Raw genomic sequence first — 57,671 nt, forward strand, 5'->3', positions numbered from 1 at the left:
CGGCTTACCGCGAGCTGTTTCGTTCAACAGACCGTTGCGTCAGGTGTGAATCCTGGAGATCCGCTTGAACAAAGAAAACCGTAATCGACTGATCGGAGTGGGTGCCGTGCTGCTCAGTGTTGCTTCGGCCACCTATTTTTTCCTGGTGAACAGCGCCGACGAGCAGGCCGCCAAGGTGGATCTGACCGTCCCCAGTCTGGCGTCGGAACGCATCCTCTACGCACGTTTCGACCCCTGTGAAGGCGCACACGCGGCGCAAGCGGTCGAGGTGGGCTTCACCCACTTCCACGTCTGGCACGACGCGGTTGAACTCGGTTTGAAGCCGCCGAAACACGCATTCCGGGACGCAGGTGAAGCCTTCCGGTATCTCTACGAGCAACTCGGCTGCCGGAACCCCATGGTGGTGTACGCCCACGCCCGAGTGTTGCGGATACGGCAGGACTGGGATGCGCTCATCCCGGTCATCCATCCGGTGTACGCAGACATGGAAGCCGCGCTACCCGAAAGGGCCTCCTACGTGGCCTACACCATGGGGGCCTCAACCAAGGACCCGCAGGAGGCGATTCGGCATTACAGGCGCGCGCTCGATTACCGCGAGGACGACAACGATTCCAGAGTCAATCTCGTTTCCCGCCTCGTGAGCGTGGGTGAATACGCCGAGGCATGCACGCACATTCTGCGGGCTTGGGATTACCCACTCAGTAGCTACGGGTGGGGAACGCTCAATGGGCTGAACGCCGTGGTCGTGCACAAGTACCCGGAGTGCGCGGCACGGGCCAGGGAACGGTCGCAGAGACGGGATGGCGCGACTTGAAGCCATGACAGAAGGAACATGAGACGGGCCATTTGACGTCTACATGGCGGTTTCTCGCATGTTGAGTGGGGCCATTCTTTCAGTGCCAAGGGAGGACACCTGTAGGGTAATAATAGTAATAGGGGACAGACCACGGTTTTTCGCTACCTTGGAGGCACCCACTGTCCCCTGCATGCCTGATCGGGCGCGGCGCACAACGCGCGGCCGCAACCGTGGCTCCGGGCTCGTGCTCGGCCTGCTCCTCGGCCACTGGCTGTTCGACGACTGAATGCAGTGCCGGCGTGTGAAAGGAACGCGGATATGAAGTGCCGGCCGAACGGATGAGTGCTCCGTTGTCCCTCCGGGAGAAGGCTTTGGGATGAGGGCGCTCGTATGGGGAGAGTGTGCGATTCCACCTGCAGTCAGCTGGAGGCCTTCTTCGACTTCTTGTTGAGGTCGTGCGAATTGAGCCACTTGGCGTAGTCGTCGAGGTCGCCGTCGAAGCCGGTGCATTTTCCGCTGTCGACCAGCCACAGCGTATCGCAGGTGCTGGTGATCAGATGGCGGTCATGGCTGACCAGCATCACCGCGCCGGCAAAGGACATCAGCGCGGTTTCGAGCGCGTGGCGCATGTCGAGGTCGAGATGGTTGGTGGGCTCGTCCAGCAGCAGCAGATTGGGGCTTTGGTAGACCACCATGGCCAGGGCCAGACGCGCCTTTTCGCCACCGGAGAACGGGCCCACCGGTTCGTAGACACGGTCGCCCTTGAAGTTGAAGCCGCCGAGAAACGTGCGAACTTCCTGCTCGGTAACCTTGGGGGCGATGCGCCGGAACAGCACCATCGGCGAGGCGTCCATGTCCAGACTTTCGGTGGTGTGCTGGGCGAAGTAACCGACGCGCAGATGCGTGGCGCGCACCTCCTCGCCCGCCAGCGGCGCGATGGCGCCGGCGATGGTCTGCACCAGCGTGGACTTGCCGGCACCGTTGCGGCCAAGCAGACCGATGCGCTCGCCGGGAGCAACCAGTATGTCCAGGCCGCTGAGAATGACTTTCTCGCCATATCCGGCGGAGACCTTGTCGAAACGCACCAGCGGCGACGGCAGGCGATCCGGCTCCGGAAATTCGAACGAGAACTCGGAATCGGCGTGCACCGCGGCCACCAGTTCCATGCGCTCCAGCGCCTTGATGCGGCTCTGCGCCTGCGTGGCCTTGGAGGCGCTGGCGCGGAAGCGGTTGATGAACTTCTGCAGGTGGGCAACCTGCTTCTGCTGCTTGGCGAAGGCCTGGGATTGCAAGGACAGGCGTTCGGCACGCTGACGTTCGAACTGCGAGTAGTTGCCGGTGTAGAGATTGGCCTTCCTGTTTTCCAGGTGCAGCGTATGGGTGGTGACGTCGTCGAGGAATTCCCGGTCGTGCGAGATCACCAGCAGGGTGCCGGGATAAAGCTTGAGCCAGCCCTGCAGCCAGATCACGGCGTCCAGATCGAGATGATTGGTGGGCTCGTCCAGCAGCAGCGCGTCGGAACGCCGCATCAGCGCGCGCGCCAGATTCAGGCGCATGCGCCAGCCGCCGGAGAACGCGGACACCGGTTGTTGCTGCGCTTCCTGCGAAAACCCAAGGCCATGCAGCAGCGAGGCGGCCCGTGCCGGCGCGGCGTAGCCGCCGATCACGGCAAGGCGCTCATGCACATCGCAAATGGTTTCGATGTCTTCTTCGACTTCGGCCTTGGCGAGACTGGCTTCAAGTTCGCGCAGCTCGACATCGCCATCCAGCGCGAACTCGATGGCAAGGTCCGGCAGTGCCGGCGTTTCCTGCGCGGCGGTGGCCACGTCCCAGTTGTTCATCGAGGAGATCGTGCCGGTGTCCGGCGCCAGCTGGCCCAGCACGGCAGCGAACAATGTGGACTTCCCGGTGCCATTGCGGCCGATCACGCCAACGCGCCATCCGCCGTGTATGGAGAAGGTCGTGTCTTCGAGCAGCGCACGCGGACCGCGGCGCAGGGTCATTTGTGTAGCGGAGATCATCAGTGAGTCAATTGCAGTGCGTATTGGCGGCCGGGTACGGACCGCGCGTGAGATTTTCGGGCGTGCGACCACAAGGCCGAAGCGCTCCGTGCCAGGACCAATTCCTGACGCTCGCCTGCCGGTGGCGAAACCCGAGGGGGCGCCATGGTGACAGGTGTTGGCCCCGAGTTGACCGAATTTCACGATGTGTTCGAAAAAAATCTCGGCGCGGTACGCTGCGGCGCCCGATTTTGCGGCCCAGGCCATTGGCGGCATTCAAGTTTTCCGGCGCCTGTGGCGATTCCGGCGCCGCTCAGCTCATCTGGGCGATGGTCTTGCGGAAGCGGCTCAGCGAAAGCAGGAACAGCAGCGTTCCGATCAGGGCGATCGCGAGCATCTGCGGCCAGACCGCGCTGAAGCCGGCGCCGCGATAGAGGATCGCCTGCGCTGCCGATACGAAGTGCGTGGTCGGCGCGGCCAGCATGATCGCCTGCACGAACTGCGGCATGCTCTCCCTCGGCGTGAGCCCGCCGGACAACATCTGCAAAGGTAGCAGGGTAAGCATCATCAGCAAGGCGAACTGCGGCATGCTGCGTGCCAGGGTTGCCATGAAGATGCCCATCGAGGTCGTGGCGAAAAGATGCAGGCCCGCGCACAGCAGGAACAACGGCACCGAGCCTTCCACCGGGATGCTCAGCGCGCCCTGCACGATGAACGTCAGGGACAGGGCCGTGGCCACAAGCACCACCGCACCCATGGACCAGACCTTGGCGAGCATGATTTCGCCGGGTGTGACCGGCATCACCAGCAGATGTTCGATGGTGCCGTGTTCGCGCTCGCGGATGAGCGCGGCGCCGGCCAGCACGATCGACAGCATCGTGACGTTGTTGATGATTTCCATCAGCGCGCCGAACCAGGATTCATCGAGATTGGGATTGAAGCGGGCGCGCAGCGCAAGATCGACCGGCGGCGGCGTGGTATCGCTGTAGCGGCGTACAAAGGTGTCGATCTCCGTCAGCACGATCTCCTGAATATAACCGCTGCCGGTGAAGGCCTGGCTCATGCGCGTGGCGTCGACGTTGAGCTGGATCACCGGAGCGCGGCCTGCCAGCACGTCGCGCTGAAAATCCGGCGGAATATCCAGCGCGAAGGTGTAGCGGCCCTCGTCCATGCCGGCATCGACCTCACCAATCGAGATGATCGACGGGTCCAGGAAGTGCGGCGGATAGAACGCCGAGACGATGCGCCTCGACAACGGTGAAGCATCCTCGTCGACGACCGCGATCGGCGCCTTGTGCAGGGCCTCGGGCAGCGATGTGGCCGCGGTATAGACCGAGACGCTGAAGGTGTAGACGATCAGCACCAGCATGATCGGGTCACGCACCAGGCTCCACAGTTCCTTGACGCCGAGCCGGAAGACATTGGCGAGGCCCGACATCCTCAGCGCCCCTGTTTCTTCAACAACGCGACGGACAGGCCCAGGACCACCGGAACCGCGCACAACATCGGCCACAGCGCCGATTGCAGCTCGCGCAGCTGCAGCGCCTTGTTGAAGACGCCGCGACCGATGGTGACCATGTGAGTGGCCGGATAGATTTCGCCGATCACGCGGCCGAGCCCTTCGAGCGAGGACACCGGATCGATCATGCCGCTGAACTGCACGGCCGGAATCATGGTGCCGATCACGGTCAGGAACATCGCGGCGACCTGGCTGCGCGTGAAGGTGGAGGCGAACAGTCCGGTACCGGTGGAAAAGGTAACGTAGATCAGCGAGGCCAGTGCGAGGGCGAAGAAACTGCCCTTCACCGGCACGCCGAACACGGTGACGGCGAGCAGGGTCATCAACAGGAAGTTGAGCATGCCCAGCGCGATGTACGGCAGCTGTTTGCCGAGCAGGAATTCGGAGCGCGTCACCGGCGTCACGTAGAGATTGATGATGGAGCCCAGTTCCTTCTCACGCACCACCGACAGCGCTGCCAGCATGGCAGGGATCATCAGCAGCAGGATCGGAATCACCGCCGGCACCATCGCCGGCAGACTCTGTACCTCCGGGTTGTAGCGAAAGCGCGTCTCGATGCCGGCCGCCCCGACGGCGCTCTGTCCGAGCCGGGTCTGCGCGACGCGCAGCAACCAGCTCTGATGCATCCCCCGCACATAACCGCGCACGGTTTCGGCGCGCGACGGCATGGCGCCGTCGATCCAGGCGCCGATCTGCACCGGCCGGCCGCCACTGAGATCCCGCGCGAACCCGGCCGGGATTTCGACCGCCAGAGAGATTTCACCGTGGCGCATGCGTCGATCCAGATCCTGATAGTCGCGGATCGGTTCACGCTCCACGAAATACCGCGAGCCCGAAAGATTCAAGGCGTAATCGCGGCTCAGGCCGGTCTGGTCGCGATCCAGCACGGCGAAACTCAGGTTTTCGACATCCATGGTGATGCCGTAACCCATCACGAACATCAGTATGACGCTGCCGAGCAGGGCCAGCGTCGCGCGGACCGGATCGCGCCGCAGTTCCAGCGCCTCGCGCGCGGTGTAGCTGTAGGCGCGTCCGAAGCTGAATCCCCGGCGCGGACGGCGCGCCGGCCCGCCGCCGGCATTCGGCGGCGTCCCGCCGAACCGTGAATGCTCGGGCGCGGCCGGAGCCGACGGATCCGGCGGAGCCGCGCCGGCGGCCGCCTCGAGATAGCCGATGAAAGCCTGCTCCAGGCTTTGCGCGCCCCACTTGCGCACCAGCTCGGCCGGCGCGTCCGTCACCAGCACGCGGCCCGCATGCATCAGAGAGATACGGTCGCAGCGCATCGCCTCGTTCATGAAATGCGTGGAAATGAAGATCGTCACCTGGTCCTTGCGCGCCAGATCGATCATCAGCCGCCAGAAGTCGTCGCGCGCTACCGGATCGACGCCGGAGGTCGGCTCGTCGAGGATCAGCAATTCGGGCTTGTGGACCATGGCCACGGCCAGCGACAGGCGCTGCCGCATCCCCAGCGGCAGCGCCTCCGGCATCACGCTGCGGACCTCCACCAGCCCGAAGCGCGTCAGCATCTCCTCGACGCGCGCGCCGATCTGCGCAGCCGGTACATGGAACAGGCGCGCGTGCAGCACCAGGTTCTGCTGCACGCTCAGTTCGGAATACAGCGAAAAGGCCTGCGACATGTAGCCGACGCGGCGACGGGTCGCGATGTCGCCGGAAGCGACGGGCTGCCCGAACAGCGAAGCCCGCCCCTCGCTGGCCGCCAGCAGGCCGGTCAGCATCTTCATGGTGGTGGACTTGCCGCAGCCATTGGAGCCGAGAAAGCCGAAGATCTCGCCGCGGCGGATGCGGAAGCTGACGTGGTCGACTGCCGTGAAGTCGCCGAAGCGCATCGTCAGATCGCGTGCCTCGATCGAAATCGCCTGCCCCAGGGCCTCGGTCAGCGGGGGCACCACCACCGCCTCGTAGCCGCCGCGCTGCGACTCCGGCAACAGCGAGACGAAGGCTTCTTCGAGCGATCGCGTGCCGGTCTGCTCGTGCAGTTCGCGCGGCGTGCCGGTGGCGAGCACGCGACCGCCATTGATCGCCACCAGCCAGTCGAAGCGCTCCGCCTCTTCCATGTAGGCGGTGGCGACGATCACGCTCATGTGCGGCCGTTCGCCCCGGATACGCTCGATCAGGTCCCAGAACTGCTTGCGCGACAACGGGTCGACGCCGGTGGTCGGCTCGTCGAGAATCAGCAGTTCCGGGTCGTGGATGAGCGAACAGCACAGACCCAGCTTCTGTTTCATGCCGCCGGAGAGTTTGCCGGCCGGTCGGTTCAGGAACGGGCGCAGCCCGGTGGCGGCGGTCAATTCGTCGATGCGCCGGCGCCGCTCCGCAGCGTTGTGGCCGAACAGGCGGCCGAAGAATTGGAGGTTCTCCTCCACCGACAGCGTCGGATACAGGTTCCGGCCCAGTCCCTGCGGCATGTAGGCGATATTCGGGCACACCGCCTCGCGGTGGCGGGCGCTGGCCATGTCGCCGCCGAGCACCTCGACCCGTCCCCGCTGCACCGCCCGAGCGCCGGCGATCAGGGCGAGCAGGCTGGACTTTCCGACACCATCCGGCCCGATCAGGCCGACCATGCGGCCACCGGGCACCACCAGGTCGATCGCGTCGAGCGCGACAGTCTTGCGGTAGTGCAGGCCGACGCCGTCCAGCCGGGCGACCGGCCGGCGCGCGGACTCGTCGCTCATTCCGGAACCTGCGTGTTCAGTTCCGTCGGCCACGGTGCCGTATCGTCCAGCCGGACCCAGGCGACACCGGGGAGGCCGGTCTTGACCTGGGTGAGATACCGCTGCAACAGCGCACGGTCGATCTGCGCCTTGACACGGAACATCAGCTTCTGCCGTTCGCTGGCGGTCTCCACGGTCTTGGGCGTGAACTGTGCGGTGCTGGCGACATACGAAACCCGTGCCGGGATCACGTAACCCGGCGCCGCGTCGAGCACCAGGCGCACTTCGTCGCCCATGGCGACACGTCCGGTCACGGTCTCTGGCAGAAAGAAGGTCATGTAGACATCGCCGAGATCCACCAGATTGAGCACCTTGCCGCCGCCGCCAACGACCTCGCCGGGCTGCGCGATGCGGTACTGCACACGGCCGTCACGCGGCGCCTTGAGCTGTCCGTCCCGGATATCGGCTTCGATCCGCGCCACGGTGGCTTCGGCCGCAGCGCTCGCCGAACGTGCGCCGACCACCTGCGCCTCGGCGGCATCGATGGCGGCTCGCGACGCCGCCGCCTGCGCCCTCGCCGCCACCAGCGTGGCTTCGGCGCGGCGCACCGAGGCACGGTCGTCGTCGAGTTGCTGGATCGAAGTGGCGCCTTCCTCCGCCAGCGTCTCGGATCGCGCCAGCCTCCGCTGTGCGGCATCGAGTTCCGCCTCGCGCTGGACCACCACGGCTCGCGCCGCGGCCAGCTCGCTGCGGCGCACGGCAACCTGCGCCTCGGCGCTGGTCACGGCGTTTTCGGCTTGCGCCTGGTAGGCCCGCGCCTCGTTGCGCTGTGCCTCCAGCACGTCGATCTGCATCTGCGCCAGCACGTCGCCGCTGTGCACGAAGTCGCCCTCGTTGACGAAGATCTCGGTGATGCGGCCGCCCAGCTTGGCGGCCACGTCGATCTCGGTGGCCTCGATCCGGCCGTTGCCGCTGATAAAGGCCGAACCGGGCCCCTTGGGCCGCATCTGAGTCCAGGTGAAACCGACCGTCGCCAGGACGGCGATCAGCACCGCGAGCGGCACCAGTTTGTTCTTGATTGAAGGATTCATGTGCGTGGAAGCGGGTTACGGAACAAGGGAAGCGGCGGCGTCCTGACCGCCGCCGAGCGCGGCGTAGAGACGGACCCGGCTGGACAGCACCGCGCGGCGCAGTTGCACCAGTTGCTGCTGGGCGGACAGCAGCTCGCGCTGTGCGTCCAGCACTTCGAAATAGGGCGCGGCGCCGAAGTCGTAGCGCTTCTGGGCCAGACGTGCGCGTTCCGACTGTGCCGCCACGGCGGCCTCCAGGTAGGCCGCCTGCTGCGCCAGCCAGCGCCGCGAGGACAGGGCGTCGGAGACATCGCGAAATGCCGACTGAATGGTCTTTTCGTAGTTCGCGACCGACAGATCGCGGCGCACTTCGGCCAGCGCCAGTGCGGAACGGCGGCGGCCGGCATCGAAGATCGGCAGGGAGATGCTGGGCGAGAACGACCAGGCCTCGCTGTCCGATTCGAACAGGCCTTCGAGTTCGGCGCTGGCGCTTCCGTACGAGCCGGTCAGGCTGATGCTGGGAAAGAACGCGGCGCGCGCCGCGCCGATGTTGGCGTTGGCCGCACGCAGACGCTGTTCCGCCGCGACGATGTCCGGGCGCTGCAGCAGCAGGTCGGAGGGCAGACCGGGGTCGAGACGACTACGCATCAAGTTCTCATCACCGACGCCCGTGCCTGCCGGAAGCTCCGTCAGAGGGCCGCCGACCAGCAGCATCAGCGCATGGCGTTGCAGCGCGCGGGTCTGTTCGAGTTGCGCGCCGAGCGCCTGCGCCTGGGTCAGCAGGGTTTCGACCTGTGCCAGGTCGAGCTTGGAGCTTGCGCCGACTTCGTAGCGACGCCGGAAGATGCGCAGGGACTCCTCGCGACTGTCGATGGTTTGTTGCGCAATGGCGAGACGCTCGTCAAGCTCACGCAGACTCAGATACCCGTCCGCGACCTGGGCGATCAGGCTCAGCGTTGCGGCGCGGCGTGCAGCTTCCGTGGCCAGGTATTCGCCGAGCGCGGCATCGCGCAGGTTGCGCACCCGTCCCCAGAAATCGAGTTCCCAGACCGGCACCTGCAGGCCCGCCCGGTACTGGCTGGCGACCTGGGGCTGACCGGTATAACTGAGGTCGGCGGGAGTGCGCGCACGCGTACCGGAAACACCCACTCCGAGCACCGGATACAGCTCTGAACGCTGGATCCCATAGAGCGCCCTCGCCTCTTCGACGCGCAACACCGCGAGGCGTAGATCGCGGCTGTTGCGCAGCGCCTGGGCGATCAGGGCGCGCAGCGCCGGGTCGGCGAAGAATTGAGACCAGACGATCCCGGACGCCGTTGTGGATGCACCCTCGGCGACGGCGACAGCCACGGACTCGGCGTAGCGCGGTTGCACCGGCAGCGGCGGGGCCTCGTACGACGGCGCCATCGACACGCAGGCGCCGAGAACCAGTGTGCCGCTACCGAGCAGTCCACGAATGAATGCCGCACGCCAAACCCGCTCGGAGCGGAGCGCTCGGCCCTGATCGAGTTCAGACCGGTGCGGACGAGATCGACAAAGGCGAGGTGCGCATGGGCGCGGGTTGGGCAAACCGATTTTCATTCCGGCAGCTTGTGGCACACCGCCGCGATGCGCATTGACGTCCGTCAATCACATCAAGGTCGCACCGCGCTCCGAATCACCTGGACGGCCGCGTGCCTGCCCGCTGCGGCTACCCCACCTGATCGGTCCATACCTTGAAGCTTTCGAGAATGTTTTCGCCGAAGGCCGTGCTGATCGCCACGTCCGCCGCATCACGGCCGCGCGCGATCAGCACGCGGCCAATGCGCGGCTGATTGTTGCGCGCATCGAAGGTGTACCAGTTGCCGTCCAGATAGGCCTCGAACCAGCCGGCGAAGTCCATCGGCCCGTACGGCGGCGGCATGCCGATGTCGCCGAGATAGCCGGTGCAGTAACGCGCCGGAATGTTCATGCAGCGACAGAAGGCGATCGCCAGATGCGCGTAGTCGCGGCAGACGCCGGTGCCATCGTGATATGCCTGCAGGGCGGACTTGGTGGCGTTGGCGTGCTCATACCCGAAGCGGATGTGCGTGTGCACGAAGTCGCAGATCGCCTGTACGCGCGCCCAGCCCAGCGGCGCGTTGCCGAACAGTCCCCAGGCAATCTGGGAGAGCCGGTCGGTTTCGCAGTAGCGGCTGCCCAGCAGATACACCAGGGTCTCGGCCGGCAGGTCCTGGACTTCATACTGCCAGGCGTTGGGCACAACGATTTCCGGCAGCCCGGAATCCCGCACCACGGCGTCGGCCGTCATGCGCAGGCGGCCTTGCGGCGCAACCAGACGCGAGCACCAGTTGCCGAAACTGTCGCGGTAGGCCGTGACCGGCACCGAGGGCGTGGTGATCAGGTGATCCGGCTGCATCAGGTCCGACGCTCGACTGTAGTGCACGTTGAGCGTGAGGATCAGCGGCGTGGGCTTGGGGAAGTCGTAGATCAGTTCGTAACCGACGCGAATCTGCATGCCAGGGTCTCGAAAAGCGCACGGCGGCGCTGTAAATGTCGCGGGGCTGGAATCGGCGGCCTCAGGCCGCCGCGAGTCCCGCAGGAAGTTGCTTGAGCAGGCTGGCCAGTCGTCCGGCCCAGTTCTTCTGTCCGGCCTGGTCTGCGATCAGGTCCTGGCGGATTTCGATACCGACGTGCGCGATACCGCGCATTTCACCATGCAACGGCAGCGTGTGATCCAGATCATCATCAATCGCATACGGCTCGTTGTCGCCTACGGTGAGACGTTCATCGCGCCCCAGGCGCTTGAGCATCTCGGCGGCCAGTCCATGGCGGTCCTGGCGATACATCAGCCCGATATGCCAGGGCCGGGAGTCGCCGCGATAGACCGGCGTGAAGCTGTGTACGGCGATCAGGATCGTGGGCTTGCGTGCAAGCATGCGCTGATCCAGGAGCGTCGTGATCGCCGCGTGATACGGATTGAATATCTGCAACCGACGGGCTGCCGCCTGTTCCGCGCTCAGGTGCAGATTGCCGCTCACCCGCCCCCACTCGCTCTGAGTGGCGATGAATTCTGGGCTGTGCGGCGGCCGATTGCAGTCCACCACCAGGCGTGAATAGTTTTGCAGGATCAGGCTCGCATCGAGCCGCTCGGACAGGGCCTGCGCGACCGCCGCGGCGCCGATGTCCCAGGCGATATGACTGGCGCGCTCGCCTTCGCTCAGGCCGAGCAAACCCAGCGAACCGGGAATGCGCGCGCTGGCATGGTCGCAGACCAGCACGAATGCGGACCCGCCCTCGGCGCGCAGCACGCTGAAGGCGGGCGGTTCACCAGCCGCAAGCAGCGGCGCAAGCGCAGTGGACAGCGGTGTCGGCGTCGCAGCGTCGAGAACACTCATGCGCAATGACTCCGTAAACCGCGCAGACACACGGCCACACGCGAACCGCCGCGGCGATCGGCGGGAAATGGCAAGACGATTGGATAAGCGGTCAAAACAGGCTCCAGACTAAGGACGGGGCTGCGGGCTTGTCGGCAGCCAGCGATCCAGGCTGGAAGCGTCCTCGGGGACGACGAAGCCAAGGCCGGCTTCGTGCAGTCGCAGGAGTATGCGCCGAATCCAGACGCATCGTATTGCGGCGCGTTCAGTCCGCGAGTGTCTGATTCAAGGCGGCCGCCAGACGCGCGCCGCCGGTACGCAGTCGAATATCCAGCGTGGGCCACCAGTTGCGCTGATAGCGGCCCGCCTCCAGCTTGTGCTCCGGATAGAAGCCGGGGCTGGAAATGATGCGGCAGTCCTCCACCGCCCAATCGCGTGGGCCGGCCTGTTGGTCATGTCGGATCGGACCTTCTTCGCGCAGTTCGTCGACGAGCTGTGCGGCGTCCAGACCGTGCCGGTGGATCATGCCGGAGTCCCACCAGGCGTGGAGATTACTGCCCTGCCCGTCCGCCTGGAGCTGATAGGTATTGCCTCCACGGTCGTCGCCGAAGGAACCGTGCAGGGGCTGGTGGATGTCACCGATGAAATGCACGACGTACTTCAGCGCGATGAGACGCGCTTGCGGTTCCGCATCCGAGGCGAGCACGGCCAGCTGGCGGTCGATCTGTGCGACCACGCATTGTCCGCCCGGGCAGTCGCGTTCCGGCAGGTACTCGCATTGCCCGCGCGGAAAATTGACGTAGTGCCAGGCGTAGGTCTCCTGGCTGCGCGTCTCGTCCGCCCAGCTCGCGATCGAACCGAGCGTGGCGCCGGGCTCCTGCGTCAGCAGGGCGTCCACTTGCTGACGGGCGGCGGGGTTCAGCTGCCCATACGCCAGTTCCGCAACCACGCGATGGCCGACCGGCCCCCAGGCCTGGGCAGGCGCGGCGAAGAACGCGCTCAAGGCCAGACACAGGTGCCCCAGGGCCTCGATCGGGCGAATCGGATATCGGTGCATGGCTGCGCTTCCTTGGGGATTCAGGTGCTCGTCGCCGGCTGTTTGCCACCAAGGCGCAGCAGCAAGGCTGGCAGCAGCAGCAGATCGGCGATCAGCGCCACCAGCATCGCGGTACCGGACAACAGCCCGAACAATATGGTCGGCACGAAGTCCGAGAACGCCAGCAGGGCGAAACCCAGCACCAGAATCAGCGTGGTGTAGATCAATGCGGCACCCACGCTGCGATGACTGCGGCGGATCGCTTCAGCCATGTCGGCACCGCTTTTTTGTTCCTGGCGCACACGATGCACATAGTGGATCGTATCGTCCACGGCGATGCCCATGGCGACCGAGGCGATGGTGATGGTCATGAAGTCCAGCGGAATGCGCAGCCAGCCCATGATACCCAGCACCACCAGCGACGACAGGATGTTCGGCACCAGCGCGATCAGGGCCACGCGCAGAGAGCCGAAGATCACCCAGAACGCGAGGCCCAGCACCACGAAGACCACGCCCAGCGTCAGTTCCTGCGAGGTAAACAGTCGCTCCAGCAGATCTTCGTACAGCACCAGCAAACTGGTGAGTTGGTAGTCATCACGGTCGAGGCCGAGTGCCTCGATCTGACGATGCAGGGTATCGAGCAGTTCGCCGCGGTCCAGACCTTCGGTGGTGTCCTGGATTCGCGCGGACAGACGCAGTTCGCCACTGTCTTCCGAGAAGTAGCTGCCGACGAGGTCCTTGCGCAGGGAATCATCCAAGGTCCAGTACACGGCCGTGAGTTCGGTTTCGGTCAGCGGGCGATTGCCGTTGAGCCCGCGCGCCAGCTCGGTGAAGTTGACGATCGACAGCACCGTGCCCATGGCCGGCTGCTGTTCCAGCACGGCCTGGATCCGCTGCGCCATCTGCACGGATTCGGCGCGCAACACTAGGTTTCCGCTGTTCGGGCCGCCATCCGGCAGGTGGTAGATCACGTCCAGTGGCGTGGAGCCGCCCATCTCGCGATCGACGAAGGCCAGTTCCTTGTGGATTCGCGTGGAATCCTTGAAGTAGTTGATGAAGCTGTTTTCCACGTCCAGCAGCAAGGCGCCGGCAATGCTGGCGCCGAGCAGCGCAAGGCCGGCCACGATCATCAGACCACTGCGCCGCAAGGCAAGTCCCGACAGAGCGCCGGTCACGCCCTGGGTCCAGCGGTCGCTTTGCGCGCGGTCGCGCCGGCCCAGCAGCAGCATCGCCGTGGGGAACAGGATCAGGCTGGTGAGAATGGACACGCCCATCGCCACGATCATCATCAGGCCGAAGGCGCGTACCGGCGCGATGTCGCACAGAATCAGCGAGGCGAAACCCACCGAGGTGGTGAGCCCGGCGTACAGACAGGGGCCGATCTTCTCGCGCAGGGTGCGTTCCACCAGGCTGCGCACATCGGCGGCTTCGTCCTTGGCCTGCTCATCGCGGTACTGGACGATCAGATGCACGACGATCGCCAGCGTCAGCACCAATTGCAAAGCCATGAAGTTGGCCGAAATCACCGTAGCCTTGAGGCCCAGCAGGCCGAACAAACCCACCGTCATCAGCACGCTGACGGCACAACAGGCCAGCGGCAGCGCCACCCACAGGAAACGGCGGAAGATCAACATCAGCACGATGCCGATCATCGCCACCACGGCGACACCGAAGACCTTGAGGTCCTTGCGCACCATGCGAATCAGGTCCACACCGAGCACCTGGACACCGCCGAGGTAGATGTTGGCGTCGTCCTCGTACTCGGCCACGATGCCGCGAATCGCATCGACCTCGTCAGCGCGTTGCAGGCGCAGTTCCTTTTCGATCGGCGCGGCCTGCTGCTTCAGGTCTTCGAGCGCGGCTTCATCGTCGTCGCCGAGTTTGCCGTCGAGCCGCTTGGCCTGGATTTGCGTGATCTGGCGATTCAGCTCACCGAGCCTGGCGTTGCTTTTGAACAGCACCTGCAAGGCCGTGGCGGTCTGTTTCCTGTTGACCAGCAGGCCTTCGTAGATCGGATGGCCGCTGAGAATCTGCTTGAGCCGCTGCGGGCTGAAGCTGCGGTTCTGCATTGTCCAGTCGTCAGGATTGAAGCCGCCGTCCAGCCCGATCGAGGCATCGGCCGGGATCAATGGCACATTGACCAGCGAACGCACCGACTTGACCCGCTCCAGCTTCTCGATGGCGGCGGACATGCTGCGCAGATCGTCCAGCGACGCCGGGTCGAAGATGCTGCGCTGGCGCGGCTCGTAGGCCACGAACATGAACTCCTCGGGCGAGAAGCGCTGCTGCACGACGCGATTCTCGATGTACAGGCGGTTGCCTTCGGAGATCAGCGTGTCGGCCGATGCGTTGACCTCGAAGCGGCCCACGAACGCCGTGAGGCCCGCCGCCACGATCAGGAAAGCCAACAGCACCGATACCGGGTGGCGGCTCAGGCCGCGGATCGGACTCATTCCTGGCTTTCCCCCTTCTTGCCGTAGATGTCGTCGCGCTGCAAGCCTTCGAGGTGCAGGTTGCGGAAGAAGATGTAAGGGTCTTCGGCCTTTTCACGCAGCGTGGTGTAGCTCTCGGCCGAGGGTGCGAACGACTGGAACCCGTCGAAACCGGTAATCACCGTGGATTCGGGCTGGTCCACCAGGTACGGGATCGGATTGAGGAAATAGTCGGCCACCACGCCGGCGCCACTGCGCAGATCGGATGGCCCGAAGAACGGCAGCACGATATAGGTACCGTAGCCGCTGCCGTAACGCGACAGGGTATCGGCAAAGCCCGTGGTTTCGCGCTTCATGCCGAGCCAGCTATCGGCCGGATCGAAAATGCCGAGCAGACCCACGGTGCTGTTGACCACGAAACGCAGGACATCGCGCCCCGCCGCCTTGGGCTTGGCCTGCACCAGATGATTGACCGCATGGATCGGCATCTTGATGTTGTGGAAGACATTGCCGATGCCCGTGCGCACCGGCTTGGGCAAGGCCTTCTGATAGCCCTTGGCCAGCGGGATCAGGGCGTAGCGATAGGTCACGTCGTTGAACGCGAAGATCGCGCGGTTGATGCGGATCAGCGGGTCCTTGGGCTCGGGGAAGCCGACGACGTCCGGATCGACCTCGCCGTTCTCGCCAGGCTGCGGGTCTGCGATGACGGTGGGCTCGATGCCGCCGGGCAACGTCCGCGGCTGAGGCTGCGTGGCTTGTACCGGCGATGATGCGGCGGTCGGGCTGTCGGAATCGCGCTCCGGGGTGGGCGTGGACGCACAGGCGCTCAGCAAGGCCGCCAGCAACAGCGCCGCCAAGCGTCCTCGCGCCCGCCAGGGGCGGTCCGTGCCGACTGAACACCGGGCCAGCGTCTTGAGCTTCGTCACAAGCATTCTCCCTTCGCCGTGCCGTGAGCCGTTACCGGCACTGCGTATTCACGCCGCGATAGGCGCAATCAAGGTGAGACTAGAGGGGCCTGGCTTAAGCCAGGGTGACGCAGATGCTGTCGGCGATGGCGTCCAGGCGGTATGGCCCGCGAATCAGCTCGCCGACAATCGAGGACGCGCTCAGTCCTCGTCGGCCTCTTCGCGCCCGCGCTGGCGCGCTTCGGCTTCGAGACGCGCATCCTCGATCTCGTCAAGCACGCCGTCGAGGTCCACCTCGCGGTCGTCGAATTCGAACTCGCCCGTCAGCACCGAATCCGGCCGCAGTTCGCTGGCCTGGAACAGCGCCCACATCTCGTGCGCGTAGTGCGTCTTGAGCAGCTCGGGCGCGGCGCGTCCGAAGGTGGAGCGCATGTTGTTGACGTCGCGCAGCAGCATGCTGAACGCATTGTTGTTGCTCGCCGCATCCACGGCCTGCGGCAGGTCGATCACGACCGGCCCATTGCCGTCGACCAGCACGTTGTATTCGGACAGATCGCCGTGGATCAGGCCGGCGCAGAGCATGCGCACGATCTGCTCGATCATGAAGGCATGCCACTGCAGCGCCTGTTCCCGGCTCATTTCCACTTCATTGAGGCGCGGCGCCGGCAGGCCGTCGTCTGCGGTCACCAGCTCCATCAGCAGCACACCGCCGAACACGCCCATCGGCTCGGGCACGCGCACACCGGCGGCGGCGAGCCGGTACAAGGCGTCCACCTCGGCGTTCTTCCATTCGGCTTCCTGCACCGAGCGGCCATGCCTGCCGCGTCGCCCCTTGGCACGGGCGTCACGGCTGCCACGGGCCTTGCGTCCTTCCTGGTATTCGGCGAGCCGGTGGAATCCGCGATGTTCCGCGTCCTTGTAAACCTTGGCGCAGCAGGTCCGGCCGCCGCTGCGCACCACGAACACGGCGGCTTCCTTGCCGCTTTGAAGCTGGCGCACGACCTCGTCGATCAGCCCTTCTTCAACCAGCGGTTGCAGGCCCTTGGGAATTTTCATGGAACGGTGACACGAAATGGCGGACCGGCGTCACCGATCATCAAGCCCTGCGGCCATCGGGAAAACGCTGCGATCGTCACGAACGGGGGGACAACGGCGACTAGCGCTTTTTCTGCTTCTCGGCCTTGACGGCACGCTTTTCGAGCAACGTCAAAGCCGGCTTCTTCTTGGTTTCCTTCTTGCGATCCATGCCCTTGCTCATCGCGAGGCTTCCGGCGCGTCATCAGTGGTATTGCGCGACAGCTTCTTCTGACGCTTTTCTTCCTGCTTCTTGTTCTTCTGCAGCTCGCGTTGTCGCTTGTCGAACTGGTAATTGGGCTTGGCCATGATCTTTCCGCTGCGGATTTCGACCAGTGTAATCGCTCTCAGGCCTTCGCGAAGCGAGTACCGCGACACGGCCGAACTCCGCGTGCCGTGATTCAGCCGGCGCCCAGCGCCGGTCCGGGCCTGGTCGCAACGGCAGGGGCGCAGACCAGCAATTCCATCTGCTTGAGGGAATCGGCGATCGCCGCCTGATGCAGGGCGAAGTCCTCGAACCTCGTATCCGCCGGAACGTGAACGGGCGCACCGTAGTGAATGTCGATGCGCGAGAACGGCTTCGGCAAACGGAACGCATCCCAGCTCTTGAAGCGCCAGTAGCGCGCCGGCATCGGAAAGTACGGCACGATCGGCGCGCCGGACTGCCGGGCCATTTCGATGATGCCGGGTTTCACCACATGGGCCGGGCCGCTCGGTCCGTCCACGGTCACCGCACCGGGAAGCCCCGCCTTGAGGAAATCGATCATTTCGTCCTTGGCTTCCTTGCCACCCTTGTCGATGCCGCGCTTGCGCGAGCTGCCGCGCACCACGGCATGACCGAGCCGCGAACACAGATAGGCCACCGGATCACCGTCGCGCGAACGCGAGACGATCACGGTATGTCGGCGACCGGTCTGCGCAAGGATTCCGCCGAACAGGTTCTGGTGCCAGATCGCCAGGAGATAGGGCTTTCCATCCGCGCCCGGACGCGGTGTGCCGTCCCGAAAGCGATAGGTGAAAGCCAGCAGCCGGATCAGGGCAAAGCCCAGCGGCAGCAACAGATACTTGACCAGCATTGATGTCCCCCGGCGAATCGGTATCGATTCGGTTCGATGCGAACTCGCCGCCCCCGCAACGAGCGCCAGCGCGAGGCTGCGCCGGCCGGCCGCAGTCTACAGGTTTATGCCCGACCGGCCCGGACTGGCACACTGAGCATCCGTTCCAGAACCATCCGCGCATCCGTCCATGCCAGACGCCCTTGTTGAATCTGCCGCCGTTCCCGCCGTGGAAGCCAATTTCGACGGCCTGGTCGGCCCCACACACAACTATGCGGGCCTGGCCTTCGGCAACGTGGCCTCGGCGCGCAATGCCGATCAGGCCTCCAACCCCCGTGAAGCGGCCCTGCAAGGGCTGGACAAGATGCAGGCACTGGCGAAGCTCGGCCTGGCGCAGGGCGTGCTGCCGCCGCAGGAGCGCCCCAACCTGAGTGCATTGCGCGCACTGGGCTACGTCGGCAAGGAAGCGCGAGTGCTGGAAAAGGTGTGGCACGAGGCACCCGGCCTGCTCGCGGCCGTCAGCTCCGCGTCCAGCATGTGGACGGCCAATGCCGCCACGGTCTCGCCGAGCGCCGACACGGCGGACCGCAAAGTGCATTTCACGCCAGCCAACCTGTGCAGCAACCTGCACCGTTCGTTCGAGCCCGAAACCACCTCGCGCGTACTGCGCGCGGTGTTCGAGGACGCGACGCACTTCATTCATCACGCACCGCTGCAATCCACCCCGGCGCTCGGCGACGAAGGCGCCGCCAATCACACGCGCCTGTGCGCGGAGTACGGCGAGGCCGGTCTGGAGCTGTTCGTCTACGGCCAGGGCAGCGAATCCGAACCGGCGCCGGAGAACTATCCGGCCCGGCAGACGCGTGCCGCCTGCGAGGCGATTGCGCGCCTGCACGAACTCGATCCCGCACGCAGCCTGCACCTGTTGCAGAACCCGGCGGTGATCGATCAGGGCGTGTTCCACAACGACGTGATCGCCGTCGGCAATCGCGAAGTGCTGCTCTATCACCAGGATGCGTTTCACGATGTGGACGCACTGAAGCGCTGGCTGCGGACCAGTTGGCGTGGCGCGCGTGCACCGGTGCTGATCGAAGTGCCGCGCGAACACGTGTCGGTGGAGGACGCGATCGGTTCCTACCTGTTCAACAGCCAGCTGGTATGCACCCCGGACGGGCGCATGCATCTGGTGGTGGCGCAGGAATGCCGCGAGAACCTCAAAGTCTGGGCCGAGATCGAACGCATCGTCGAGGCACCGGACAATCCGATCGTCGATGCCCTGGTGTTCGATCTGCGCCAATCGATGCGCAACGGCGGCGGCCCGGCCTGCCTGCGGCTACGCGTGGTGCTCAACGAGCCCGAACGCGCCGCCGTCAATCCGATGTGCTGGATCGACGCGGCCAAGCTCGAGGCGCTACGTGACTGGGTGCGGACACATTATCGCGACCGCCTGGTGCTGGCCGACCTCGCCGACCCCAATCTGCTTGACGAATCGCGCACCGCGCTGGACCTGCTGACGCAGATCCTGGGCCTGGGCAGCATCTATCCGTTCCAGCGCTGAGGGCCGCGACCTCGACGGCTCAAGCGTTCGCGGTGTTGGCGCCAGGTTCCACCGATTCGCGCGAGGCCCGCTCGTCCACGCCATAACGGTTCGCGCGTCTGAAGGTGCCCAGATCATTGAAGCGCACGCCCATCTCGCGCATCACCTTGTGCGCCCGCGCGGCCGTGAGCTGGCGGATGTAGAACGGTTCCCTGACCACGAAATGATGAATGCCGTGAGTGCTGCCGAAGTTGAAGCAGAACAGCTGCGCCGGAAGCAGCCACCAGGGATTCAGAACCTGGGTCTGCTGCAGCACGTTGCCGTCCTCGACATCGCCGTAGTAATGCATGTTGGAACTGACGAAGTGCAGGCAGAAGGTGCGCAGCACATTGGGCGCGACCAGCACCACGACCACCGCGTCGATCACGCCGAACGCGGACATCGTACCGGCCGACCAGGCGATCGGCGTACCGGCGATTCGCGCCGCACCATCGATCAGATGAAAGCCGACGAAGGCATACCAGCTGCCCCAGTTGAGCCAGCCCAGCGGGAAATACGAGGCGAAGCCGCGCAGCATCAGCCGCCGCCGCAGCTCGCGATCACGCAGCCGCAGCACACGCAGGATCAGCGACATGATGTTGTCGCCCACCATCAGCAGACGCAGCAGTCTCCAGGGCTCGCCGTTGGTGATGGCGCGTTCCTCGATATCCGTGGCGGTGCCGGAATGCTTGTGATGATTGAGATGCAGATTTCGCCGGATCCACGGATTGATCGTGCTCGGCCGCGCCAGCCAGACCAGCCCCATCATCAGGTTGTGGGCGAAGGCGTTGCCGCGGAAATAAATGCGGTGAATCAGATCGTGCTCCAGCTCGTGCGTGAGCGAGGCGAAGAACGCCGTCACCGGTATGCACAGCCACCAGGCAATGGCCCCGGCAAGATACAGCCAGCCGCTGGCGATCATGCCGCTCAGCGACAGCAGCAGGATCGCGCTGCCGATCGCGTCGTTGTGACGCAGCCACGGCAGACGGCGCCGCCATTCGTTACCGGCCGCCGTCACCTCGGACTTGATCGCGTTGATCCGGTCCTGCGTGGTCATCGTTTGCGCATTGCGCTTATGCTCCTGCATCGAGCAAGCCACCCCCGAGCGAAGTATCGTGTCCCGTATCGAGTCTATGCCCGGCGCGCCGCCGGAGCATGACATCAGCTGCCAAGCGCATGACCGCACACGTCACGAACTGGCGCTGTCGTACATTCACGACACGCGCTACAGCGTGGCCGAGATCACCTGCCTGCCCGGCTTCTCGGACAGCAGCAGCTTTTCGCGCGCATTCCGACGCTGGACCGGCATCTCGCCCAGCGTCTACCGCCCACGATCCGAGCAATGACTCCAATACACTGGTCCTGGCACCCCTGGAACGAGTGGCCGCGCGAGCTGCTCTATGCAAGCCTGCGCCTGCGCAGCGAGATCTTCGTGGTCGAACAGAACTGCGTGTTCCCCGATATGGACGGACGCGATCCCGATTGCCTGCATCTGTGTGGCGTCGATGACAAAGGCGAGCTAAAAGCCTATCTGCGCCTGGTGCCGCCGGGCGTGAAGTCCGAGTATCCGGCGCTCGGCCGGGTCGTGGTGAAACGCTCGGAACGCGGCACCGGACTCGGACGCGAGCTGATGCGTGTCGGCATCCAGGGTTGCCGGCAGCGCTTCCCCGGCGCGAGCATCCTGGTGTCCGCGCAGCAGCATCTGGAACCGTTCTACGGCAGTCTCGGCTTCGTGCGCAGCGGCGAACCCTACGACGAGGACGGCATCGCCCACGTCGACATGCTGCGAACGGTAAAGCCCCCAAAAGAGCTTTGAGTTCGCGCAGAGGCGCCAAGACGCACCGTAGACAATAACGGCTTTGCCCGGCGCCTTTGCGCCTTTGCCCGGAACACCGCGCTCCCCTGCCTCGAAGCCGTAGCCAGACGCCGGCCGCTATACTGCCGATACCGTTCATCGCCCCTCGGTTCCGACTTGTATCTCGCCTATTTCCAGCTCCGGGAAATGCCGTTCTCGATCACCCCGGATCCGGCCTACCTTTATCTGTCGCCGCGCCATCAGGAGGCGCTGGGCCATCTGCTGTACGGCACCGGGCAATACGGCGGCTTTGTCCAGCTGACCGGCGAGGTCGGCACCGGCAAGACCACGGTGGTGCGCACGCTGCTGGAGCAGAAGCTCGACAACGTGGACGTGGCGGTGGTGCTCAATCCACGCCAGAACGAGCTTGAATTCCTGCAGACGATCTGCGACGAACTCGGCATTGCGTACGGCAGCGACGCCACGCTCAAGGGCCTGGTGGACCGCCTCAACGTCTATCTGCTGGATGCGCACGCGCGCGGCCGACGCACCGTGCTGATCATCGACGAAGCACAGAACCTGTCGCCCGACGTGCTCGAACAGGTGCGCCTGCTGACCAATCTGGAAACGCACAAGGAAAAGCTGCTGCGCATCATGCTGGTGGGCCAGCCGGAACTCGCCGAACTGCTGTCGCGCGCCGAACTGCGCCAACTGTCGCAGCGCATCACCGCGCGCTATCACCTGGAGCCGCTCAACGTCGACGAGGCGCGCCAGTACCTTGCGCACCGCCTGCGCGTGGCCGGCGGCGATGCGATGACGTTTCCGCCGCCGGTGGTGGCGCAGATCCACCGACTGACCGGCGGCATACCCCGCCTCATCAACGTGCTGTGCGACCGCGCCCTGCTTGGCGCCTACGCCAGCGGTACGCGCCAGGTCACAACCGAGATCGTGCGCGGTGCGGCGCGCGAAGCGCTCGGTGCACACGTGGTCGCCGCCCACGGTCCACGCGGCCCGCACTGGAGCTGGATCGCGGCGGCCGCGGTGCTGCTGATCGCAGTGGTCGGGCTGATCGCCGCCATCGTGCAGCGCAATGCCGTGCCGGCGCCGATGGCGGAGGTCGAGCAAACGCCGGCCATTGCGGAATCGCAAGCCGAGCCGGCCGCGGAGGTGCTGTCCGTTGTGGCTCCATCGACCGACATCGCGCCGCCAGCCGGAGACGAAAGCGCTGCGGTGGCCTTGATCGAACAGCCGATGCCATTGGCGCGGCTGATGGATCAGCTGATCGCGCGCTGGGGCAGCGACTACAGCGTGCCGACCGGCAGCAATGTCTGCGAGGCCCTGTCGCAACAAGGCCTGGAGTGTTTCAAGGGACAGGGCGGATGGGCCGACCTCGGCGGTCTCAACCGACCTGCGATCCTGACGCTGCGCACGCCGTTCGGCGAAAACCTGCATACGCTGCTGCTGTCGCTGGGCACCGACAGCGCCGAAGTGCTCAGCGCCGAGGGCTCGGTACGGCTGACGCTGTCCCAACTCGATCTGCTCTGGACTGGCGAGTATCTGATGCTGTGGCGGCGCGAAACGTCGGATAGCCTGATCGCGCCCGGCAGCCAGGGCAGTTCGGTGCAGTGGCTGCGCAGCAAGCTGGCCCAGGCCGAGGGTCGGACACTGCCCAGCCCGCTGTCCCCGACGTTCGATCCCGAACTGCGCGAAGCGGTGCGTCGCTTTCAGCGCCAGTACGGTCTTAAGGTGGACGGCCTGGCCGGCGCGGAAACCCAGATCCAGCTGGGTCACATCGGCGAAGACGAGCCGGGCCCCACGCTGACGCCGGAGGCCGGCTGATGTCGGTGATCCTCGACGCCCTGCGACGTGCCGAACAGGAGCGCAAGCTCGGTCAGGCGCCCAGCGTGCAGGTGATCACGCAGATGCCGGGACAGGCGCCGCTGGAACAGCGCGCGCCGGTCGCCGTCTGGCTGCTGCTCGCGGCCGTGGTGGTCGCGATCGCGGCCCTCGCGATCTGGCTGCTGTGGCGGCCGGCTCCGTCCACGTCGCCGACACCCGCAGCCGTCGTCGACGCTGCGGCGCCCGATATCACCCAGACCGCCCCGCCGCCGAAGCGGCGCGAGGGACCGGCGCCAGTCTCGCCCACACCCGTGCCCGAGACCCCGCGGGTGATACGTGACGCGCGCGGCTTGAACGACCTGGATGATTTCCTGCCGGCGCCCCGCCCCCCGGCACGCTCGGCAGCGCCGGTGATCAGCGCACCACCCGCGACGCCTCCGGCGCCGATGCTGGCCCCGCAGGACACACGGCAGGGCGAGCTACCGCCGCCGAGCGGTCCGATCGACCGCTCGGATGTAGCGCCGCCCAGCGCAGACGAGTTGCGAGTTGTCCCCAGCGCCGCGACGGCACCCAGTCCCTACCCTGCGCTGCGCGACATGTCGCCGAACTATCGCAGCGACTTCCCGTCGTTCTCGGTGGACGTGCACGTTTACAACGACGATCCAGCCAAGCGCTGGACGATGATCGAGTTGCGCAAGTACCTGGAAGGTCAGACGATCGAAGCCGGCCCGCGGATCGTGGAAATCCGGCGCGACGGCATCGTCTTCAACTGGAAGGGTGAGATCGTGTTGTATCCGACGAACCGCTGAGTTCGTGCGGCACTCAGTGCGCCAGGAAATCGAAGCCGAACCAGGCGGCCGTGGCCGGAACCAGCAGCCACAGCAGCCCCTTGATCAGGAAGAACCAGAAGCCGGCCTGGGCCAGGCGCGACATCCACTGGCTGCGCTTGCTGTCGGCCTTGTCGCCGTTCACGCCGCCGCGGCCTGCCGGGCTCGTTTGGCGAGCGCCACCAGTGCCTGGCGCACTTCTACCGGCGTACTCGCCGGCGTCTCGAAATCGAAGCGCAACATGCGCTTGCCGATAAACAGTTCGAAGCCGTTGGCGTCCACGCCCGACATGCGTGGCGATTCGTTGCCGCAATCCACCCCGGCGAGACCGCAGTAGTCGCGCATCGCCTCGACGTGATCGGCGTTCATGTGACGGATCATGCCGTCCTCGGCGCTGCCGGCGAAAGGATTGGCCAGCAGCACCTGATCCGGCGAATACCAGTGAATCCGCCCGAAGCCACCGATGTAGCGAATGCGCACCGGCCGGATGCGGTAGAACGCGAAATCGTGTGCCTGATGGTAGCCACTGGCATGCGGGAATCGCCGGTAATAGCGCTCCGCCACCGCTTCGGATTCACCCACGCGCTGGGCATCTCCGATCACCGTAAGGCGCCCGGTTTCCTGCACATCGCCACCGCCTTCGAGCACGATCAGGGAGACGCGCGGATCGGCCTTGAGGTTTCGCGTGTGTTCGGCGATATCGCTGATCAGGATCACCGGCGCACCCGTGGCATCCGGCGCGAAGGTGATCACGGAGCCGAACGGGAATCCGTCCATGGACTTGGAGATCGTGGACAGCACGCCCTGCTGACTCTGTGCGTAGAGCCGGCGCGCGGCGATCAGATCCTGGTTTGTGTCATCGGACATGGGTCTTCCGTCGGTCTCAGTGCTCAGGGCGCCGCGATCGGCGCGTATTCAAAGGATAGCTGGGTCGAAGTTCCGGCCTCATCGTAGTAGCTCAGCATGCGCAATTTCCAGTAGTTGCCGTCGCGCCCACGCAGAACCTGGCAGCCTGTCGGACTTAGGGGATCGTAGCCAGGGTTTGGTCCTGTGAGATGAAAATTTCGGGAGACCGAGGCGAATATCGGGAATCATGCAAGCGGCCGAGGGTGGGTCGGCATCACGCGGCGCGTGATTCACGCCAACAACGAATCCTGAGCGGGGCGTGCTTGTCCTCGCCCACTTCGTGGGCGAGGAGCCGTGGACTCGCTATGCGCGGTCCACGTCAACGAAAGGCGGCACAGGGGTCGGGCCGCTCGGTCCGGACCGTAAACCAGATCACATCGACCGGCGGCGCCGCGTCCAGGGCCTTTTCCAGGTCGGTAAGGCCGCCCTCGACTTCCAGCCAGGCGATGGACAATCGCGGGCGCGTATCGCCCAGACGATCCAGCACCCAGGGCACGCCGGACGCCATGATGTGACCGTTGCCCGCCATCAGCGCCTGCGGGCCTTGGGCCTGCAGGGCTTCAGCCATCGCCCGGTCGCGCGCGGTCTGTGCCAGCACCATGCCCGGCAGGGCGGATTCCGGGAGCATGCCGCAGTGGCTGTCCCTGAGCGTCTGCTCGAGCGCGGCCCGCGCGACGCCCGGACGCGATTCATCCAGCGCGCGCAGCGCGGCCTCAGGCTCGGTTTCGCCGAGTGCGAGACGACGGATCGTATCCCGCCCCGGATTGGCGGGACGAATATCCAGCCCCTGCGACAGAACGACCTCGAATATCGGCCGATACAGGGCGAACGGCGGCCAGGCGGAAGCGGACCAGTTCACGGCGTCGGCCAGGGCATCGGCATCGCAGCCACGCCGTTGGCAATCATGCACGGCGTCGTTGTCCTCAAGATCGATCTGCTCGAATGCCACGGCCGGGCGCCGGCCGGCTTCGACCAGGCGCGCCAGCAGCCAGGCCCGCAGACGGTGGATCTCGGGGTTGTCATGCACCTCGCCCAGCAGCAGTACCTCCGCCGAGGCGGCGCGACGCAGCAGTGCCTCGCGGTCCAGACGCTGCGCATCGCTGCGCTGGACGATCGTATCGAGCAGCGGGTGCTCCGCAAGCGCAATGGCTGGCGCTGCCGCCGGGACGGCCGGGCTCGCCACCAAGGGGAACATCAGCAGGAGCGGCAGGATTCGTGAAACCATGGCCCGAACCCTATCCCGCCCGCCAGCCGGCTTGCAGGACCTCAGGCCCGCGCGGGAGGATTCCGTGCGCAAGCGAGGCTCGCCGTTCCGGGGACAGTCCGTTCAGGCACACAGCTCCGCGACCGCCGCCTCGAGACGCTCCAGACCCAGTTCCAGCTCGGCCTCCGGAATGATCAGGGACGGCGCGATGCGCAACACGTCCGGGCCGGCCACCAGGCACCAGACGCCGTGCTTCCAGCCGGCGTTGACGATCTCCTTGGCGCGGCCCTTCCAGGCCTCGCTCATCGGCGCACCGATCAGCAGACCCAGGCCGCGCGTCGGGCCGAACACGCCGTAGCGTTCGCCGAGTGCATCGAGCCGCGCGCGAATCTTTTCGGCGCGAACCTGCACACCTTCGAGCACGGCCGGCTCGCTGACGGTGTCGAGCACGGCCTCCGCCACGGCGCAGCCCAGCGGATTGCCGCCATAGGTGGAACCGTGCGTGCCGAACGGCAGATAGTCGGCGATCGCCTTGGTCGTGAGCATCGCGCCGATCGGGAAACCGCCGCCCAGGCCCTTGGCCGTGGTCAGGATGTCCGGCGTGACGCCGAGCCCCATGTAGGCGTAAAGCTCTCCGGTCCGGCCCATGCCGGTCTGCACTTCGTCGTAGACCAGCAGTGCGTCGTGCTTGTTGCACAGCTCGCGTGCGGCGCGCGCGAATTCGGCGGTAGCCGGCAATATGCCGCCCTCGCCCTGCAGCGGCTCCATCACCACGGCGCAGGTCTTGTCCGAGATCGCCGCTTCGAGCGCGGCGACATCGTTGAACGGCAGGTGCGTGATACCGCCCGGAATCGGCTCGAAGCCCTGGGTGTACTTGGCCTGACCGCCGACGCTGACCGTGAACAGCGTGCGTCCGTGAAAGGCGTTATGGAACGAGATGATCTCGTTCTTGCCCTCGGCGCGCGTATTGCCGTAGCGACGCGCCAGCTTGAACGCGGCTTCGTTGGCCTCGCCCCCGGAATTGGCGAAAAACACGCGCTCGGCGAAAGTCTTTTCGGTCAGCTTGCTCGCCAGGCGCAACGCCGGTTCGTTGGTGACCACGTTCGACAGATGCCAGAGCTTGTTGCCCTGCTCGGTCAGCGCGGCCACCAGCTTCGGGTGGCAGTGGCCCAGCACGGTCACCGCAATGCCACAGGCGAAGTCGATGTATTCCTTGTCGTCCTGATCCCAGATTCGCGAACCCTGGCCTCGCACCGGCACGATGGCGCCCGGAACGTAATTCGGGACCATGACTTCATCGAAGGTGCTGCGGGATACGGAAGTGCTGGGGGAACTCATCGTCAATGACCTCTTGCTGCGGCCCGAGCGGGAGAAGTGCCGGCGGGCAAACGAACACGCGCGCCGAAGGCGCGCGCAAAGCGGAATTATTGCATAGCCGGACGCGCTGTCGGCGCCACGCCTGAGCTTGCGATGCCTGCGGCTCAGTCCTTGAAGTGTTCCATCATCCGCTTCTTCTTCTTGATCTGGCGCGGCGTCAGTACGTTCTTGCGACCCTTGAACGGGTTGTCTCCGGTCTTGAAGGCCACTTCCAGCGGCACGCCGGTGAGCTTGAACGCACGTCGGAATTCGTTCGAGAGAAAGCGCTTGTAGGCGACCGGAACCCGCTCGGTCTGGTTGCCGTGAATGATGATCTTCGGCGGATTGCGGCCACCCTGGTGCACGTAGCGCAGCTTGATGCGACGGCCGACGATGGCCGGCGGCGCATGCCGCGCCATGGCCTTTTCGAGGATCTGGTTGAGACGCGGTGTCGGCATCTCGATGAAGGCGGACGCCCGCACTTTCTGCACTTCGGCGAACAGGCGCGCCAGCCCGGTGCCGCGCTTGGCCGAGATGTGGTGCACCGGCACGTAGTCGAGAAACGGCAGCTTGAAGTCGACGTCGGTCTTGATGCGCTTGCGCTCGGACTCGTCCAGACCGTCCCACTTGTTCACGGCCAGCACCATTCCGCGCCCGCGATGCGCGATCAGACCCAGCAGGCGCGCGTCCTGTTCGCCGATGTCACCCTGGGCGTCGACCACGGCGATGACCACGTGCGCGCGCTCGATCGCCTCCAGGGTCTTGACGATCGAGAATTTCTCGATGGTCTCGGAGACCTTGCCGCGGCGGCGCACGCCGGCGGTGTCGATCAACACGAAGTCCTGGCCCTGATAGTGGAACGGCACCTTGATCGAGTCGCGCGTGGTGCCCGGCATGTCCGCGGCCAGCACGCGTTCCTCGCCGATCAGACGGTTGACCAGGGTGGACTTGCCGACGTTGGGCCGCCCGACGATGGCGACGTAAACCGAACCATCTTCCGGTGGTTCCTCGGGATCGGCATCCTCGGCTTCCGGTGCCGCCGGCAGGATCTGGCGCAGCAGGTCCTGAATGCCGTCGCCGTGCACCGCCGACACCGGCATTGGCGTGTCCAGGCCCAGTTCGTAGAACTCGCCGACTGCGGAGCGCGGCAGCCCCTCGGCCTTGTTCGCCAGCAGGCACACCGGCTTGCCGAGTTTGCGCAGATACCCCGCAATCTCCCGATCCGAGGGGTTCAGGCCCGCGCGGATATCGACCAGAAACAGGACACAGTCGGCTTCCTCGATCGCGATGCGTGCCTGGGATTCGGCCAGGCCGGCCAGAGGATCGCCGGAAGACGGCATCAGTCCGCCCGTGTCCACCACCATGAAGCTGCGGCCCTCGAACTTCCCGAAGCCGTACTGCCGGTCGCGGGTCAGGCCCGCGAAGTCCGCAACCAGGGCATCCCGCGTGCCGGTGAAACGATTGAACAGCGTCGACTTGCCGACATTGGGTCGGCCGACGAGTGCGATGACGGGAAGATGGCTGGACACGGCGGGAGGCTACAAAGGTTCAGATGGGCGACAAGCGGCGACAGCATAGCCGCTTCTCGCGGCGACAGACGAAAGCGCCGGCGACCGTCGGGACGGTCACCGGCGCACAGGATCAGGGGAACAGCGCCGCCCAAAGCGGCGACGCGCCTAACCGACTTCCTTCAGCTCCAGCACTACGAGGTGGCCATCGATATCGAGCATGTAGAGGCGATCCTTGACGACTACCGGCGCGGCCTGCACCGGATCGCTCAGCGCGTGGCTACGGCCGACGATGCGGCCATCGCCCGGCGACAGGAAGTGGATGTAGCCCTTGTAATCGGCCACGGCGATGTAATCGCCAATCGCTGCCGGCTGCGACAGCATGCGGTACTGCAATTCCTCCTGCTTCCAGACGGCCGCGCCGCTTTCGGCATCCAGCGCCCAGACCACACCGTCGGCATCGCTGACCGCGAGCCCGCGCGTACCGAAGATCGAGCCCCCGGTATAGCTGCGGATGCTGCGGTCCCAGCGTGAATCGCCACTGCTCGGGTCGATCAGGAGGAGTTCACCGCCGTAGGACAGGGCGAACACGCCTCCGCCGACAGCGATGGGATCGGCGTCCACGTCCACCAGCCGCTCGAGTTCGGAACGTCCCGTCGGCGAGGCCACGACCTGTTCCCACAGCACCTCGCCGGTGTCCACGCGCAGCGCGACGAGGCGTCCGCCGTCGAGTCCGACCAGTACCGCCGGCCCCACCATCACCGGGCGCGACAGGCCGCGCAGCGTCAGCGAAGGCACGCTCCGGTCGAAGGTCCAGAGGCGCGTTCCGTCCGCGGCGGACAGCGCGAATACACGGCCATCGATGGTGCGGGCGATGACCGTGTCTCCGTCCCCTGCCGGCGAGGCCAGCACCTCACTCGACAGCTGGCTGCGCCAGACCTCGCTGCCATCGGCGCGCGACAGCGCGATGATTTCGGCGTCGCGGGTGCCCACCAGCACCAGATTGCCGCTGCTGGCCGGGCCGCTGATCACGCGTTCACCGGTCTCGGCCTGCCAGATCGTCTTGCCGGTCTCGGTTTCGAGCGCGTAGACATCGCCGTCTGCATCAGCCGCGAACACCGCATCGTCCTGGACATCGATCTCGAAACCGCCGAGCAGACCGTTGCTGCCGCCCAACGAACGCTTCCACACCACCGAGGCCTTGACCTTGACCTTGTCGATGGACTGCAGATCCGCCGGTTCACGGGTCTTGCCCTTGGAGGTACAGCCGGCCAGCGCGAACACCATCGCGGTGGCGGCGATCACCAATGCCTGCTTCATGAATTCACCACGTCGGCAAGGTCGTCGAGTTTCTGCTGCAACAACTCGCGATTCGCGGCGGCTTCGTTGCCGGCCTCGATCGCCTTCTGGTACGCCTGCCGCGCTGCGGCGCGATCGCCCTGGGTCAGCATGATGTCGCCGCGCAGTTCCTCGAACAGCGACACGAACTCGCCACTGCCACCGGCGTCGAGTTCGGCGAGCGCCTCCTCCGTCTGATCCTGGGCCCACAGTACGCGCGCCAGACGCAAGCGGGCGACCTGCTTGAGCGGCTCGTCGGCATTGCCGTCCACCACCGAACGCAATTGCTCGGCGGCGGCGGGAAGCTCACCCTGATCGACGTGATACCGCGCCAGCAGCAGAGCCACCTGGTCGTCGTAAGGCGTGCCTGAATAGTCGTCGGAGAGTTTGGCGGCCAGCGCCGAAGCCTCCTCGATATCGCCGGAGTCCAGTGCCTGACGCGCTTCCTCATACATGCGCGAGGCTTCGGCCGACTTTTCCTGCTTTATCGATTGCCAGCCCTGCCAGCCGAAGATCGCGCCGAGGCCGATCGCCAGTCCGGCCACCAGAGCCAACCAGTTCTCCAGGAACCACTTCTTGACTACTTCGGCTTGTTGTTCGTCGTCGTAATGGGACACGGCAATCTCGATTTTGATTTTTGAATGATGGTCAGGTTCAGGCCGAAATCGGCCCGGCGAGTCGTGCTTGCAGGCCGGGGACCAGCTCCGTCCACGCAACTTCGGTTTGGGGCTCCCCGCCGCGCAGGGATTTTACTTGAACCACGCCTTGCGCAAGTTCCTGCTCGCCGAGGATCAACGCGATCCCCGCACCGCAACGATCGGCGCGCTTCATCTGGGCCTTGAATGCGCCGCCACCGGCGTTGAGCTGCACGCGCAATCCGGCGTCGCGAAGTTGCTCGGCCAGCTGCGCCGCCTGGACGAAGGTGGCGTCGCCGAGCCAGCAGAAATAGACCTCCGGCGATCCGAGATCGGGTAGCTGCACCTGTTGCTGCATCAGCAGGATCAGGCGCTCGACGCCCATCGCGAAACCGATCGCCGGCACCTCGCCGCCGCCGAGCAGGCTGACCAGACCGTCATAGCGACCACCGCCGCAGACCGTGCCCTGGGCGCCGAGCTGGTCGGTGGTCCACTCGAAGGTGGTCCGCGAGTAGTAGTCCAGACCACGCACCAGATTCGGATTGATCACGTAGTCGATCGACAAGGCGTCGAGACCGGCCAGCACCGCCGCGAAATGCTCGCGCGATTCCGCATCCAGCAGGTCCGCGAGCTTGGGCGCGTGCAGCAAGACCTCGCGCGTGGATTCGTCCTTGCTGTCGAGCACGCGCAGCGGGTTGGTGTACAGCCGCCGCTTCGAATCCGCGTCCAGTCGATCGATCCGCGCCGACAGGTACTCGACCAGCGCGTCACGGAAGCGCACGCGCGTCTCCGGCGTGCCCAGGGAATTGATTTCCAGGCGGATGTCGTTCAGACCGAGGCGTTTCCAAAGACGCGCGCACAGCGCCAGAATCTCGACATCGACATCCGGCCCCAGCATGCCGTAGGCCTCCAGGCCCACCTGGTGGAACTGTCGGTAGCGTCCGGCCTGCGGACGCTCGTGGCGGAACATCGGCCCCTGATACCAAAGACGCTGCTGCTGGTTGTGCAGCAGGCCGTTCTCGATCCCGGCGCGCACGCAACCGGCGGTGCCTTCGGGGCGCAGGCTGATCGAAGCCTTCTCGCGATCGACGAAGCTGAACATCTCCTTTTCGACGATGTCCGTGGCCTCGCCCACCGAGCGCCGGAACAGGTCGGTGGATTCGAGCAGTGGCAGCTTGATCTCGCGATAGCCGTAGGCGTCCATCACCTGCTGCACCGCCTCGAACAGGCGGCGCCACAGCGCGGTCTGTTCCGGCAGGATATCGTTGAAGCCACGCAGTGACTGAATCTTCGCACTCATCGGATCGGGTATCGGATGGGCCGGCTCAGCGTTCGCCGTCATCGGCCGCAGCCGCTTCAGCGGCCTTGGCCGCCTTCTTCTCGGCCAGCTTTTCGCGCACCAGCACTTCGAGCCTGTCGACCAGATCGGCGTTGTGCACCTTGTGCGCGATCTTGCCGTCCACGTAAATCGAATTGGGATAGCCGCCGGCAACGCCGATCGCAGCTTCACGCGCCTCGCCCGGTCCGTTCACCACGCAGCCGATCACCGCCACGTCGATCGTATCCTCGATGCCGTCGAAGCGCGATTCCAGCTCGGTCACAGCCTTGATCACGTCGAAGTTCTGACGCGAGCACGAGGGGCAGGCGATCATGTTGACGCCGCGTGTGCGAATGCCCAGCGAACGCAGGATGTCCCAGCCGACCTTGACCTCCTCGACCGGATCGGCCGCCAGAGAAATGCGGATGGTGTCGCCGATGCCCTCGGCCAGCAGCATGCCCAGGCCGATCGAGGACTTGACGCTGCCGGCGCGCAGGCCGCCGGCCTCGGTGATGCCCAGATGCAGCGGCTGCTCGATGCGGGTGGCGAGCTTGCGGTAGGCATCCACCGTCATGAAGATCTCGGACGCCTTGAGGCTGAGCTTGAAGTCCGGGAAGTCGAAACGGTCGAGGATATCGATGTGGCGCATCGCCGATTCGACCAGCGCATCGGCATTCGGTTCGCCATATTTCGTCTGCAGGTCACCCTCCAGACTGCCGGCGTTGACGCCGATGCGCAGCGGCACGCGGTGCGCGCGCGCACAAGCCACGACTTCGGCCACCTTCTTCTCGCCGCCGATGTTGCCGGGATTGATGCGCAGACAGTCCGCCCCGGCCTCGGCGGCGGCGATGCCGCACTTGTAGTTGAAGTGAATGTCGGCGACCAGGGGAATGTAGCCAACCTGTTGCTTGATCAGCCTGAATGCAGCCGCCGCCTTCAGGGTGGGGACCGACACGCGCACGATGTCGGCACCGGCCTTCACGGCCTGATGGATCTGCGCGACCGTGGCATCGACATCCTCGGTCTCGGTATTGGTCATGGTCTGCACCGATATCGGCGCATCGCCACCCACGGTGACGCGGCCGACGCGTATGGCGCGCGAACGACGACGGACGATCTGGTGATGGCTCTTCATCGCGGACCTCGAAACGGATCAGCAGTCAATGGGACGGGTACCGGCGCGCTCAGGCGCCACCGGGGACGGTCAGATTGGCGGTGTTGTTGTCGCGCGTGACCGGGGCCAGGTCGATCGCGCGCCCCTGGTACTGCACGCTGACCCCCGGCGCATAGCCCAGGAACAGCGCGAACGGCGGCTTGCCGTCCAAGGTGTGTGTGGCGCCCTTGCGGACCAGCCCGGACAGCAGCATGCGTCCGTCGGCATCCTGGATACGAACCCAGGAGTTGTCCTCGAAACGCAGCGTCAAAGGACCGGCGCCAGACGTTCCCTGCTCCGCGTTTTCGCTGGCAAGCGTATCCGTGGCGGCCGGCGGCGCCGCTTCGTTCGTGGCATCCAGGGATTCACCTCCGGAATCTTCCGCGTCGATCTCGCTGCGGTCGCCACCCGCGAGACTGTCGTCGGCCGGGCGCTCACCAAGCGTGGGGCCGCTCAACGGTTGGACCACGGGCGGCGTGGTGTCGGTGGACAAGGTATTGGTGAAGCCGGTGTCTTCCTGCTGCAGATACCAGGCCACGGCGGCAAATGTGCCGGCCACGACGATCAGTCCGATCAGCCAGCGCAGGGCGCCGCCGCCGGAACGGGTTTCGATGCCGCCGTCGACCACCGGAATCTTCGAGGGAATCGCCGGTGCCTTGGGGCGTGCGCGCTTCTCGTAGGCCGCGATCAGCTCGTCCTCCGGCAGGTTCAGCAACTTGGCGCACTTGCGATAGTAGCCGCGTACGTAGACCGGCTCGCGCAGGGTTGCGTAGTCGTCGTTCTCCAAGGCTTCGAGCATGTTGCGCGACAGCTTGAGCTGGGCCGCGAAATCCTCGGCGGCATAGCCGGCGTCGGTGCGTGCGCGACGGATCGTCTGCCCGGGCGAAAGCTCGGGCGTCGCCGCCGTCGCGTCCGCGGGAACGTCCGGCTTGATGTCGGCGATGTCTTTGGGTTCGGTCATCATGACGCGTTTCGTCTGCTGAGTTCCGTCGCCTCGTCGGAGGCCGGAAACTCGGTCAATAGTCGTTGTTCGAAGCGTCGGGCGGCGGCAACGTCACCCAGCGCTTCCTCGGTGCGGGCGCCCACCCAAAGCGATTCGGCAGTGGTGCGGCCGCCGCTTTGCTCGAAGCGCTGCAGGAAACCGCGTGCCCGCAGGTAGTCCTTGTTCTTCAGGCTCAGCCAGGCGAGCTGCGCCAGCGCTTCGGGATAGTTCGGCGAGATGCGCAAGGCCTCGCGCAGATAGCGCTCGGCATCATCCGGATGGTCTTCGCGTACGCACACGCCCGCGTTGGTCCAGGCCGCGGCCGGCGACTGGAAATCCGGCGATTGGGCGGCACGCAGGAAATTACCGACGGCTTGTTCGCGACGCCCCGCACCGCACAGGAACACGCCGTAGTTGTTCAGCGTCTGCGGATTGTCGGGCTGCAGCGCCACTGCCTTGCGGAACTGCTCGTCAGCACTGGCGGTGTCACCGCGCGCGGCATAGACCAGGGCCAGGGTGGACCGTGCCGGCGCGTAGTCGGGATCCTGCTGTACCGCCTTCTGCAGCTTTTCCAGCGCCTGTTCCGGCTTGCCGGTCCGCAGATAGTCCGCGCCCAGCTGGGTGTTGAGACGTGCCGCCTCGGACAGGTCCGGCTCGGTCTGTTCACGGCCGGTGGTGGTCGACACGCAAGCCGCGGCGCCCAGCGCCAGACAGCAGAATGCAAGACAGCGGACGGCCAGTGCATGGGTGGGCGGTATGCAGACCCGATTCATCGGCTTCCGGCTCCCCGCCGTCCGACACCGACCCCCGGCACAAGCATCATGCGACCTTGATCGGAATATCGCGCAGACGTTGCTTCTGGCGCGATTCGACGCGTCCGACCAGCTGCCCGCAGGCCGCATCGATATCGTCGCCGCGCGTCTTGCGGATCATCGTCAGTACGCGCTTGCTGCGCAGGATTTCGGCAAAGGCGCGAATCCGCGGTTCCGGCGAACGACGGAATTCGGTGTTCGGAAACGGATTGAACGGAATCAGATTGACCTTGGCCGGCATTCCGCCCAGCAGGCGTGCCAGTTCGCGCGCATGCTCGGGCTGGTCGTTGACGCCGTCGAGCATCACGTACTCGTAGATGATGTGCGCCTTGCGGTCCTTGCCGTCGGTATAGCGGCGGCAGGCCGCCAGCAGCTCGCTGATCGGGTACTTTCGATTGATCGGCACGATCTGGCTGCGCAGCGCGTCGTTCGGCGCATGCAGCGATACCGCCAGCGCGGTGTCGACATCGCCACGCAGACGGTCCATGAACGGCACCAGCCCGGAGGTCGACACCGTGACACGGCGCTTGGACAGGCCGAAACCCGATTCGTCGAGCAGGATGTTGATCGCCGGCAGTACCGCGTTGTAGTTCGCCAGCGGCTCGCCCATGCCCATGAAGACCACATTGGAGATCTTGCGGTCGGTCTGGAAGTTACAGCCCAGGGTTTTCGCCGCGAACCAGACCTGCGCGATGATCTCGGCAGTGTTCATGTTGCGCGAGAAGCCCTGCTGCGCCGTGGAGCAGAAGGTGCAGTCCATGGCGCAACCCACCTGCGAGGAAATGCACAGGGTGCCGCGATCGTCCTCGGGAATGTAGACGGTTTCGATCGCCTGGCCTTGCGGCAGGCGCAGCACCCATTTGCGCGTCCCGTCCTTCGATAATTGTTCGGCGACCAGCTCGGGCAGGCGGATTTCGAAATGCTCGCTCAGCCGTGCCCGCAGATCCTTGCCGATATTGGTCATCGCCGCGAAGTCATCGACCCCGCGGCGGTAGATCCAGTGCATGATCTGATCGGCTCGGAACGGCTTTTCGCCCCGGCGCTCAAACTCCGCGCGCAGGCCAGCCCGGTCCAGGCCGAACAGATTCATTCGCGGTGAGACAGCCGCGTCCGCCCGTGCGCCTGCGGCGCCGGCTGGCTCGGATACGGCGATGTCGATCTCACTCACGAATTGCCACTCGTCTTCTTCAGCGCGTGCGCGGCGCGATTTCGGTGGCCGCGAAGAAATACGCCATTTCGATGGCGGCGTTCTCGAGGCTGTCCGAACCATGGACCGCGTTTTCGTCGATGGATTCCGCAAAATCCGCGCGAATCGTGCCGGCTTCGGCCTTCTTCGGGTCGGTTGCGCCCATGATCTGGCGATGCTTGGCCACCGCATCTTCGCCTTCGAGCACCTGGATGATCACCGGGCCGCTGATCATGAACGACACCAGATCGCCAAAGAACGGGCGCTCGCGGTGAACCGCGTAGAACCCTTCGGCTTCGGCCCGCGAGAGGTGCTTCATCTTCGCGGCGATGATGCGCAGCCCCGCCTTTTCGAAACGGCTGTAGATGTCGCCGATCACATTCTTTGCGACGGCATCGGGCTTGATGATGGAAAGGGTTTGTTCGACCGCCATTGTGACTCCGACTTTTGTTGGGAAACGGATGAGGAAAACAACGAAGTCCGCGCGCGAAGGATGGTTGAACCTCCGGCTGGCGCGGACAAAGCGGTAAATTGTAGCCGGCTACCGCGCAAAGCGGTAATTCTGCGGCGTTTTTGTGTCAGGCAGTCGCCTTGAGGGCGAAGCTATCGCCGCAGCCGCAGAGGGCGTCGACGTTGGGGTTATCGAACTTGAAGGCCTCATTGAGCCCTTCACGACGGTAGTCCAGCGTGATCCCGCCCAGCATCGGAAGATCGCGATCATGCACGACTACACGGGCGCCGTGGGCTTCGAACACCGCTTCTCCGTCGTTGACGGCGTCGGCGTAATCCATCGTATAGGCGAATCCGGAACAGCCGGACTTCTTGACACCGATGCGCAGGCCCAGGCCGTGGCCGCGCTGTGCCAGTTGCTTCTGAATGCGGGCGGCGGCCCGCTCGGTCAGCTGTATTGTCATGGCCATTGCTCCAGAGCGTGTCGAAGGGCGTCCTCGCCCAGAAAGGCACAGTGGGCACGATCCTCCGGTATTTCAAGGGTATCGATCAACTGACGGGAACGAATCTCGTCCAGTTCCGAGCGATCGCGCCCGATCGCATGCTCGGCCAGCCAGGCACCGACCGCGATGCTGACCGGACAGCCGTACGCCTGGAATCGCGCGTCAGCGACGGCTCCGTCCTCGACCAGAAGTTCCAGCCTCAGTACCGAATCGGCCGCCGGCGTGCGCGCCTCTCCGACCAGCACCGTGCCGCTGTCCGGCGCGAAGCGCCCGGCACGCGGCGTCTGGCGAAACAGCTGCCAGACCGGTTCAGGGTACTCGTAGGCGTTTTCTTGCATCAGCAAATCCTCACGCCATCCATTGTACGCCCGCTATCAAGCTGCGCGGCGACGTCGGGAAAGAGTTTCAAAGCTGATGTCCGCGCAAAGACGCAAAGGAAAACAAGAACGGCAACAGCTCTTTCAAAGCTCAAAACTCTTCTACTTGGCGCCTTGGCGCGAGACAAGCCGTTGCCGTTGGCGCTAATCCCAGATCGGCGACAACTCGCGCAGGCGCAGCACTTCGGCCGCCACGGCCGCGCCGGCTTCGCGGGTATCGGCTTCGTCGGTTCCACGCCCATAGGAAAAGCGCAGCGAGGCACCGGCCAGCGCATCCGAACGACCGAGCGCGCGCAATACATACGATGGCTCCTGGGTCGCCGCCGAGCAGGCCGAACCGCTGGAGACCGCCAGCCCCGGCAAGCCGGCACGCAGCGACTCGCCGTCGACACCCTCGAAGCTCAGATTGAGGATGTGCGGCACGCAAGCGCCATCGCCGCCATTGCGGAACACGCCATCCAGGCTACCGATGGATTGCAGCAACGCGGCACGCAGACGCAGCGCATGTGCGCTGTCGGGTTCGCGCCGCTCGGCCGCCAGCTCGAAGGCCGCGCCCATGCCGACAATCTGATGCGTCGCCAGCGTCCCGGAGCGCATGCCCTGTTCGTGACCACCGCCGTGCAGCTGCGGCGCAAGACGTGCGCGCGGTCGACGGCGCACGAACAGGGCGCCGATGCCTTTGGGGCCATAGGCCTTGTGAGCGGACATCGACATCAGCGAAATCGGCGTCTGCGACAGATCGATCGGCACCCGCCCCACGGCCTGCGCGGCGTCGACGTGAAACAAGATGCCGCGCTCGGCCAACAGCGGCGCCAGCGGCTCGACCTCGTTGATCGCGCCGGTTTCATTGTTGACCCACATCAGGGTCACCAGACAGGTATCCGGTTCCAGTGCCGCGATGACCTGCGCCGCGCCGACGCGTCCGTCCGGCCCCGGTTGCAGATACGTCACCCGCACGCCGCGCGTCTCCAGGTAGCGGCAGGTGTCGAGCACCGCCTTGTGCTCGGTGCGGCTGGTGACGATATGGGCGCGACCGCCGGCCTCGCCATAGAACTCCAGCGCACCCTTGATTGCGAGGTTGTCGGATTCAGTGGCGCCGGAGGTCCAGATGATCTCGCCGACTTCGGCGCCGATCGCCCTGGCGACCTTCGCCCGTGACTGTTCGACCGCAAGCCGCGCGCGGCGGCCCGGACCGTGATCCGAAGCCGGGTTGGCATGCGCATCGCTCAGCTGCGGCAGCATCGCTTCGAGCACCGCCGGGTCCAGCGGCGTGGTGGCGGCGTAGTCGAGGTAGATCACGTGTGGCGTGCGCTGGATGGGTAGAGGCTAACGATACTCAGAAGCGGAAAATCCCGCAGGGCCTCAGGCGCCGACCACCGCCGGCATCGACAGGCCCATGCCCGCGAGGAGCTGCTTCAGCGTGGTCACGAAGCCGTCGATCTCCTGTTCGGTATTGCCCAGACCGAGGCTGACGCGAATCGCGCACAAGGCCTCGTCGTTCGACAGACCCATGGCCAGCAGCACCGGACTGGCTTCGTCGCTTCCGCTGGCGCAGGCCGAGCCCGAGGACACGGCGTAGCCTTTCTGGTCGAGCAGACCGAGCAAGGTGGCGCTGTGAATGCCGGGCACCGTGAACTGCAGGGTGTTCGGCGTACGCGGTGCGTTCACGGCCAGCAGCCGGACCCCGGACAAGCCGCCGAGCGCGTCTTCCAGACGTGTGCGCAAGGCCAGCCAGCCGGCGCGGCGCGTTTCCAGTTCGGCCACCGCCAGCGCCGCTGCCTCGCCGAAACCGACGATGCCGGCGACGTTCTCGGTGCCGGCGCGCAGGCCGCGTTCCTGGCCGCCGCCGCGCAACTGCGGCACGAGGTCCAGCCCGCGATCGACGACCAGGGCACCGACGCCCTTGGGGCCGAAAATCTTGTGGGCGGACAGCGTCATCAGTTGCAGCCCCCATTCCTGAAACGAAAGCGCCAGCTTGCCGGCGGCCTGGACCGCGTCTGCGTGAAACACCGCGCCGGCCTCTCTCGCCATACCAGCGAGCCGCGCGGTGTCCTGCACGGTGCCGGTCTCATTGTTCGCGACCATGCATGACACCAGGCGCACCGGCGCCTCCGTCAGTTGCCGGCCATAGGCATCGATATCGATGCGCGCATCGCGGTCGACGGCGATGGTCTCCACCGGCCAGCCGGCGTCGGCCAGCGCCCGCATCGGCTCGTCGATGCAGGGATGCTCGATCGCCGAATACAGCAGCCGGCCGCGCGGCGCCCCGCTGGCGACGCCGTGCGCCGCGAGATTGTTGGCTTCGGTACCGCAGCTGGTGAACACCACCTGCCCCGCGTCCGCGCCCGCCAGAGCGGCGACCTGGGCGCGCGCCTGTTCGACCGCGTCGCGCGCGGCGCGACCGTAGCGATGCAGGCTCGACGGATTCGCGTACGGCCCCGACAGGTACGGCAACATCGCTTCGAGTACGCGAGGATCGGTCGGGGTCGTGGCGTTGTGGTCGAGGTAGGTCGGCATTTTGGCGTGAGGCGTTGAGGCGTTGAGGCGTTGAGGCGTTGAGGCGTTGAGGCGTTGAGGCGTTGAGGCGTTGAGGCGAAAAAGTCTAGATCGCTTTCTTGCGAGTGTCCGGCGCAGCTTCGACCGCCTCTTCGCCGGCGGCCCCGGTATCTTCACCGCAAGGGAAATCCGGCAGCTCCAGCTTTTCGACGCCGGCATTGCGCATGGCACGGCACAGTTCGTTGACGCGATCGTCCAGCGTCTGCACGTGATCGAGCATGGCCGAAATGGCATTGGCCACCGGGTCCGGCATGTCGCGCGACAGCCCGTAGGCGTCGAAACCCATGCGCTTGGCGATCTCCACGACCTTGTCCGAGGGCGCGCTGTGGGTGCCGACCACGCGACCGGGGATGCCGACCACGGTGGCGCCGGCCGGAACGTCCTTGACCACCACGGAATTGGAGCCGACGCGCGCACCGTCCTCCAGGGTGATCGGTCCCAACACCTTGGCGCCGGCGCCGACGACCACGTTGTTGCCGAGAGTGGGGTGACGCTTGCCCTTGTCCCAGCTGGTGCCGCCGAGCGTGACCTGATGGTAGAGCGTCACGTCATCACCGATTTCGGCGGTTTCGCCGATCACCACACCCATGCCGTGGTCGATGAAGAAGCGCCGGCCGATGGTCGCGCCGGGGTGAATTTCGATACCGGTCAGCCAGCGCGCGGTCTGGCTCAGCGCGCGCGCCATCCAGCGCAGGCCATGCGTCCACAGCCAGTGCGCGGCGCGGTGCGCCCACAGCGCCTTGAGGCCGGGGTAGCAGGTCAGGACTTCCCAGGTGGTGCGGGCCGCGGGGTCGCGGTCGAACACGCAATGAATGTCTTCACGTATGCGATTGAACATCGTGTTTACCTCTAGTAGTCCGCCCACTTGACAATTGCGGGTATTGCCAGGAACGATTTTCTCCTTCTCCCTCCGGGAGAAGGGGCACCCATCGATTCGGCTCACACCTCATATCCGTAGTCTTCTCATGGGAGGACTACTAGGCTGCCGCCGCGATACGGCGGCGCGTGATGGTCCAGTTCACGGAGCGCACGCTGGGCACGTTCTGCAGCTGGCGAGCCAGCCGACCGGCCGCATCGGCGTCTCCCTGAAATTCAAGTTCGATGCTGAGGCTGTCGGGGCGTCGACATCGGGCCACGAAGAGGTCGGGCAGATCGTTGCAGGCGGCGAGTCGCCCCAGCACACGCGACGGCAGCTGCGGATCGAAATCCGCCTCCACGATCAGGCGGGCAACGGCATCGAAGGACGGAAGCGTGGGGGCGGAACGGGAACTATCGACGAAATGGGACGACATGAACGGGGTACTCCGGTACGGGACGACAAAGGCGGCGCGAATCAAACCGACCACCGGCCACGGTGGCCGGTCCGGTAATTCGCGCGCTCTGCATCTCGTGACGAAGCGGGTTCATGCTGTCCTGTTGCTGCTGTTCGGTTCCATTGCGGCGACGACCATCACCGCGAAGAGGCGACATTGTGCCGTATTCGCGGGGAGAGCGAAAATTCGGGGGATTCAGGCGGCCAGTTGCAGGCTCGCCAGCCGCGCATACAGGCCGCCGCTGCGCATCAACTCGTCCGGCGTTCCGGTCTCGGCGATGCGCCCGTTTTCCATCACGATGATGCGGTCGGCACGCTTCACCGTGGACAGACGGTGCGCGATGATCAGGGTGGTGCGATCGACCATCGCGGCTTCCAGACCGCGCTGCACCAGCGCCTCGCTTTCGGCGTCCAGCGCGCTGGTGGCCTCGTCCAGCAACAGCAGCGGCGGGTTCTTGAGAATCGCGCGGGCGATGGCGATGCGCTGACGCTGTCCGCCGGACAAACGCACGCCGCGTTCGCCAAGGAAGCTGTGATAGCCGTCCGGCAGACGCTGGATGAATTCGTCCGCCAGTGCCGTTCGTGCGGCCATCATCACCGCCTCGTCCGGGGCCTGCTCGTCACCGTAACGGATGTTCTCCAAGGCGTTGGCGGAAAAGATCACCGCGTCCTGCGGCACGATCCCGATCTGCGCGCGCAGAGCGCCGGGGTCGAGTTCGCGCAGATCGGTGCCGTTGAAGCGGATCGCGCCTTCGGCCACGTCGAAATAGCGCAGCAACAGCTGGAACAGGGTGGTCTTGCCGGCGCCGCTGGGGCCGACCAGGGCCACGGTCTCGCCGGGATTGATGTCGAGCGTGACATGGTCCAGCGCGGCGGTCTGCGAGCGCGAGGGATAGCGGAACACTACCGCGTCGAAGGCGACACGGGCCGGCCCTTCGACCGCGAGTTCGCGCGGAGCGGCCGGTGCCTGGATCGCGGGTTCGGAGTTCAGCAGTTCCATGAGGCGCTCGGTGGCGCCGGCAGCGCGCATGATGTCGCCCCAGACCTCGGTGAGCATGCCGATACCGCCGGCGGTGAAGGCGGCATAGAGCACGAAGGACGCCAGTTCACCGGCGCTCATCGCGCCTGAACTGACGGACTGCGCGCCCAGCCACAGCACGAACACGATGGAGCCGAAGACGCCGGCAATCACGCCGGACGACATCAAGGAGCGCACGCGTATGCGGCGGACCGCGGCGCGAAAGCTGCCTTCGACCGCGCGGTCATAGCGCCGCGTCTCGTAGCGCTCGTGGGTGAAGGCCTGCACGGTCGGAATGGCATTGAGGATTTCACCGGCCACGGCGGAGGTGTCCGCGATGCGGTCCTGCGATTCGCGCGACAGTTTGCGCACACGCCGGCCGACCAAGACCAGCGGCACGATGACCAGGGTCAGCATCAGGGCGGTGACGCCGAACAAGGTGATGCTGGTGATGGCGAGCATGATCAGCCCGCCCAGCGACTGGAACACGCTGCGCAGCCCCATCGACACCGAGGTGCCGACCACGGTCTGGACCAGCGTGGTGTCGCCGGTCAGGCGGGACAACACTTCCCCGGTCTGCGTGGTTTCGAAGAACTGGGGTGACTGCTGGAGCATGCGCTGGTAGACGCCGCAGCGCAGGTCCGCGGTGACGCGCTCACCGATCCAGGACACGAAATAGAAGCGAGCGCCGACCGCGACACCCCACAGCAGCGCCAGCACCAGCAGACCGAGGAAATGCACCTGCATGTCGGCGCCGGCGACGAAGCCGTGGTCGATCAGATTTCGGAATGCCAGCGGCACCGAAAGCATTGCCACCGAACCGAGGATCAGCATCAGGAAGGCCAACGCGATGCGCCAGCGATAGGGGCGCAGGAACGGTGCAAGGCCCTTGAGCGCGCTGAGCCTGCGTGCGGGGACTACGGACAGGTTTTCGTCTGGGGGCATTTCGGCAAACGATCTTCGTTGGAGAACGCACTATGGCGCGGACGGTGGGTCGCGCGGCGACGTGCGCAAAGCTGATAGCGTACTCGCTGCGCTCCCCATCGTCGCAGTTCGAGTCCATGCACCCGACCGCCCGTTCCGCCGAATTTGTCGAATCCGTCGAATCCACGGACGCCTCCGCCACCGCGCGGCCGCTGAATCGCGCCGACTTCAAGACCCTGGGACTGTCGGCCCTCGGCGGCGCACTGGAGTTCTACGACTTCATCATCTTCGTGTTCTTCACCGGCGTGATCGGCGAACTGTTCTTTCCGGCCAGCACGCCGGACTGGCTGCGCCAGGTGCAGACTTTCGGCCTGTTCGCGGCCGGTTATCTGGCACGCCCCATCGGCGGCATCGTCATGGCGCATTTCGGCGACCGCTCCGGTCGCAAGCGCATGTTCACGCTCAGCGTGCTGCTGATGGCGCTGCCGACGCTGGCGATGGGCCTGCTGCCAACCTACGCCCAGATCGGCGTGTGGGCGCCGCTGGCCCTGCTCGCCTTGCGGCTGTTGCAGGGCGCGGCCATCGGTGGCGAGGTTCCGGGCGCCTGGGTGTTCGTCTCCGAGCATGTGCCGGCGCGGCGCGTGGGTCTGGCCTGCGGCGCGCTGACCTGTGGGCTGACCCTGGGAATCCTGCTCGGCTCACTGGTGGCCAGCGCCATCAACCTGCGACTGGACGCCGACGCGATCCGCGCCTGGGGCTGGCGACTGCCGTTTCTGCTGGGCGGCGCCTTTGGACTGCTGGCGGTGTGGCTGCGACGATGGCTGGACGAAACCCCGGTGTTCGAATCCCTGCGGGCGCGCAAGGCGCTGGCGCGCGAACTGCCGCTGAAACGGGTGTTGCGCGAACAGTGGCGCTCGGTACTGCTGTCGACACTGGTGAGCTGGTTGCTGACGGCCGCGATCGTCGTGATGATCCTGATGACGCCGACGCTGATGCAGCAGCTGTTCGCCCTGCCGGTGTCGACCACGCTGAGCGCCAACTCGCTTGCGACCTTCGCCCTCGCCTGCGGCTGTCTCGTGTTCGGCTGGGCGGCGGACCGCTACGGCGCGGCCCGCATCCTCGGCATCGGTTCGGCGCTGCTGCTGTGCGCGGTCTATGCGCTGTACTTCGGCGTGGCGTATGACGGCCGACTGCTGAGGCCGCTCTATGCGCTCGCCGGATTTTGCGTCGGCGTGGTCGGTGTGGTGCCGACGATCATGGTGCGCGCCTTCGAGCCGGCGGTACGCTTTTCGGGCCTGTCGTTCTCGTACAACCTGGCCTATGCCCTGTTCGGCGGACTGACGCCGCTGCTGGTGGTCCTGCTGATGCGGCTCAGTCCGATGGCGCCAGCCCACTATGTCGCGGCGCTGTGCCTGGCCGGTGTGCTGGTCGCGATCTGGCTGCATCGCGACGCGGCCAGATCGATCAGTCGCAGCGCTTGAGGTCGAGCGCCGAAAGAATCTCTCCGAGATCAAAGGCGGCGACATTGCCATCGTTGTGCACCGCGTAGAACGCACCCTGCGGGAAACCGGGCTGCGGACCGTGATCGAGCCAGACGCCATCGGTATTCAGCGTCACCGCGCCTTCGAAGCTGCCCAGGTATTCGTGACTGTTGCGGTCGAACAGGTGAAACACGTTGTGCTGCTTGCTCTGATCGGTGGCGAACCAGTAACCGGAGCCGTCCTCACAGGCGTACAGCGCAATACCTTCCGGCTGGTCGCGGAACACGCCTCCGCCGATGTTGTGGCCACTGTAGCGCCCGTCCAAATCGTAGACCTTGATGTTGCGCTGCCGGTACTGCTCCTCGTCGGCGATCAGCAGTTGGCCACTGGCCTCATCACCCCAGATCGATTCTACGATCAGCAAGGCGCCGCGACCGGTATCACCGAACTGCATGTCCAGCGACGCGGTCCAGGCCTCGCCGTCACGGCTCAGCTGATAGCGCTTGACGCGGCGGTCCAGCTGATCGGGCGGCGGAACGCTTTCGTCCGGATTTTCGTAGTTGTCAGTGACGTAGACGCGGTAGCCATCGACGTTCGGCCGCACCCACAAACCATAGGGCTTGATCAGGTCCTCGGCGCCGAAACGCAGCAGCGGCTCGAAGTCCGGCAGGTGCAACAACTGCACGCGATGGTTGTCACGTTCGACCACGAACACCAGATCGTCGACGACGCTGATTCCGTTTGGGCGATCGAACTGGCCGGGACCGCTGCCGGCGGCGCCAAACTTGCGCAGCGGCTTGCCGGTACCCGCGTCATAGACCAGCAGGCGATCGGTTTCCTTGGCGGTGGCCAGCAGCCAGTGCTCGCCGTTCGGGCCGTGCCAGGTCGCCAGAGAATCGACATTGTCAGCTTCGTCGCGCTCGCTCAGCCAGCGCTCCTGAATCGTGCGCAGGCCGGCGAATAACGGCAGTGGCGCATCGCCCGGTTCATCCTGTTCGAGTTCGTGCTGCACGAGTGCCCGGTCCACGGCGACCTGGCGCTGCTCGCAGGCGCTGAGCAGGCACAGCAGGGCGACTGCCGCGGGGCGTGCAAAACCTTGAGTGAGCGTCATCATCGGATCAGAAGTTGGCCTTGATGCCGAGTTCATACGTGGGCCCGTACTCCTCGTACTGCGCGGCGTAACGCGCGCGGCGGAAATAGGCGTAGTACGGCTCGTCGTTGAGGTTGATCGCGTTGAAGTAGACCTGATAGTGGTCGTCGAAACGATAGCTGCCGGTGAAGTCGATCTGCAGATGTTCGTCGGTGTAGCGATCGTAACCGGGATCGTCCAGCTCGTTGATTTCCTCGAAGTACTCGCTCTGATACGCGGCGGACAGGCGCAGCGACAGTCCGTATTTCTCATAGCCCAGCGAGACATTGCCGATCAGGTCCGATTGCAAGGGCAGCGACACCTTGTCATCGCGCATCGGCAGGCTGGCCTCGCTGTCGGTGAACGTCGCATTGGCCGAGAACAGCAGTCCATCGAACGGTGAGCGCAGCATCGCCAGTTGCTGCACATAGTTGAGTTCCAGGCCGTACAGCTCCGCCGTATCGCCATTTTGGGTGATCAGCGCCTCATCGAAGTCCGCATATAGGCCACCCTGCCCAGCGATGTCGGAGAGCACGAAGAAGTCACGAATGTGCTTATAGAACACGCCGGCGGACAACACGCTGATCTTTCCGGGGTAATACTCCCAGGCCAGGTCGAAGTTGCTGGACCGCAGCGGGTCGAGCTCCGGATTGCCGAGTTCGGCTTCGCGCTCGAACTCGCCGTCGTCTTCCTCGATATTGATCTCGGCGCGCGGCGCCGCCGCGAAGAAACTGGGGCGCGACAGCGATTCGGTATAGGCCGCGCGCAGCACGGTCTTGTCCGACAGCGCGTAGCGCAGGTGCAGGCCCGGCAGCACGTCGGTGTACGACTTGTCGGCGTGCAGATCGGCAAACGTCGGATCGCCGTCGCCACCTTCCTCGTCGATCAGCACCTGGACGCCCTGCGCATCGAATTCGGTCTGCTCCACACGCAGGCCGGCGATCAGGCGCAGCTTGCCGAAATCCAGGTTGAGCATGGCGTAGCCGGCATAGACATCCTCGTCCAGTTCGTAGTCTTCGCCGCGGCTGGAGATGTCGCTGTCGTCCGCGTCGATTTCGAGCACGCTGCGATTGGCATCGAGGAAGCTGCGCAGCGAATCGCGGTTGGTGGCGGGCCCCCAGATGCCGAGCGGATAGTCCACGTCGTAAGGCGTGAAATCGGCCAACCTGTAATCCTCGCCGAAGCCGTCATAAACCGTTTCGTCGGAATTGGCGGACTTGCTGCGCGCGCGCAGCTTGGCGCCGATCTTCCAATAGCCGGGGATCGAGAACAGGGTGTCGTCGCGACGCAGGTTCAGCGCCAGCGTGCGCTCCTTTTCCTCGACCTTGGAATAAGCCTCCACCGCCTCGTCCAGTTCGAAGCCCGCCGGATCGTCATAGGCCGCGTTGGCGAACAGCCGGGGCTTTCTGCGATCGGACAGGTCGTAGCCGACATCCAGCCCCTCACCCACGAAGGTGGCGCCGTAGTCGTCCGTGTTTTCCTCGCTGGCGACCGCATAGCCGGCCGAGTAGTCGAGCGTGAAGCCGCTTGCCAGGCGGTGCTCGGCACCGAGCGTCGTGGTCAGGATGTCCTGGGTCTCGATCCGCGTTTCCGTCTGCTTCTCGACCTCGGCGCCCTCGAAGCTGGCGCCGTCATCGTCGAACGCGACGACACTGCCTTCATCGAACTTGTAGACATTGGTCAGCTGGACTTCGTCATCCTCGAAATCGCTGTACAGCGTGCGCCAGTAGACATCGGTGTCGTAATCCGGACGCCAGTCGAAGTTCAGCGCCGCCGACAGGCGCTCGCGCGTGATCGTGTAGTCGCGCTGCTCGACCTCGGGCAGACCCAGGAACTCCTCGCCGTCTTCGGTCTCCAGATCATCGAAACCGTCGGAGGTTTCCACGTTGTCGGAGCCGAAATCGCGGCTGAACCAGCTCAGCGCGGCCGCGACGCCGAACTGTTCGGAGATCAGGCGCGTACCGCTGAGCGCGAGCTTGGGGCTCCAGTCCTCGCGCAGATCGTTGTAGCTACCCTCCGCGCGCAGGTTGAGGCTGTTGCCGCGATCGAAGGCCGTCGCGCTTCGGAGTTCCACGTTGCCGCCCACCGAATCGCCGTCCATGTCCGGCGTGACGCTCTTGGTCACCTCGATGCCTTCCAGCAGGTCCGAAGAGATCACGTCCAGATTCACCTGTCGCGAATCGTCCTCCGGCGCCGGTACGCGCTGACCGTTGATGGTGGTGGTGTTCAGCGAAGGATCGATGCCGCGGATCACCACGAAGCGCCCCTCGCCCTGATCGCGCGCCAGCGAAAGGCCGGATACACGTTGCAGCGATTCCGCGGCGTTCTGGTCCGGGAACTGGCCGATCGCGTCCGCCGAAATCACGTTCTTGATGTTGTCGGCGGCGAACTCCTGATTCAGCGCGGCCGCCTGGCCCGCAGCCTGGCCGATCACCAGCACATTCTCGAGCAGGGCCACGTTCGCACCGAGCCTGAAGTCCAGCGACGCGCTGGCTCCGGCAATCAGGTCGACCTCCTGGGTTTGCGAATCAGCCCCGAGATATTCGACGCGCACCGCATAGTGACCGGGCGGCAGTTCCAGAAACCGATATCGACCGTCACGCGCCGTGGCGACTTCGCGATTCAGTGCCGGAATCGACACGCGCGCACCTTCGAATCCAAGCGACGCGGACTGGTCGAGCACACGCCCCGACAACACCGAAGCATCCGACTGGGCGACCGCGAAACCCGCGTGCACGAAAAGGACGGCCGCCACGACAGCGGCAAGAATTCGATGCATCTCTGGCTCCCCTGGCCCTGCGGCGCTGACCGAATACCGCCAGCTGGCGGCGCGGCGCGAATCCTATTGGGAAGCCATGACATGGCTGTTACAGCAGGTTGAGCATCTCGCGATCGCTCGCGCAGGGCCAGGATGCTGCGTGAATCCAAGGATGTGGCAGGACAGTCGCCACGCACAGCGTCCGAGCCCGGATCAATCAGGGTTCTTGGCGGGAAACCGATGCTTTTCGAGCTGTAGGAATGGGACGAACATGGAAGCGGTGCGCCCCTGAAATCAATTGTTGAACGAAGCCGCTACGCGGCAGGAAGCAGCGTCGTCTGCCGAATGGTTGCAGGCAGAGGGAACCGAAACCGAAAACTTCTCCACCACCCCCACGTCCGGATGTGGACCACGACAGGAGAAATGCAATGGGTTCATGCGAAAAAGGCCGTTTCGACGCCCTGGACGCTCAGCATCCTAGAGCGCTGAAGCTGCAAGGCAAAGCCGCGGCGACGATCGACAGCTACGCCCGTGCGGTCCGCCGGGTGTCGGCGTATTTCGATCGCTGTCCGGATCGGCTGAAGACGGAGGATTTCAATGCCTATTTCGCCTGGCTGATCGACGCGCGGTCGCGGAGTCTGGTCAAGATCGAGCGCTGCGGAATGCAGTTTTTCTACGAGCAGGGCTGGGCCAGCCGTGGCGGTGATGGATCGCGGCAGCACCCAAAAAGCCTTCTCCCGGGTGGTCGCCGATTGCGAAATTCCCGAACGAGGCTGATTTTCTCACCGGCGATTTCGGCGAAAAACAGAAGCGCGGGTGTTGCCATTGAAGGCATGATGGGAGTGTCAAAGTCACAGCACACCCGCTCAATGAATACTGCCCTGCGCGAAGGCCTGACGCAATTCCATCGTCATTAAGCTGCACCTGGACGTGGCCGACGGCATGATCCGATTTCAGCGGTGCTCCCCTCGGCCAGCGTCCACGACTCGCAGCGGGCGATCCCGTTGGCGACGATGAGTGCGCAGCACGTGACCCACCCCTACGACCTGATGGATGCCGCCTGCTGCAGCCCGATCCTGCGCGCGCACAGCCAAGGCATGGGCCACGAAGCCCGGCGCTACAAAGAACGCAGCACCGTCGAGCGCGTCAATGCGCGTCTCAAGGATGACTTCGGTGCCGCACGCGTCAACGTGCGGGGCCCCGCCAAGGTGATGACCCACCTGATGTTCGGCGTGCTGGTCCTCACCGCCGATCAATTGCTGCGATGGGTCATGTAGCCCCCGTCCACACCTTCCGCGCGCGATGGCGTCGGGTTCACCGTGCCCGCCAAACCGAGACATGGACTCTTCTTGACCACATCGTTATCCGGATTTCAGTCAAAGGCTTCCGGATTGGTCAACAAATAACCAGTGCGCGGCTGGCGCAGGCACTCACCCGTCTCGATCGGATCGACGCCGCTCGATTCGCAGGGGAAATTCACGTCTCGTCGTGAACGGCAGGCCCGAGCATCCCGGCACATGTCGCCCAACCGTAACAAACAGCCGCAACAATCCCCGGCCTCGCTTCGAGCGTATGCCGCCCGAAGCTGACTTCGGCCAATTGGGGGAATCCAGAAAATGCCGCATTCCAGGATGGCGCTGCTCGGCGCCGTATTCGTTTCGCTATCTGCTTTGCTCGCCGCCTGTGACGGCGACGATGGTTCGAACGGGACGCCCGGTGCTCCGGGAACACCCGGCTCCAGTGGCAACGACGGCCTGGATAGCCTGATCCGCCAGACCGCACTGTCCTCCGGCAATGCCAATTGCCCGAGCGGCGGCACACGCATCGATTCCGGACTGGACAGCGACGACGATGGTGAGCTCGACGACGCCGAAGTCATGGACACGTCCTACGTCTGCGTCGCCGGCGCCGACCTGAATTTCAACCGCATCGCTGTGCTGCCGGTCTGCCTGCAGGACGATGCGAGCTGCGACAGCGACGACGGCACAGCCGCCGAAATCGTGGCCGCCAGCACCGACGGTCGCACCCTGATCTATTCCGACAGCCCGGGTGACCGCATCGGCTTCGTCGACATCAGCAATCCCGAAGCGCCGTTGGCGATCGGCACGCTGGACCTCGCCGGTGAACCGACCTCGGTGGCCGTACTCGGACCCTATGCTCTGGTTGGCGTGAACACTGCAGCCGATTTCGTGAACGTTTCCGGCCAACTTGACGTGGTCGACATCGCCACGCAGACGATCCTGCGTTCGATCGACGTCGGCGGCCAACCGGACTCCGTTGCCGTCAGCCCGGACGGAGCCTACGCCGCCGTGGTGATCGAAAACGAGCGTGACGAAGATCTCGGCGACGGCGTACCGCCGCAGCTTCCTGCGGGCAGCCTGGTGATCGTGGATCTCCCCGGTTCACCGGCCGGGTGGACCACGCGCACGGTCTCGATGGTGGACATCGCCGACCTCTATGCCGCCGATCCGGAACCGGAATACGTCGACATCAACGAGCACAACATCGCGGTTGTAACGCTGCAGGAAAACAACCACATCGTGCTGGTCGATCTCAGCAACGGCAGCATCGTCAATGATTTCAGCGCCGGCACGGTGGACCTCGACCAGATCGACGCAACCGAGGAAGAGCCCGCGCTGATCTCGCAGACCGAGTCCCTGTCCGCGATCCCGCGCGAACCGGACGGCGTCACCTGGATCAGCAACGAGCTGTTCGTCACCGCCGACGAAGGCGATCTTGACGGCGGCAGCCGCGGCTTCACGGTGTTCAATACCGTAGGCGAGGTCGTGTTCGAGGCCGGCAATGCGCTGGACCACATCGTGGCGCGCATCGGCCACTATCCGGATGCGCGTTCCGAGAACAAGGGCAACGAACCGGAGAACGCCGAGTTCGGGCGTTACGGCAACAACAACTTCCTGTTCGTGGCGTCCGAGCGGTCCAGCGTGATCTTCGTCTATGACGTCGCGGACCCGGTCAATCCGGTCTACAAGCAGGTGCTACCGGCAGGCCTCGGCCCTGAGGGCGTGCTCGCCATCCCGTCGCGCAATTTGTTGATCGCAGCCAGCGAAGAAGACTCGCGCGACGACAAGTTCCGTTCGGTGCTCAACATCTACCGCTACGAGGTCTCGTATCCGGCCTACCCGACGATCGCCTCGGCCGACCGCGAAGACGGAACTCCGATTGCCTGGAGCGCCATGTCGGGCCTGGCGGCAGACCCGCTGAACGCAAACACGCTCTACGCCATCGAGGACAGCTACTACGCCCGGAACCGCATCTTTACGCTGGATGTCAGCACCGTCCCGGCACGTCTGAGCACGGAAACCCCGATCCGCGACGCTGGCGACGTCTTTGCCGCCATCGACACCGTGGCTCTGGCCGATGCCTCGGTCGACGATGACGATGCAACACGCATCTCGGTGTTCGATGAGGCCGACCTTGCCGCCCTGATCAATGACGACAAGACCGTCAACATCGATCCGGAAGGCATCGCGGTGGCCAGTGACGGCGGCTTCTGGGTCGCGTCCGAAGGTGCCGGCACGATCGGTGACGACGGCCAGCCCGTCAACAGCCTCAATTTCCTGTTCAAGACCGACGCCAGCGGCGTGATCGAGCAGGTCATCACGCTGCCGGACGAGGTCAACGCCAAGCAGATCCGCTTCGGCTTCGAGGGCGTCGCCGAATACAACGGTTCGGTCTATGTCGCCTTCCAGCGCGTCTGGGCCGGTGACGACAATGTCCGCCTCGGCGTCTACGACACCGTCGCGCAAACCTGGTCGTTCCTTTACTACGAACTGGACGCGGTGGAATCGCAGTTCGGCGGATGGGTCGGCCTGTCCGACATCAGCTCGCTCGGCGATGGTCGCTTCCTCATCGTGGAGCGTGATAATCAGGGCGGGCCGGATGCCGCGATCAAGCGCCTGTACAGCATCGACGTGACCGGCCTCGCCGCCGACAGCATTATCAGCAAGACCCTGGTTCGCGACCTGATGCCCGACCTCGTCGCGGCCGGCGGCCCGGTGCCCGAGAAGATCGAAGGTTCCGCGGTCACGCTCGACGGCAAGGTCTACATCGTCAACGACAATGACGGCGTCGATGACAACAGCGGCGAAACCGAGCTGCTGAACCTGGGCGCGATCCTCGACTGATCGAACCAGATGCACAGCCCCGGAGACGGCCTCGCCGCTCCGGGGCTTTTTTTGTTTCACGATGACTCCAGCTCGGCACTTCTCTGGACTATGCCTAAGCCTGCTACAGCAGGTTTATCAATCACTTAGGCGAGTTCAACATATGCCGGTGCTTTCCGAAACTTGACCCGGCTTCCGGTCGCGTGGCTCCCATGTGGCTCTTGGAAACCGGGGTTTCCGAGGAGTCATCATGGCAAGAATCAAGCTCACCAAGTCCGCTGTCGATGCGGCAAAGCCCCAGGCGCAGGCAGTCGAGCTGCGGGATACGGTGGTTCCCGGCTTCCTGTGCAAGATCACCCCGGCCGGCCGAAAGGTGTTCATGCTCCAGTACCGCACGAACGCTGGCGAGCGCCGCAAGCCCGCCCTGGGCCAGTACGGGGAACTGACCGTCGAGCAGGCCCGCGTCATGGCGCAGGAGTGGCTGGCTGAGGTTCGCCGGGGTGGCGATCCGAGCGCGGCCAAGAACGCCGCCCGCAAGGCACCGACCATGAAGGAGTATTGCCACACCTTCATGGAGGACTATTCCAAGCAACGCAACAAGGCGACCACCCAGCGCGGCTACTGGGGCGTCATAAACCGCAACATCACCCCCATTTTGGGACGGATGAAGGTGCAGGATGTGAAGCGCCCGGACATCGCGGCGCTGATGAAGAAGCTGGCCTACAAGCCGGCCGAGGCGAACCGAACCTTCGGCGTGCTGCGCAAGATGTTCAACCTGGCCGAAGTGTGGGGCTACCGCCCGGACGGCACGAATCCGTGCCGTCACGTCCCGATGTTCCCGGCCGGCAAGGTAACTCGGCTCATCAACGACGAGGAAATGGTGCGCATCTTCCGTCACCTTGAGCATCTGGAGGCCCAGGGGCTGGAGAATTACGTCATCCCGCTGGCAATTCGCCTGCAATTCGAATTCGCCGCCCGCCGTTCGGAGATTGTCTCGCTCGAATGGGAGTGGATTGATCTGGAGAAGCGGCGCGTGGTCTGGCCCGACAGCAAGACCGGCGGAATCTCCAAGCCCATGAGCGAGGAAGCCCATCGCTTGCTCTCGACCGCGCCACGGCGGGAGGGCTGCCCCTACGCTCTGCCGTCGCCCAACGATCCGACCAGGCACATGACCTACGGCGAGTATTACGGCGGCTGGAAGCGCGCGCTCAAGGCGGCCGGCGTGCCACACGTCGGCACGCACGGCATTCGGCACCGCTCGACCACGGACATCGCCAACTCGGGTATTCCGGTCAAGGTTGGTATGGCGCTGACGGCGCACAAGACCGTAGCGATGTTCATGCGCTACGTCCACACCGAGGACGACCCAGTACGCAAGGTGGCAGAACTGGTGGCGAATCGGCGCCAGTCCATCACAGGCGGGCGGCGCCCTGCGGAGGCCACCGTGTGAGCAGGAAGCAGAAAGACGCTTTCGGGGGCCGCGGAGTCCCCCGCCGCCCTGCCGGATGGTTGTACCGGCATCCACCTTGGCATCGGGGGAGTCCTAAAACGAGGATCACATGGCAACCACGGGTGCGCAGCGGGCCACGTCTTAGGAAGCGGCGTTCACCTTTACGCTCGGCGCATTCTGGTATAAAACTTTATACGGGACTGTCCTATGCAGCATGAGAAAGAGATTCGTTGGGTAGGGTCCGCCTACGACGATCTGGTGAAATTCCCCGACGAGCCGCGCCGGGATGCCGGTTTCCAGCTGAGCAAGGTCCAAGCGGGTCTGGAACCGGAGGACTGGAGGTCGTTCGATGACGTGGGTGCCGGGACGCGGGAAATCCGTATCCGCGACGCTAGCGGCATCTTCCGGGTGATGTACGTCGCCAAGTTCGAGGAAGCCGTGTACGTCCTGCACTGCTTCCAGAAGAAGACGCAAGCGACCAGCAAGCGGGACAAGGACATCGCCACGGCGCGCTATCGAGCCGTGGTCAACGCAAGAAGAGGTAGGCCATGAATATCGACACCGAAATTCGCCATGTCACGAAACCGGACGCGAACCTCTTCCTCGAACTGGGGTTCCCGGCCGAGGAAGCTGCACGGTTGCACGCCGCTTCGCTTCAGCAGATCAACGACACGCGGCTACTCAAGGAGCAACTGATGTCGGAGTTGACCGAATGGATTGCGCAGCATCACCTGAAGCAGGCTGAGGCCGCGGAAATCCTGATGGTGTCACGCCCACGAGTGTCTGATGTGGTGAATAAGAAGACCGCCAAGTTCACCATCGACACGCTGGTGGAGATGTTGAGCCGGGTTGGTAAGCCGGTCCGGCTGGCGATTGGCTGACACACACGCAGCCACGCGTTTGAGCAAATATGACGGTCAGTTAGTGGTGGGCTGCGCACGTTAGGCTTGAGGGGGTAACGCGTTAATGGCGCGGCACGCACGGGGGATGCGATGAAGGTCAGAAAACTAAAAATCCAGAACTTCAGGGGAATCAACCGGCTCGAATGGGATCTCCCCAACGAGAAGACCTTCTGCCTGATCGGCAAGGGCGATTCTACGAAAACGACGGTGCTGGAAGCGATCCGCTGCGCCTTCAGCCCGCAGTGGAATCACGCGTTCTACGATTCCGATTTCTATCAGTGCAACACTGACGATTCAATCCAGATTGAGGTCGTGATTGGAGATTTGTTGCCCGAGTTCTGCGCGGAACAGAAGTACGGGGCGCATCTGCGCGGCTGGAACAAGGGTGCGTTCAAGTTGAATGATGAGCCTGATGACGATGACGATGACGAGCACGTTCTCAGCATTCGGCTCTCTGTCGCAAAGGATCTGGAGCCGAAGTGGAAGGTCGTTACCGAACGCAATCCCGACGGTGTTGATTTCAAGGCGACTGATCGCGCCAAAGTCGGCGCTGGCTTAATCGGCACGTACAGCGAGAAACAGCTGACTTGGGCTGCAGGAACGGCCCTCGCGAAGATCACCGAATCCGATAATCTGAACGAATCGCTGGTTGAGGCGACGCGTGCGGCAAGAAGCTCGCTCGACAGCCAACGAGCATTGGTCCTGAAGAAGTTCGATGCCGCGGCGGCCAAGTCGGAGCAGGTGGCGAAGGGGCTTGGTGTTCCGGTCGGACACGAATACAAGGCACACCTCGACCTCAACGCGATTAGTATCCGGATCGGTGGCCTGACTTTGCACGATGGCGACATTCCCCTGCGGCAGTTGGGTCTCGGCTCGAAACGCATGCTGCTGTGCGGTATCCAGCAGGAAGGCTTGGAAGATCAGCACATCACCCTGTTCGATGAAGTCGAGTACGGGCTGGAGCCGCACCGGGTCGCGCGCTTGATCAAGCACATTCGCGAGGATCAGAAGGGGCAGTATTTCCTTACGACACATTCTCCTACCGTGCTGCGCGAGTTGACGGTGGAACAGTTGTACCTGCTGCGCAAAGAAGACGCTGGCGTGCGCGTGGTTGCGGCCGCAGGCAAGGCACTGGAAGGGCTGAATATCCAAGGCCATATCCGTTCCAGCGCGGAAGCGTTCTTGTCCCGCAAGGTGGTCGTCTGCGAAGGAGCAACCGAAGTGGGGTTCCTGCGCGGCATGGACGATCTTTGGGCGGCCGCAGGGAAGCTGCCGTTCTCATACCTGGGGGTGGTGCCGCTCGATGCGCATGGCGCGAGTAAGGTCAAAGGGCTTGCGACGGGATTCAAGGCCCTGCACTACGATGTCATGGTTCTAGCCGATGGTGACGCCCAGGATCAGTTCTCCGATAAAGATGCCGCTGATCTGACCGGAAAGGAGATGGCCGTCGTGATGTGGGCGGATAGGCTATCGATCGAGCAGCGGGCGATGGTGGACTTGCCTTGGGAGCAGGTGGTGGCAAGCGCTAAGCTTGCCAAGGAGCTTGGGTTTCCGGTCCACGATCAAGTCAGGTCGAAATTGAACATTCAGTTCGATGAGGACATCGGCAAATGGCAGGACACCGCCGAACTGCGCAAAGCCATTGGCGCTGCAGCGAAATCGTCCAATTGGTTCAAGAACATCGCGTATGGCGAGCAATGGGCGCAGGCCATTTTCCCCGCGTTCGCGGATGCCGCATTCCTGCAGAAGGAGTTCGCGACCAAGCTGGGGCAGTTCCGCACATGGGTGGACAATGGATGACGAACTGCCGAAAGTCTTGGCGAACTTTAACGGCAAGGGATACGTAATTGCCCCTGCCGGCTACGGAAAAACTCATTTAATAGCGAGGGCCGTGCAGGCGGCTTCCCGTCGCCAGTTGGTGCTGACCCATACCTACGCTGGCGTGAACGCAATCAAGCGGAAGATGCAGCTGCTGCGGATTCCGCCGGCGCAGTACCAAATCGACACCATCGCGAGCTGGGCGCTACGTACCTGCCTTTACTTCCCGAAGACGTCAAAGTGGAAAAAGGAACACCCTTCAGGAAAGGAGTGGGGAAAACTCTATGAGGCCTGCGCCGCGCTACTGAACAGACCGTTCGTGCAGCACATGATCAAGTGCTCCTACGCTGGGGTCTACGTCGACGAGTATCAAGATTGCTCCGACCAGCAGCATAAGTTGGTAGAAGCCCTAGCACAGTTGCTCCCATGCCGGCTGCTCGGCGATCCCATGCAGGCCATCTTCGACTTCGGCCAGCAACCGATCGATTGGAACACGGCGGTCTATCCTAACTACCAGTT

The 57,671-nt window shown here is 64.8% G+C and carries 50 protein-coding genes and 1 pseudogene (1 of these 51 running past the window's edge); 15 read left to right on the top strand and 36 right to left on the bottom strand.

Annotated elements, in window-relative coordinates; genetic code table 11:
* Positions 1-64: 64 nt before the first annotated feature.
* Positions 65-814, top strand: a complete 750-nt coding sequence (locus RM530_RS15130; protein ID WP_311366094.1) for a tetratricopeptide repeat protein — start codon at positions 65-67, stop codon at positions 812-814.
* Positions 815-1,215: 401 nt separating this feature from the next.
* Here the strand turns inward: RM530_RS15130 and RM530_RS15135 are convergent, their stop codons facing one another.
* From RM530_RS15135 to RM530_RS15195, 13 genes are all read right to left on the bottom strand, one after another.
* The gene (locus RM530_RS15135) at positions 1,216-2,799 is read right to left on the bottom strand and encodes an ABC-F family ATP-binding cassette domain-containing protein (protein ID WP_311366095.1); all 1,584 of its coding nucleotides are present in this window, start codon (positions 2,797-2,799) and stop codon (positions 1,216-1,218) included.
* A 310-nt stretch (positions 2,800-3,109) separates the two neighbouring features.
* Positions 3,110-4,234, bottom strand: coding sequence for an ABC transporter permease (locus RM530_RS15140; protein ID WP_311366096.1), 1,125 nt, complete (start codon positions 4,232-4,234; stop codon positions 3,110-3,112).
* A 2-nt stretch (positions 4,235-4,236) separates the two neighbouring features.
* Positions 4,237-7,008 carry a ribosome-associated ATPase/putative transporter RbbA gene (gene rbbA / locus RM530_RS15145; protein ID WP_311366097.1) on the bottom strand — a complete coding sequence of 924 codons (2,772 nt, stop codon included), beginning with the start codon at positions 7,006-7,008 and terminating at the stop codon, positions 4,237-4,239.
* Positions 7,005-8,078 carry an HlyD family secretion protein gene (locus RM530_RS15150; RefSeq protein ID WP_311366098.1) on the bottom strand — a complete coding sequence of 358 codons (1,074 nt, stop codon included), beginning with the start codon at positions 8,076-8,078 and terminating at the stop codon, positions 7,005-7,007. The genes rbbA and RM530_RS15150 overlap by 4 nt, the downstream gene beginning before the upstream one ends.
* 15 nt (positions 8,079-8,093) lie before the next feature.
* Complete coding sequence (locus RM530_RS15155; protein WP_311366099.1) at positions 8,094-9,638, bottom strand: efflux transporter outer membrane subunit; 1,545 nt, start codon at positions 9,636-9,638, stop codon at positions 8,094-8,096.
* Positions 9,639-9,747: 109 nt separating this feature from the next.
* Positions 9,748-10,554, bottom strand: a complete 807-nt coding sequence (locus RM530_RS15160; protein ID WP_311366100.1) for a transglutaminase-like domain-containing protein — start codon at positions 10,552-10,554, stop codon at positions 9,748-9,750.
* Positions 10,555-10,615: 61 nt separating this feature from the next.
* On the bottom strand, positions 10,616-11,434 hold the full coding sequence (locus RM530_RS15165) for an N-formylglutamate amidohydrolase (RefSeq protein ID WP_311366101.1): 819 nt from the start codon (positions 11,432-11,434) through the stop codon (positions 10,616-10,618).
* Between the two features lie 244 nt (positions 11,435-11,678).
* Positions 11,679-12,470: a S1/P1 nuclease gene (locus RM530_RS15170; RefSeq protein ID WP_311366102.1), complete on the bottom strand. Its 792-nt coding sequence runs from the start codon at positions 12,468-12,470 to the stop codon at positions 11,679-11,681.
* 20 nt (positions 12,471-12,490) lie between these two features.
* Positions 12,491-14,902 (bottom strand): efflux RND transporter permease subunit, encoded by a 2,412-nt coding sequence (locus RM530_RS15175; RefSeq protein ID WP_311366103.1) that lies wholly within the window; start codon positions 14,900-14,902, stop codon positions 12,491-12,493.
* Positions 14,899-15,807: an MlaA family lipoprotein gene (locus RM530_RS15180; RefSeq protein WP_311366104.1), complete on the bottom strand. Its 909-nt coding sequence runs from the start codon at positions 15,805-15,807 to the stop codon at positions 14,899-14,901. The genes RM530_RS15175 and RM530_RS15180 overlap by 4 nt, the downstream gene beginning before the upstream one ends.
* A gap of 180 nt (positions 15,808-15,987) precedes the next feature.
* The gene (locus RM530_RS15185) at positions 15,988-16,842 is read right to left on the bottom strand and encodes a PA4780 family RIO1-like protein kinase (RefSeq protein ID WP_311366105.1); all 855 of its coding nucleotides are present in this window, start codon (positions 16,840-16,842) and stop codon (positions 15,988-15,990) included.
* A gap of 198 nt (positions 16,843-17,040) precedes the next feature.
* Positions 17,041-17,169 carry a hypothetical protein gene (locus RM530_RS15190; RefSeq protein WP_311366106.1) on the bottom strand — a complete coding sequence of 43 codons (129 nt, stop codon included), beginning with the start codon at positions 17,167-17,169 and terminating at the stop codon, positions 17,041-17,043.
* Positions 17,170-17,261: 92 nt separating this feature from the next.
* Positions 17,262-17,936, bottom strand: a complete 675-nt coding sequence (locus tag RM530_RS15195; RefSeq protein ID WP_311366107.1) for a lysophospholipid acyltransferase family protein — start codon at positions 17,934-17,936, stop codon at positions 17,262-17,264.
* A 169-nt stretch (positions 17,937-18,105) separates the two neighbouring features.
* Between RM530_RS15195 and astB the strand changes: the two genes are divergently transcribed.
* Positions 18,106-19,473, top strand: a complete 1,368-nt coding sequence (gene astB / locus RM530_RS15200; protein ID WP_349256257.1) for an N-succinylarginine dihydrolase — start codon at positions 18,106-18,108, stop codon at positions 19,471-19,473.
* A 19-nt stretch (positions 19,474-19,492) separates the two neighbouring features.
* Here the strand turns inward: astB and RM530_RS15205 are convergent, their stop codons facing one another.
* Positions 19,493-20,578: a fatty acid desaturase gene (locus RM530_RS15205; RefSeq protein ID WP_311366109.1), complete on the bottom strand. Its 1,086-nt coding sequence runs from the start codon at positions 20,576-20,578 to the stop codon at positions 19,493-19,495.
* A 28-nt stretch (positions 20,579-20,606) separates the two neighbouring features.
* On the opposite strand from RM530_RS15205, the gene RM530_RS15210 reads away from it, so the two are divergent.
* From RM530_RS15210 to RM530_RS15225, 4 genes are all read left to right on the top strand, one after another.
* Positions 20,607-20,837 (top strand): helix-turn-helix domain-containing protein, encoded by a 231-nt coding sequence (locus RM530_RS15210; RefSeq protein ID WP_311366110.1) that lies wholly within the window; start codon positions 20,607-20,609, stop codon positions 20,835-20,837.
* Positions 20,834-21,307, top strand: coding sequence for a GNAT family N-acetyltransferase (locus RM530_RS15215; protein WP_311366111.1), 474 nt, complete (start codon positions 20,834-20,836; stop codon positions 21,305-21,307). The genes RM530_RS15210 and RM530_RS15215 overlap by 4 nt, the downstream gene beginning before the upstream one ends.
* Positions 21,308-21,463: 156 nt before the next feature.
* Positions 21,464-23,125 carry an ExeA family protein gene (locus RM530_RS15220; RefSeq protein ID WP_311366112.1) on the top strand — a complete coding sequence of 554 codons (1,662 nt, stop codon included), beginning with the start codon at positions 21,464-21,466 and terminating at the stop codon, positions 23,123-23,125.
* Positions 23,125-23,934, top strand: coding sequence for a general secretion pathway protein GspB (locus RM530_RS15225; RefSeq protein WP_311366113.1), 810 nt, complete (start codon positions 23,125-23,127; stop codon positions 23,932-23,934). The genes RM530_RS15220 and RM530_RS15225 overlap by 1 nt, the downstream gene beginning before the upstream one ends.
* Before the next feature lie 13 nt (positions 23,935-23,947).
* Here the strand turns inward: RM530_RS15225 and RM530_RS15230 are convergent, their stop codons facing one another.
* From RM530_RS15230 to RM530_RS15325, 20 genes are all read right to left on the bottom strand, one after another.
* Positions 23,948-24,097: a hypothetical protein gene (locus tag RM530_RS15230; protein ID WP_311366114.1), complete on the bottom strand. Its 150-nt coding sequence runs from the start codon at positions 24,095-24,097 to the stop codon at positions 23,948-23,950.
* A complete protein-coding gene (locus RM530_RS15235; RefSeq protein WP_311366115.1) occupies positions 24,094-24,819 on the bottom strand; it encodes a HugZ family pyridoxamine 5'-phosphate oxidase in 726 nt (241 codons plus the stop codon). The genes RM530_RS15230 and RM530_RS15235 overlap by 4 nt, the downstream gene beginning before the upstream one ends.
* A gap of 358 nt (positions 24,820-25,177) precedes the next feature.
* Entirely contained in the window at positions 25,178-26,083 is a 906-nt protein-coding gene (locus RM530_RS15240; protein WP_311366116.1) for a ChaN family lipoprotein, read from the bottom strand.
* A 102-nt stretch (positions 26,084-26,185) separates the two neighbouring features.
* Positions 26,186-27,400 (bottom strand): aspartate aminotransferase family protein, encoded by a 1,215-nt coding sequence (locus RM530_RS15245; RefSeq protein ID WP_311366117.1) that lies wholly within the window; start codon positions 27,398-27,400, stop codon positions 26,186-26,188.
* Between the two features lie 143 nt (positions 27,401-27,543).
* Positions 27,544-28,947: a ribosome biogenesis GTPase Der gene (der, locus tag RM530_RS15250; RefSeq protein WP_311366118.1), complete on the bottom strand. Its 1,404-nt coding sequence runs from the start codon at positions 28,945-28,947 to the stop codon at positions 27,544-27,546.
* A gap of 147 nt (positions 28,948-29,094) precedes the next feature.
* Positions 29,095-30,246 carry an outer membrane protein assembly factor BamB gene (gene bamB, locus RM530_RS15255; protein WP_311366119.1) on the bottom strand — a complete coding sequence of 384 codons (1,152 nt, stop codon included), beginning with the start codon at positions 30,244-30,246 and terminating at the stop codon, positions 29,095-29,097.
* The gene (locus tag RM530_RS15260; RefSeq protein ID WP_311366120.1) at positions 30,243-30,881 is read right to left on the bottom strand and encodes a YfgM family protein; all 639 of its coding nucleotides are present in this window, start codon (positions 30,879-30,881) and stop codon (positions 30,243-30,245) included. Before RM530_RS15260 ends, bamB begins: the two co-directional genes overlap by 4 nt.
* Positions 30,882-30,918: 37 nt before the next feature.
* A complete protein-coding gene (gene hisS / locus RM530_RS15265) occupies positions 30,919-32,199 on the bottom strand; it encodes a histidine--tRNA ligase (protein ID WP_311366121.1) in 1,281 nt (426 codons plus the stop codon).
* A 25-nt stretch (positions 32,200-32,224) separates the two neighbouring features.
* A complete protein-coding gene (gene ispG, locus RM530_RS15270; protein ID WP_311366122.1) occupies positions 32,225-33,352 on the bottom strand; it encodes a flavodoxin-dependent (E)-4-hydroxy-3-methylbut-2-enyl-diphosphate synthase in 1,128 nt (375 codons plus the stop codon).
* 49 nt (positions 33,353-33,401) lie between these two features.
* Entirely contained in the window at positions 33,402-34,331 is a 930-nt protein-coding gene (locus tag RM530_RS15275) for a RodZ domain-containing protein (protein WP_311366123.1), read from the bottom strand.
* On the bottom strand, positions 34,331-35,125 hold the full coding sequence (gene pilW / locus RM530_RS15280) for a type IV pilus biogenesis/stability protein PilW (RefSeq protein ID WP_311366124.1): 795 nt from the start codon (positions 35,123-35,125) through the stop codon (positions 34,331-34,333). Before pilW ends, RM530_RS15275 begins: the two co-directional genes overlap by 1 nt.
* A 46-nt stretch (positions 35,126-35,171) precedes the next feature.
* Positions 35,172-36,254, bottom strand: a complete 1,083-nt coding sequence (gene rlmN, locus RM530_RS15285; protein WP_349256259.1) for a dual-specificity RNA methyltransferase RlmN — start codon at positions 36,252-36,254, stop codon at positions 35,172-35,174.
* A 97-nt stretch (positions 36,255-36,351) separates the two neighbouring features.
* Entirely contained in the window at positions 36,352-36,783 is a 432-nt protein-coding gene (gene ndk, locus RM530_RS15290; protein ID WP_311366126.1) for a nucleoside-diphosphate kinase, read from the bottom strand.
* Between the two features lie 145 nt (positions 36,784-36,928).
* Entirely contained in the window at positions 36,929-37,264 is a 336-nt protein-coding gene (locus RM530_RS15295; RefSeq protein ID WP_311366127.1) for a HesB/IscA family protein, read from the bottom strand.
* The gene (locus RM530_RS15300; RefSeq protein WP_311366128.1) at positions 37,261-37,641 is read right to left on the bottom strand and encodes an iron-sulfur cluster assembly scaffold protein; all 381 of its coding nucleotides are present in this window, start codon (positions 37,639-37,641) and stop codon (positions 37,261-37,263) included. Before RM530_RS15300 ends, RM530_RS15295 begins: the two co-directional genes overlap by 4 nt.
* Before the next feature lie 183 nt (positions 37,642-37,824).
* Positions 37,825-38,979 carry a cysteine desulfurase family protein gene (locus RM530_RS15305; RefSeq protein ID WP_311366129.1) on the bottom strand — a complete coding sequence of 385 codons (1,155 nt, stop codon included), beginning with the start codon at positions 38,977-38,979 and terminating at the stop codon, positions 37,825-37,827.
* Positions 38,980-39,042: 63 nt separating this feature from the next.
* Complete coding sequence (locus RM530_RS15310) at positions 39,043-40,197, bottom strand: cysteine desulfurase family protein (protein WP_311366130.1); 1,155 nt, start codon at positions 40,195-40,197, stop codon at positions 39,043-39,045.
* Positions 40,198-40,282: 85 nt separating this feature from the next.
* A complete protein-coding gene (gene cysE, locus RM530_RS15315) occupies positions 40,283-41,074 on the bottom strand; it encodes a serine O-acetyltransferase (RefSeq protein ID WP_311366131.1) in 792 nt (263 codons plus the stop codon).
* A gap of 139 nt (positions 41,075-41,213) precedes the next feature.
* The gene (locus tag RM530_RS15320) at positions 41,214-41,528 is read right to left on the bottom strand and encodes a hypothetical protein (protein WP_311366132.1); all 315 of its coding nucleotides are present in this window, start codon (positions 41,526-41,528) and stop codon (positions 41,214-41,216) included.
* Between the two features lie 216 nt (positions 41,529-41,744).
* Complete coding sequence (locus RM530_RS15325; protein ID WP_311366133.1) at positions 41,745-43,511, bottom strand: ABC transporter transmembrane domain-containing protein; 1,767 nt, start codon at positions 43,509-43,511, stop codon at positions 41,745-41,747.
* Positions 43,512-43,627: 116 nt separating this feature from the next.
* Between RM530_RS15325 and RM530_RS15330 the strand changes: the two genes are divergently transcribed.
* On the top strand, positions 43,628-44,971 hold the full coding sequence (locus RM530_RS15330) for an MFS transporter (protein WP_311366134.1): 1,344 nt from the start codon (positions 43,628-43,630) through the stop codon (positions 44,969-44,971).
* Here the strand turns inward: RM530_RS15330 and RM530_RS15335 are convergent.
* On the bottom strand, positions 44,955-46,082 hold the full coding sequence (locus RM530_RS15335) for a phytase (RefSeq protein ID WP_311366135.1): 1,128 nt from the start codon (positions 46,080-46,082) through the stop codon (positions 44,955-44,957). The genes RM530_RS15330 and RM530_RS15335 overlap by 17 nt on opposite strands.
* A gap of 7 nt (positions 46,083-46,089) precedes the next feature.
* On the bottom strand, positions 46,090-48,879 hold the full coding sequence (locus tag RM530_RS15340; RefSeq protein ID WP_311366136.1) for a TonB-dependent receptor: 2,790 nt from the start codon (positions 48,877-48,879) through the stop codon (positions 46,090-46,092).
* Between the two features lie 407 nt (positions 48,880-49,286).
* On the opposite strand from RM530_RS15340, the gene RM530_RS15345 reads away from it, so the two are divergent.
* The 8 genes and pseudogenes from RM530_RS15345 to RM530_RS15380 form a co-directional block, all read left to right on the top strand.
* Positions 49,287-49,775 (top strand): phage integrase N-terminal SAM-like domain-containing protein, encoded by a 489-nt coding sequence (locus RM530_RS15345; protein ID WP_311366137.1) that lies wholly within the window; start codon positions 49,287-49,289, stop codon positions 49,773-49,775.
* Positions 49,774-50,135, top strand: a pseudogene (locus RM530_RS15350) (transposase); the annotation flags it as partial. The gene RM530_RS15345 and the pseudogene RM530_RS15350, both read left to right, overlap by 2 nt.
* 339 nt (positions 50,136-50,474) lie before the next feature.
* A complete protein-coding gene (locus tag RM530_RS15355; protein ID WP_311366138.1) occupies positions 50,475-53,003 on the top strand; it encodes an esterase-like activity of phytase family protein in 2,529 nt (842 codons plus the stop codon).
* A gap of 229 nt (positions 53,004-53,232) precedes the next feature.
* Positions 53,233-54,432 (top strand): tyrosine-type recombinase/integrase, encoded by a 1,200-nt coding sequence (locus tag RM530_RS15360; protein ID WP_311366139.1) that lies wholly within the window; start codon positions 53,233-53,235, stop codon positions 54,430-54,432.
* Positions 54,433-54,639: 207 nt separating this feature from the next.
* Positions 54,640-54,984, top strand: a complete 345-nt coding sequence (locus RM530_RS15365; protein ID WP_059225968.1) for a type II toxin-antitoxin system RelE/ParE family toxin — start codon at positions 54,640-54,642, stop codon at positions 54,982-54,984.
* Positions 54,981-55,313: a helix-turn-helix domain-containing protein gene (locus tag RM530_RS15370; RefSeq protein WP_311366140.1), complete on the top strand. Its 333-nt coding sequence runs from the start codon at positions 54,981-54,983 to the stop codon at positions 55,311-55,313. Before RM530_RS15365 ends, RM530_RS15370 begins: the two co-directional genes overlap by 4 nt.
* Positions 55,314-55,424: 111 nt before the next feature.
* Positions 55,425-57,134 carry an ATP-dependent nuclease gene (locus RM530_RS15375; protein ID WP_311366141.1) on the top strand — a complete coding sequence of 570 codons (1,710 nt, stop codon included), beginning with the start codon at positions 55,425-55,427 and terminating at the stop codon, positions 57,132-57,134.
* On the top strand, positions 57,127-57,671 hold part of the coding region annotated (locus RM530_RS15380) for a UvrD-helicase domain-containing protein (protein ID WP_311366142.1) (this coding region is incomplete at its 3' end). 514 nt of the annotated region lie beyond the right edge of the window; 545 of 1,059 annotated nt are visible. The genes RM530_RS15375 and RM530_RS15380, both read left to right, overlap by 8 nt.

The sequence above is a fragment of the Banduia mediterranea genome, assembly GCF_031846245.1.
Lineage (GTDB): Bacteria > Pseudomonadota > Gammaproteobacteria > Nevskiales > Nevskiaceae > Banduia > Banduia mediterranea.

What these genes read in the sequence shown, in the direction of transcription:
- RM530_RS15135 (WP_311366095.1), bottom strand. Translation starts at nt 2,799, where the DNA reads ATGACCCTGCGCCGCGGTCCGCGTGCGCTGCTCGAAGACACGACCTTC.
- RM530_RS15140 (WP_311366096.1), bottom strand. Translation starts at nt 4,234, where the DNA reads ATGTCGGGCCTCGCCAATGTCTTCCGGCTCGGCGTCAAGGAACTGTGG.
- rbbA (WP_311366097.1), bottom strand. Translation starts at nt 7,008, where the DNA reads ATGAGCGACGAGTCCGCGCGCCGGCCGGTCGCCCGGCTGGACGGCGTC.
- RM530_RS15150 (WP_311366098.1), bottom strand. Translation starts at nt 8,078, where the DNA reads ATGAATCCTTCAATCAAGAACAAACTGGTGCCGCTCGCGGTGCTGATC.
- RM530_RS15155 (WP_311366099.1), bottom strand. Translation starts at nt 9,638, where the DNA reads ATGAAAATCGGTTTGCCCAACCCGCGCCCATGCGCACCTCGCCTTTGT.
- RM530_RS15160 (WP_311366100.1), bottom strand. Translation starts at nt 10,554, where the DNA reads ATGCAGATTCGCGTCGGTTACGAACTGATCTACGACTTCCCCAAGCCC.
- RM530_RS15165 (WP_311366101.1), bottom strand. Translation starts at nt 11,434, where the DNA reads ATGAGTGTTCTCGACGCTGCGACGCCGACACCGCTGTCCACTGCGCTT.
- RM530_RS15170 (WP_311366102.1), bottom strand. Translation starts at nt 12,470, where the DNA reads ATGCACCGATATCCGATTCGCCCGATCGAGGCCCTGGGGCACCTGTGT.
- RM530_RS15175 (WP_311366103.1), bottom strand. Translation starts at nt 14,902, where the DNA reads ATGAGTCCGATCCGCGGCCTGAGCCGCCACCCGGTATCGGTGCTGTTG.
- RM530_RS15185 (WP_311366105.1), bottom strand. Translation starts at nt 16,842, where the DNA reads ATGAAAATTCCCAAGGGCCTGCAACCGCTGGTTGAAGAAGGGCTGATC.
- RM530_RS15190 (WP_311366106.1), bottom strand. Translation starts at nt 17,169, where the DNA reads ATGGCCAAGCCCAATTACCAGTTCGACAAGCGACAACGCGAGCTGCAG.
- RM530_RS15195 (WP_311366107.1), bottom strand. Translation starts at nt 17,936, where the DNA reads ATGCTGGTCAAGTATCTGTTGCTGCCGCTGGGCTTTGCCCTGATCCGG.
- astB (WP_349256257.1), top strand. Translation starts at nt 18,106, where the DNA reads ATGCCAGACGCCCTTGTTGAATCTGCCGCCGTTCCCGCCGTGGAAGCC.
- RM530_RS15205 (WP_311366109.1), bottom strand. Translation starts at nt 20,578, where the DNA reads ATGCAGGAGCATAAGCGCAATGCGCAAACGATGACCACGCAGGACCGG.
- RM530_RS15215 (WP_311366111.1), top strand. Translation starts at nt 20,834, where the DNA reads ATGACTCCAATACACTGGTCCTGGCACCCCTGGAACGAGTGGCCGCGC.
- RM530_RS15225 (WP_311366113.1), top strand. Translation starts at nt 23,125, where the DNA reads ATGTCGGTGATCCTCGACGCCCTGCGACGTGCCGAACAGGAGCGCAAG.
- RM530_RS15235 (WP_311366115.1), bottom strand. Translation starts at nt 24,819, where the DNA reads ATGTCCGATGACACAAACCAGGATCTGATCGCCGCGCGCCGGCTCTAC.
- RM530_RS15240 (WP_311366116.1), bottom strand. Translation starts at nt 26,083, where the DNA reads ATGGTTTCACGAATCCTGCCGCTCCTGCTGATGTTCCCCTTGGTGGCG.
- RM530_RS15245 (WP_311366117.1), bottom strand. Translation starts at nt 27,400, where the DNA reads ATGAGTTCCCCCAGCACTTCCGTATCCCGCAGCACCTTCGATGAAGTC.
- bamB (WP_311366119.1), bottom strand. Translation starts at nt 30,246, where the DNA reads ATGAAGCAGGCATTGGTGATCGCCGCCACCGCGATGGTGTTCGCGCTG.
- hisS (WP_311366121.1), bottom strand. Translation starts at nt 32,199, where the DNA reads ATGAGTGCGAAGATTCAGTCACTGCGTGGCTTCAACGATATCCTGCCG.
- ispG (WP_311366122.1), bottom strand. Translation starts at nt 33,352, where the DNA reads ATGAAGAGCCATCACCAGATCGTCCGTCGTCGTTCGCGCGCCATACGC.
- RM530_RS15275 (WP_311366123.1), bottom strand. Translation starts at nt 34,331, where the DNA reads ATGACCGAACCCAAAGACATCGCCGACATCAAGCCGGACGTTCCCGCG.
- pilW (WP_311366124.1), bottom strand. Translation starts at nt 35,125, where the DNA reads ATGAATCGGGTCTGCATACCGCCCACCCATGCACTGGCCGTCCGCTGT.
- rlmN (WP_349256259.1), bottom strand. Translation starts at nt 36,254, where the DNA reads ATGAATCTGTTCGGCCTGGACCGGGCTGGCCTGCGCGCGGAGTTTGAG.
- ndk (WP_311366126.1), bottom strand. Translation starts at nt 36,783, where the DNA reads ATGGCGGTCGAACAAACCCTTTCCATCATCAAGCCCGATGCCGTCGCA.
- RM530_RS15295 (WP_311366127.1), bottom strand. Translation starts at nt 37,264, where the DNA reads ATGACAATACAGCTGACCGAGCGGGCCGCCGCCCGCATTCAGAAGCAA.
- RM530_RS15300 (WP_311366128.1), bottom strand. Translation starts at nt 37,641, where the DNA reads ATGCAAGAAAACGCCTACGAGTACCCTGAACCGGTCTGGCAGCTGTTT.
- RM530_RS15310 (WP_311366130.1), bottom strand. Translation starts at nt 40,197, where the DNA reads ATGCCGACCTACCTCGACCACAACGCCACGACCCCGACCGATCCTCGC.
- cysE (WP_311366131.1), bottom strand. Translation starts at nt 41,074, where the DNA reads ATGTTCAATCGCATACGTGAAGACATTCATTGCGTGTTCGACCGCGAC.
- RM530_RS15320 (WP_311366132.1), bottom strand. Translation starts at nt 41,528, where the DNA reads ATGTCGTCCCATTTCGTCGATAGTTCCCGTTCCGCCCCCACGCTTCCG.
- RM530_RS15325 (WP_311366133.1), bottom strand. Translation starts at nt 43,511, where the DNA reads ATGCCCCCAGACGAAAACCTGTCCGTAGTCCCCGCACGCAGGCTCAGC.
- RM530_RS15330 (WP_311366134.1), top strand. Translation starts at nt 43,628, where the DNA reads ATGCACCCGACCGCCCGTTCCGCCGAATTTGTCGAATCCGTCGAATCC.
- RM530_RS15335 (WP_311366135.1), bottom strand. Translation starts at nt 46,082, where the DNA reads ATGACGCTCACTCAAGGTTTTGCACGCCCCGCGGCAGTCGCCCTGCTG.
- RM530_RS15340 (WP_311366136.1), bottom strand. Translation starts at nt 48,879, where the DNA reads ATGCATCGAATTCTTGCCGCTGTCGTGGCGGCCGTCCTTTTCGTGCAC.
- RM530_RS15345 (WP_311366137.1), top strand. Translation starts at nt 49,287, where the DNA reads ATGGGTTCATGCGAAAAAGGCCGTTTCGACGCCCTGGACGCTCAGCAT.
- RM530_RS15355 (WP_311366138.1), top strand. Translation starts at nt 50,475, where the DNA reads ATGCCGCATTCCAGGATGGCGCTGCTCGGCGCCGTATTCGTTTCGCTA.
- RM530_RS15360 (WP_311366139.1), top strand. Translation starts at nt 53,233, where the DNA reads ATGGCAAGAATCAAGCTCACCAAGTCCGCTGTCGATGCGGCAAAGCCC.
- RM530_RS15365 (WP_059225968.1), top strand. Translation starts at nt 54,640, where the DNA reads ATGCAGCATGAGAAAGAGATTCGTTGGGTAGGGTCCGCCTACGACGAT.
- RM530_RS15370 (WP_311366140.1), top strand. Translation starts at nt 54,981, where the DNA reads ATGAATATCGACACCGAAATTCGCCATGTCACGAAACCGGACGCGAAC.
- RM530_RS15375 (WP_311366141.1), top strand. Translation starts at nt 55,425, where the DNA reads ATGAAGGTCAGAAAACTAAAAATCCAGAACTTCAGGGGAATCAACCGG.